General features: G+C 44.3%; 57 protein-coding genes, 1 tRNA gene and 2 pseudogenes (1 of these 60 running past the window's edge). 32 read left to right on the forward strand and 28 right to left on the reverse strand.

Annotated elements, in window-relative coordinates; translation table 11 throughout:
* The 5 genes from AAFP11_RS12655 to AAFP11_RS12675 form a co-directional block, all read left to right on the forward strand.
* The coding region (locus AAFP11_RS12655; RefSeq protein WP_341737396.1) for an FHA domain-containing protein at positions 1-209 on the forward strand (209 nt) is incomplete at its 5' end.
* A gap of 451 nt (positions 210-660) precedes the next feature.
* Positions 661-975, forward strand: a complete 315-nt coding sequence (locus tag AAFP11_RS12660; RefSeq protein ID WP_341737397.1) for a YkvA family protein — start codon at positions 661-663, stop codon at positions 973-975.
* 270 nt (positions 976-1,245) lie between these two features.
* The gene (lpxD, locus tag AAFP11_RS12665; RefSeq protein ID WP_341737398.1) at positions 1,246-2,286 is read left to right on the forward strand and encodes a UDP-3-O-(3-hydroxymyristoyl)glucosamine N-acyltransferase; all 1,041 of its coding nucleotides are present in this window, start codon (positions 1,246-1,248) and stop codon (positions 2,284-2,286) included.
* 240 nt (positions 2,287-2,526) lie between these two features.
* A complete protein-coding gene (glgA, locus tag AAFP11_RS12670; RefSeq protein ID WP_341737399.1) occupies positions 2,527-4,002 on the forward strand; it encodes a glycogen synthase GlgA in 1,476 nt (491 codons plus the stop codon).
* Positions 4,003-4,314: 312 nt separating this feature from the next.
* The gene (locus AAFP11_RS12675; RefSeq protein WP_341737400.1) at positions 4,315-4,686 is read left to right on the forward strand and encodes a DUF4342 domain-containing protein; all 372 of its coding nucleotides are present in this window, start codon (positions 4,315-4,317) and stop codon (positions 4,684-4,686) included.
* 197 nt (positions 4,687-4,883) lie between these two features.
* Here AAFP11_RS12675 and AAFP11_RS12680 read toward each other — a convergent pair.
* The 3 genes from AAFP11_RS12680 to prfC all read right to left on the reverse strand — a co-directional run bounded on the left by AAFP11_RS12680 (position 4,884) and on the right by prfC (position 7,308).
* A tRNA-Ala gene (locus AAFP11_RS12680) sits at positions 4,884-4,956 on the reverse strand.
* Positions 4,957-5,105: 149 nt separating this feature from the next.
* Positions 5,106-5,309, reverse strand: coding sequence for a hypothetical protein (locus AAFP11_RS12685; RefSeq protein WP_333443750.1), 204 nt, complete (start codon positions 5,307-5,309; stop codon positions 5,106-5,108).
* Between the two features lie 370 nt (positions 5,310-5,679).
* On the reverse strand, positions 5,680-7,308 hold the full coding sequence (prfC, locus tag AAFP11_RS12690; protein ID WP_341737401.1) for a peptide chain release factor 3: 1,629 nt from the start codon (positions 7,306-7,308) through the stop codon (positions 5,680-5,682).
* Between the two features lie 181 nt (positions 7,309-7,489).
* On the opposite strand from prfC, the gene AAFP11_RS12695 reads away from it, so the two are divergent.
* On the forward strand, positions 7,490-7,834 hold the full coding sequence (locus tag AAFP11_RS12695) for a DUF4870 domain-containing protein (protein ID WP_341737402.1): 345 nt from the start codon (positions 7,490-7,492) through the stop codon (positions 7,832-7,834).
* A gap of 213 nt (positions 7,835-8,047) precedes the next feature.
* Here AAFP11_RS12695 and AAFP11_RS12700 read toward each other — a convergent pair whose 3' ends face one another.
* The 3 genes from AAFP11_RS12700 to infC form a co-directional block, all read right to left on the reverse strand.
* Positions 8,048-8,524, reverse strand: coding sequence for a cyclic nucleotide-binding domain-containing protein (locus tag AAFP11_RS12700; RefSeq protein WP_341737403.1), 477 nt, complete (start codon positions 8,522-8,524; stop codon positions 8,048-8,050).
* A 121-nt stretch (positions 8,525-8,645) separates the two neighbouring features.
* Positions 8,646-11,690 carry a HEAT repeat domain-containing protein gene (locus AAFP11_RS12705; RefSeq protein ID WP_341737404.1) on the reverse strand — a complete coding sequence of 1,015 codons (3,045 nt, stop codon included), beginning with the start codon at positions 11,688-11,690 and terminating at the stop codon, positions 8,646-8,648.
* Positions 11,691-11,881: 191 nt separating this feature from the next.
* The gene (gene infC / locus AAFP11_RS12710; protein WP_236508115.1) at positions 11,882-12,418 is read right to left on the reverse strand and encodes a translation initiation factor IF-3; all 537 of its coding nucleotides are present in this window, start codon (positions 12,416-12,418) and stop codon (positions 11,882-11,884) included.
* A 482-nt stretch (positions 12,419-12,900) separates the two neighbouring features.
* On the opposite strand from infC, the gene AAFP11_RS12715 reads away from it, so the two are divergent.
* The 3 genes from AAFP11_RS12715 to murI all read left to right on the forward strand — a co-directional run bounded on the left by AAFP11_RS12715 (position 12,901) and on the right by murI (position 16,963).
* Positions 12,901-13,875, forward strand: coding sequence for an alpha/beta fold hydrolase (locus tag AAFP11_RS12715; protein WP_341737405.1), 975 nt, complete (start codon positions 12,901-12,903; stop codon positions 13,873-13,875).
* A 534-nt stretch (positions 13,876-14,409) separates the two neighbouring features.
* A complete protein-coding gene (locus AAFP11_RS12720; protein WP_341737406.1) occupies positions 14,410-15,888 on the forward strand; it encodes an N-acetylmuramoyl-L-alanine amidase in 1,479 nt (492 codons plus the stop codon).
* Between the two features lie 232 nt (positions 15,889-16,120).
* Positions 16,121-16,963, forward strand: a complete 843-nt coding sequence (murI, locus tag AAFP11_RS12725; protein ID WP_340526117.1) for a glutamate racemase — start codon at positions 16,121-16,123, stop codon at positions 16,961-16,963.
* Positions 16,964-17,041: 78 nt separating this feature from the next.
* On the opposite strand, the gene AAFP11_RS12730 is transcribed toward murI, so the two are convergent.
* The gene (locus AAFP11_RS12730; RefSeq protein ID WP_341737407.1) at positions 17,042-18,529 is read right to left on the reverse strand and encodes a GTP-binding protein; all 1,488 of its coding nucleotides are present in this window, start codon (positions 18,527-18,529) and stop codon (positions 17,042-17,044) included.
* A gap of 84 nt (positions 18,530-18,613) precedes the next feature.
* A pseudogene (locus tag AAFP11_RS12735) lies at positions 18,614-18,742 on the reverse strand (transposase); the annotation flags it as partial.
* Between the two features lie 659 nt (positions 18,743-19,401).
* On the opposite strand from AAFP11_RS12735, the gene AAFP11_RS12740 reads away from it, so the two are divergent.
* Positions 19,402-20,223: a type II CAAX endopeptidase family protein gene (locus tag AAFP11_RS12740; RefSeq protein WP_341737408.1), complete on the forward strand. Its 822-nt coding sequence runs from the start codon at positions 19,402-19,404 to the stop codon at positions 20,221-20,223.
* 227 nt (positions 20,224-20,450) lie between these two features.
* On the opposite strand, the gene AAFP11_RS12745 is transcribed toward AAFP11_RS12740, so the two are convergent.
* The 6 genes from AAFP11_RS12745 to psbH form a co-directional block, all read right to left on the reverse strand.
* Complete coding sequence (locus tag AAFP11_RS12745) at positions 20,451-25,712, reverse strand: AAA family ATPase (RefSeq protein WP_341737409.1); 5,262 nt, start codon at positions 25,710-25,712, stop codon at positions 20,451-20,453.
* A 260-nt stretch (positions 25,713-25,972) separates the two neighbouring features.
* Positions 25,973-28,291 (reverse strand): FAD-dependent oxidoreductase, encoded by a 2,319-nt coding sequence (locus AAFP11_RS12750; RefSeq protein WP_341737410.1) that lies wholly within the window; start codon positions 28,289-28,291, stop codon positions 25,973-25,975.
* A 215-nt stretch (positions 28,292-28,506) separates the two neighbouring features.
* Positions 28,507-28,773 carry a DUF3146 family protein gene (locus AAFP11_RS12755; RefSeq protein WP_340521483.1) on the reverse strand — a complete coding sequence of 89 codons (267 nt, stop codon included), beginning with the start codon at positions 28,771-28,773 and terminating at the stop codon, positions 28,507-28,509.
* Positions 28,770-29,432, reverse strand: coding sequence for an aminoacyl-tRNA hydrolase (gene pth, locus AAFP11_RS12760; protein ID WP_341737411.1), 663 nt, complete (start codon positions 29,430-29,432; stop codon positions 28,770-28,772). Before pth ends, AAFP11_RS12755 begins: the two co-directional genes overlap by 4 nt.
* The gene (locus AAFP11_RS12765) at positions 29,433-29,693 is read right to left on the reverse strand and encodes a TatA/E family twin arginine-targeting protein translocase (RefSeq protein ID WP_340521487.1); all 261 of its coding nucleotides are present in this window, start codon (positions 29,691-29,693) and stop codon (positions 29,433-29,435) included.
* Between the two features lie 158 nt (positions 29,694-29,851).
* The gene (gene psbH, locus AAFP11_RS12770; RefSeq protein ID WP_340521490.1) at positions 29,852-30,055 is read right to left on the reverse strand and encodes a photosystem II reaction center protein PsbH; all 204 of its coding nucleotides are present in this window, start codon (positions 30,053-30,055) and stop codon (positions 29,852-29,854) included.
* 330 nt (positions 30,056-30,385) lie between these two features.
* Between psbH and psbN the strand changes: the two genes are divergently transcribed.
* The 10 genes from psbN to AAFP11_RS12820 all read left to right on the forward strand — a co-directional run bounded on the left by psbN (position 30,386) and on the right by AAFP11_RS12820 (position 42,229).
* Positions 30,386-30,517: a photosystem II reaction center protein PsbN gene (psbN, locus tag AAFP11_RS12775; protein WP_190742515.1), complete on the forward strand. Its 132-nt coding sequence runs from the start codon at positions 30,386-30,388 to the stop codon at positions 30,515-30,517.
* Between the two features lie 229 nt (positions 30,518-30,746).
* Positions 30,747-31,847, forward strand: a complete 1,101-nt coding sequence (aroC, locus tag AAFP11_RS12780; RefSeq protein ID WP_341737412.1) for a chorismate synthase — start codon at positions 30,747-30,749, stop codon at positions 31,845-31,847.
* Between the two features lies 1 nt (position 31,848).
* Positions 31,849-32,763, forward strand: coding sequence for an MBL fold metallo-hydrolase (locus AAFP11_RS12785; RefSeq protein WP_341737413.1), 915 nt, complete (start codon positions 31,849-31,851; stop codon positions 32,761-32,763).
* 594 nt (positions 32,764-33,357) lie between these two features.
* A complete protein-coding gene (locus tag AAFP11_RS12790) occupies positions 33,358-34,353 on the forward strand; it encodes a hypothetical protein (RefSeq protein WP_340521496.1) in 996 nt (331 codons plus the stop codon).
* A gap of 699 nt (positions 34,354-35,052) precedes the next feature.
* A complete protein-coding gene (locus tag AAFP11_RS12795) occupies positions 35,053-35,646 on the forward strand; it encodes a class II aldolase/adducin family protein (protein ID WP_341737414.1) in 594 nt (197 codons plus the stop codon).
* A gap of 213 nt (positions 35,647-35,859) precedes the next feature.
* Entirely contained in the window at positions 35,860-36,414 is a 555-nt protein-coding gene (locus tag AAFP11_RS12800) for an Npun_F5560 family protein (protein WP_341737450.1), read from the forward strand.
* Positions 36,407-37,087 (forward strand): hypothetical protein, encoded by a 681-nt coding sequence (locus AAFP11_RS12805; RefSeq protein WP_341737415.1) that lies wholly within the window; start codon positions 36,407-36,409, stop codon positions 37,085-37,087. Before AAFP11_RS12800 ends, AAFP11_RS12805 begins: the two co-directional genes overlap by 8 nt.
* Before the next feature lie 123 nt (positions 37,088-37,210).
* On the forward strand, positions 37,211-37,834 hold the full coding sequence (locus AAFP11_RS12810) for a DedA family protein (protein ID WP_341737416.1): 624 nt from the start codon (positions 37,211-37,213) through the stop codon (positions 37,832-37,834).
* Between the two features lie 344 nt (positions 37,835-38,178).
* A complete protein-coding gene (locus AAFP11_RS12815; RefSeq protein WP_341737417.1) occupies positions 38,179-40,614 on the forward strand; it encodes a zinc metalloprotease HtpX in 2,436 nt (811 codons plus the stop codon).
* Positions 40,615-41,683: 1,069 nt separating this feature from the next.
* A complete protein-coding gene (locus AAFP11_RS12820; RefSeq protein WP_341737418.1) occupies positions 41,684-42,229 on the forward strand; it encodes an RNA-binding protein in 546 nt (181 codons plus the stop codon).
* 378 nt (positions 42,230-42,607) lie between these two features.
* Here the strand turns inward: AAFP11_RS12820 and AAFP11_RS12825 are convergent, their stop codons facing one another.
* Complete coding sequence (locus AAFP11_RS12825; RefSeq protein WP_341737419.1) at positions 42,608-43,648, reverse strand: tellurite resistance TerB family protein; 1,041 nt, start codon at positions 43,646-43,648, stop codon at positions 42,608-42,610.
* Positions 43,649-44,301: 653 nt separating this feature from the next.
* On the opposite strand from AAFP11_RS12825, the gene AAFP11_RS12830 reads away from it, so the two are divergent.
* The 4 genes from AAFP11_RS12830 to AAFP11_RS12845 all read left to right on the forward strand — a co-directional run bounded on the left by AAFP11_RS12830 (position 44,302) and on the right by AAFP11_RS12845 (position 45,564).
* Positions 44,302-44,499 carry a hypothetical protein gene (locus AAFP11_RS12830; RefSeq protein ID WP_341737420.1) on the forward strand — a complete coding sequence of 66 codons (198 nt, stop codon included), beginning with the start codon at positions 44,302-44,304 and terminating at the stop codon, positions 44,497-44,499.
* Complete coding sequence (locus AAFP11_RS12835) at positions 44,474-44,875, forward strand: hypothetical protein (protein ID WP_341737421.1); 402 nt, start codon at positions 44,474-44,476, stop codon at positions 44,873-44,875. Before AAFP11_RS12830 ends, AAFP11_RS12835 begins: the two co-directional genes overlap by 26 nt.
* A 5-nt stretch (positions 44,876-44,880) precedes the next feature.
* On the forward strand, positions 44,881-45,198 hold the full coding sequence (locus AAFP11_RS12840; protein WP_341737422.1) for an RNA-binding protein: 318 nt from the start codon (positions 44,881-44,883) through the stop codon (positions 45,196-45,198).
* Between the two features lie 87 nt (positions 45,199-45,285).
* Positions 45,286-45,564, forward strand: coding sequence for a type II toxin-antitoxin system ParD family antitoxin (locus AAFP11_RS12845; protein ID WP_341737423.1), 279 nt, complete (start codon positions 45,286-45,288; stop codon positions 45,562-45,564).
* Here the strand turns inward: AAFP11_RS12845 and AAFP11_RS12850 are convergent.
* From AAFP11_RS12850 to AAFP11_RS12870, 5 genes are all read right to left on the reverse strand, one after another.
* On the reverse strand, positions 45,552-45,899 hold the full coding sequence (locus AAFP11_RS12850; protein ID WP_341737424.1) for a type II toxin-antitoxin system PemK/MazF family toxin: 348 nt from the start codon (positions 45,897-45,899) through the stop codon (positions 45,552-45,554). The two genes, AAFP11_RS12845 and AAFP11_RS12850, sit on opposite strands and share 13 nt — an antisense overlap.
* Positions 45,899-46,105, reverse strand: a complete 207-nt coding sequence (locus AAFP11_RS12855; RefSeq protein WP_341737425.1) for a hypothetical protein — start codon at positions 46,103-46,105, stop codon at positions 45,899-45,901. The genes AAFP11_RS12850 and AAFP11_RS12855 overlap by 1 nt, the downstream gene beginning before the upstream one ends.
* Positions 46,106-46,267: 162 nt before the next feature.
* Positions 46,268-46,555, reverse strand: a complete 288-nt coding sequence (locus AAFP11_RS12860; RefSeq protein WP_341737426.1) for a type II toxin-antitoxin system HicA family toxin — start codon at positions 46,553-46,555, stop codon at positions 46,268-46,270.
* Positions 46,552-46,755 carry a type II toxin-antitoxin system HicB family antitoxin gene (locus AAFP11_RS12865; protein WP_096832264.1) on the reverse strand — a complete coding sequence of 68 codons (204 nt, stop codon included), beginning with the start codon at positions 46,753-46,755 and terminating at the stop codon, positions 46,552-46,554. The genes AAFP11_RS12860 and AAFP11_RS12865 overlap by 4 nt, the downstream gene beginning before the upstream one ends.
* Before the next feature lie 53 nt (positions 46,756-46,808).
* Positions 46,809-47,324: a hypothetical protein gene (locus AAFP11_RS12870; RefSeq protein WP_341737427.1), complete on the reverse strand. Its 516-nt coding sequence runs from the start codon at positions 47,322-47,324 to the stop codon at positions 46,809-46,811.
* 245 nt (positions 47,325-47,569) lie between these two features.
* Between AAFP11_RS12870 and AAFP11_RS12875 the strand changes: the two genes are divergently transcribed.
* Genes AAFP11_RS12875 through AAFP11_RS12885 form a run of 3 tightly spaced genes read left to right on the forward strand, consistent with a single transcriptional unit; the run spans position 47,570 to position 50,403 of the window.
* Positions 47,570-47,968 (forward strand): hypothetical protein, encoded by a 399-nt coding sequence (locus tag AAFP11_RS12875; protein ID WP_341737428.1) that lies wholly within the window; start codon positions 47,570-47,572, stop codon positions 47,966-47,968.
* Positions 47,969-47,976: 8 nt separating this feature from the next.
* Entirely contained in the window at positions 47,977-49,275 is a 1,299-nt protein-coding gene (locus AAFP11_RS12880) for an NB-ARC domain-containing protein (protein ID WP_341737429.1), read from the forward strand.
* Positions 49,276-49,296: 21 nt separating this feature from the next.
* Entirely contained in the window at positions 49,297-50,403 is a 1,107-nt protein-coding gene (locus AAFP11_RS12885) for a tetratricopeptide repeat protein (RefSeq protein ID WP_341737430.1), read from the forward strand.
* 29 nt (positions 50,404-50,432) lie between these two features.
* Here the strand turns inward: AAFP11_RS12885 and AAFP11_RS12890 are convergent, their stop codons facing one another.
* Positions 50,433-50,732 (reverse strand): hypothetical protein, encoded by a 300-nt coding sequence (locus AAFP11_RS12890; RefSeq protein WP_341737431.1) that lies wholly within the window; start codon positions 50,730-50,732, stop codon positions 50,433-50,435.
* A 146-nt stretch (positions 50,733-50,878) separates the two neighbouring features.
* Between AAFP11_RS12890 and AAFP11_RS12895 the strand changes: the two genes are divergently transcribed.
* Together AAFP11_RS12895 and AAFP11_RS12900 are read left to right on the forward strand one after the other, a co-directional pair.
* Positions 50,879-51,094 carry a hypothetical protein gene (locus tag AAFP11_RS12895; protein ID WP_341737432.1) on the forward strand — a complete coding sequence of 72 codons (216 nt, stop codon included), beginning with the start codon at positions 50,879-50,881 and terminating at the stop codon, positions 51,092-51,094.
* Positions 51,095-51,099: 5 nt separating this feature from the next.
* Positions 51,100-51,504 (forward strand): hypothetical protein, encoded by a 405-nt coding sequence (locus AAFP11_RS12900; protein ID WP_341737433.1) that lies wholly within the window; start codon positions 51,100-51,102, stop codon positions 51,502-51,504.
* Here the strand turns inward: AAFP11_RS12900 and AAFP11_RS12905 are convergent.
* The 5 genes from AAFP11_RS12905 to AAFP11_RS12925 form a co-directional block, all read right to left on the reverse strand.
* Positions 51,501-51,767, reverse strand: a complete 267-nt coding sequence (locus AAFP11_RS12905; RefSeq protein ID WP_341737434.1) for a hypothetical protein — start codon at positions 51,765-51,767, stop codon at positions 51,501-51,503. The genes AAFP11_RS12900 and AAFP11_RS12905 overlap by 4 nt on opposite strands.
* A gap of 157 nt (positions 51,768-51,924) precedes the next feature.
* Entirely contained in the window at positions 51,925-52,422 is a 498-nt protein-coding gene (locus tag AAFP11_RS12910) for a DUF29 domain-containing protein (RefSeq protein ID WP_341737435.1), read from the reverse strand.
* Between the two features lie 74 nt (positions 52,423-52,496).
* Positions 52,497-52,832: a XisI protein gene (locus AAFP11_RS12915; protein ID WP_341737436.1), complete on the reverse strand. Its 336-nt coding sequence runs from the start codon at positions 52,830-52,832 to the stop codon at positions 52,497-52,499.
* Positions 52,820-53,233 carry a XisH family protein gene (locus AAFP11_RS12920; protein WP_341737437.1) on the reverse strand — a complete coding sequence of 138 codons (414 nt, stop codon included), beginning with the start codon at positions 53,231-53,233 and terminating at the stop codon, positions 52,820-52,822. The genes AAFP11_RS12915 and AAFP11_RS12920 overlap by 13 nt, the downstream gene beginning before the upstream one ends.
* A 175-nt stretch (positions 53,234-53,408) precedes the next feature.
* Positions 53,409-53,681 (reverse strand): helix-turn-helix transcriptional regulator, encoded by a 273-nt coding sequence (locus AAFP11_RS12925; RefSeq protein WP_341737438.1) that lies wholly within the window; start codon positions 53,679-53,681, stop codon positions 53,409-53,411.
* Between the two features lie 123 nt (positions 53,682-53,804).
* On the opposite strand from AAFP11_RS12925, the gene AAFP11_RS12930 reads away from it, so the two are divergent.
* Both AAFP11_RS12930 and AAFP11_RS12935 read left to right on the forward strand, forming a co-directional pair.
* On the forward strand, positions 53,805-54,050 hold the full coding sequence (locus tag AAFP11_RS12930) for a hypothetical protein (protein ID WP_341737439.1): 246 nt from the start codon (positions 53,805-53,807) through the stop codon (positions 54,048-54,050).
* Positions 54,051-54,235: 185 nt separating this feature from the next.
* The gene (locus AAFP11_RS12935; RefSeq protein ID WP_341737440.1) at positions 54,236-55,096 is read left to right on the forward strand and encodes an Rpn family recombination-promoting nuclease/putative transposase; all 861 of its coding nucleotides are present in this window, start codon (positions 54,236-54,238) and stop codon (positions 55,094-55,096) included.
* Positions 55,097-55,212: 116 nt separating this feature from the next.
* On the opposite strand, the gene ilvA is transcribed toward AAFP11_RS12935, so the two are convergent.
* Positions 55,213-56,724: a threonine ammonia-lyase, biosynthetic gene (gene ilvA / locus AAFP11_RS12940; RefSeq protein WP_341737441.1), complete on the reverse strand. Its 1,512-nt coding sequence runs from the start codon at positions 56,722-56,724 to the stop codon at positions 55,213-55,215.
* A 135-nt stretch (positions 56,725-56,859) separates the two neighbouring features.
* Between ilvA and AAFP11_RS12945 the strand changes: the two are divergent.
* A pseudogene (locus AAFP11_RS12945) lies at positions 56,860-57,066 on the forward strand (DUF433 domain-containing protein).
* An 86-nt stretch (positions 57,067-57,152) separates the two neighbouring features.
* Here the strand turns inward: AAFP11_RS12945 and AAFP11_RS12950 are convergent.
* On the reverse strand, positions 57,153-57,469 hold the 3' portion of the coding sequence (locus AAFP11_RS12950; RefSeq protein ID WP_340525400.1) for a hypothetical protein. 253 nt of this gene lie beyond the right edge of the window; the window shows 317 of its 570 coding nt (coding positions 254-570); its start codon lies beyond the right edge, outside the window; the stop codon is at positions 57,153-57,155.

Here is a 57,469-nt window from a genome sequence, read left to right on the forward strand (position 1 = left end):
TACAAGATCCGCAAAGTTCCCGCTACCATGCTCAAATCCGTCGGGCCAATGACGAACAAGGAAAACAGCGGTATCAGCTTGTGGATTGTGGCAGTTCCAATGGTACTTTTGTTGGCGGACAAAGACTAGCGGCTCAGGAACCTTTTTGGCTAACGAGTGGTTGCGAAATTGCGATCGGCGACCAAAAATGGACGTTTCAAGGTTCGTAAGGGGGAGGATTTTGGGGATTAAATTCATGGTCGAGCACTTTTTCAAATACGGGTATTTTGTGATACTAGATTTTACAATCTGTACTTAGACAATTTGTGTCGATATTGAGGTTTTCAGTAATTATTAAAATGGGAGGATGATAGCTAGATAGACAATTAGATGATGCTGAAAATCAATAAATCCGTTGATTTGTACATTGGGATGCTCCAAATCTCTGCTTTTAATTCATAAATTATCTGCGGTCATGCGAGAGCCCCTGCAAAATTGGGATGCTCCCGAAACAGCCATGCCTTGGGGGTAGGGGCGGTTAGGGGGAGGTAGCCCAATTCCCAATGCCCAATTCCCCATACTTCCAAGTAGGATTCTCTAACCAACCCTAGGGGGGATATCTCCACAAACGTTTCGAGGGAGAATCTGTAAAGATTGAAAATATAAGTAGAGGACAACCCCATGAACTTTTCTATACAATCTGTTTACAACTGGTACCGCGACACCATCCGTAACCCCAAGTACCGTTGGTGGATTATTTTGGGAACCCTAGCATATCTCGTAAGCCCGATCGACATTGCCCCGGATTTCCTGCCGGTGGTTGGACAAATTGACGATGTGGCGATCGCCGTGCTACTGATTTCCGAAATTTCCCAAATGTCGATCGACTATTTTAAATCCCGCCAAGCTCAGACAAATTCCACATCTGAAGCCACCGGCAGCCCTTCTGAAGCTAAAACCAGCACCGTTGATGTCGATGCAGTTTCCGTACAATAACTGCGAAAAATAATTCCTGTTAGAGCCCTGGCTTGGCAAAAAAGTCGGGGCTCTTGCTATTGTGTAGTCCTGGACGCCTGATATCAATTCCGGTTGTATCGGAATGATTTAACCGCGAAGGCGCTAAGGACGCGAAGGAAGAGAAGAGAGAGTTCAATACAGGACGATGAAGAGAGGATTTTATAGGAGTTTTTTGATGCTGCTCAGACAGTGCTCCAAACCTGCTAATTTTAACAATGGTAAATCCCTGTTAAGCACAAATTTTTATAGATGAAATTTAGCCAAGTCGTAGAAAAACTGAATTTAGCCAGCAGTCGCACACTCACAGCGTCGGTGGCTACCGATCCTGAAATTACTGGCGCCGCCCCAGTTGATGAAGCTGCGTCGGACAAAATCAGTTATATAGAAGGTGCGAAATTTGCCTCCCATGCAGCCTCGACAAATGCTTCTGCCTTAATTTTGCCCTTAGATGAAAGCCTCCAGGCTGAATGTGACGATCGCCACATTGCTTGGATAGCCGCACCCGATCCGCGACTGCTGTTTGCTCAAACCATCGCCCTGTTTTATCAACCGTTTCGCCCAACCTCAGAAATCCATTCCTCTGCCACCATTCACCCCACAGCACAAATTGGTGAAAATGTCTATATAGGCCCCCACGCCGTCATTCAACCTGGAGTGAAAATTGGCAGCAATGTTTGCATTCATCCCAATGTGGTAATTTACCCAGATGCGGAAATAGGCTCTGGCACTGTTTTACACGCTAACTGTGTGATTCACGAACGTACTCGCATTGGGGCAAATTGCGTGATTCATAGCGGTGCGGCGATCGGGAGCGAAGGTTTTGGGTTCGTGCCGACAGGGACAGGGTGGGTGAAAATGGAGCAGTCTGGCTGCACTGTTTTGGAAGATGGCGTTGAGGTGGGTTGCAATAGCACCATTGACAGACCGGCTGTTGGAGAAACCCGCATTGGTCAAAATACCAAGATTGACAATCTAGTACACGTCGGTCATGGCTGTCAAGTTGGGAAAAATTGCGCCTTTGCTGCTCATGTTGGCATGGCTGGTGGGGTCAAAATTGGCAATAATGTGATTTTGGCTGGTCAAGTCGGGATTGCTAATCAAGCTAAAATTGGAGATGGGGCGATCGCCACAGCGAAAGCTGGAATTCATAGTGATGTGGCACCAGGGGCGATCGTGACTGGTGTGCCGGCAATTCCCCACAAACTATTTCTCAAAGCCGCCGCTGTCTACAACCGCCTCCCAGAAATGTACCAATCTTTGAAGCAAATTCAGCGCAAGCTCGATCGATAGTCAGTTGACTGTTGACTGTTGTCAGTTGACTGTTGACTGTTGTCATTCTGGCTTAACTACCTTTTTATTTCTTAGTCTTGGAGTGGACTTTGTTTGACTATTAAGCGATTTCAACCGCCGAATGATAAAGGGAGTGGCTTTTTATTTCCAATGGCGGACTTGCTTATTGACCTAAAAATCATATAATTTGTCAAATTAAGAAAATATTTTTGGATTCACACCTAGGAGTTAACACGAAAAATGTACATCGTACAAATTGCCTCGGAATGCGCCCCCGTCATCAAAGCAGGAGGCTTGGGCGACGTAGTTTATGGTTTGAGTCGGGAGTTGCAGAATTCTGGCCATGCAGTGGAGATTATTCTACCCAAGTACGACTGCATGAGGTATGACCACATTTGGGGATTGCACGATGCCTATCGGGATCTCCAAGTCCCTTGGTACGGTGGCGAAATCCTCTGTGATGTTTTTTGTGGCTGGGTGCACGGCCAGTTATGTTTTTTCATTGAACCTCGTTCTCAAGATAACTTTTTTAACCGTGGCTGTTATTACGGTTGCAATGATGACAATATGCGGTTTGCTTTCTTCAGCAAAGCTGCTTTAGAATTTTTACTCAGAGCTAACAAACGCCCTGATATTATTCACTGTCACGACTGGCAAACTGGTTTGGTGCCTGTCATGTTATTTGAAATTTACAAATATAATTGGATGGAAAATCAGCGAGTCTGCTATACCATTCACAATTTCAAACATCAAGGTATGGGTGGTAGCGAAATTCTGCAAGCAACGGGTTTGAATAGAGAGGATTATTATTTTCAGTACGATCGCCTCCAAGATAATTTTAACCCTTTTGCTATCAACTTTATGAAAGGTGGCATTGTTTACTCTAACTTTGTGACCACGGTATCGCCACACCACGCTTGGGAAGCTCATGTGGGTGAGTTTGGCTACGGTTTAGGCCACACTTTGCATTTATATCAAGATAAGTTCCGTGGAGTGCTCAACGGTATTGATTATGATGTGTGGAATCCAGAAAGCGATCGCTACATTCCTCACCACTACACCCAGGAAGATTTGGCGGGAAAAGCTAAAACTAAACAGGCTTTACGCGAGCGACTTTTGCTGCGAGATGCTGACAAGCCAATCATTACCTTTATTGGTCGTTTAGATGATCAAAAAGGCGTTCATCTCGTCCACCATGCCCTTTACTATGCTCTCAATAAAGGAGCACAATTTGTGCTTCTAGGTTCGGCTACAGAAGCGGGAATTAATGCGCATTTCCAGCACGAAAAATGGTTTTTAAATGACAATCCAGACTGCCATTTGGAACTCGGATTTAATGAGGAACTTTCCCACTTAATTTATGGGGGTGCGGATCTAATTGTGGTTCCCAGCAATTACGAACCCTGTGGGCTGACTCAGATGATCGGGTTGAGGTATGGGACAGTGCCTGTGGTGCGGGGAGTTGGAGGTTTGGTGAATACTGTGTTCGATCGCGATTACGATACCAACCATCTCCCAGAAGTACGCAACGGCTATGTATTCTACCAAAGCGACTACTATGCTCTAGAATCAGCATTGGATCGGGCGATCGGCTTATGGTATGACTACCACGATGAATTTGAAAAACTGGTGGTTCAAGGCATGAATTGTGATAATTCGTGGAAATATCCAGCTAAAGATTATGTAGAAATTTACGAGCTAATTAGACATAAATAATTTAAGTTATTGGTTATTGGTTATTGGTTATTGCCAATTTTTAACCATTAACCGCTAACTATTAATTCTAGTGTTGGATGCACGTCGAGGCAGCCAATACTGCTTCTTTATGCACAATTCTGGAATGCTTTAACCGCAGAGGACGCAGAGGACACAGAGGAAGAGAAGAGAGATATGGTTTTGAGTTAAAAGGCTTGGGTGGAAAGTACGAATCTAGATTGTAGGGTTTCCTTGCCTGTCGTAGCTAGTGGCGATCGCACAAAATAAAAGTATAGAAATTCAACGGCTGGTTTTCACCCGCCATTACACAAAATGAACTCACAACTAGAACAACAAGTAACTATTCTACAAGAAGAAACAGCCGCAGTCGCCGATACGACAAACACAACAGTTGAAACTCCTTTATTCACTTCAGGTTTTTCAACTGAGGAAAAAGTCAGAGTTGAAGAGTTTAAGATTAGTGGCGAGTCTTTAAGAGCGAGAATCAAAGAATTAGTTCAACAAGGAAAACTCCGCCGCCTCGTCATCAAAAACTCCCAAGGGCGGACTCTGGCAGACATTCCGCTGATGGCGGGATTGGTGGGTAGCGTCGCAGGGGCGATAGTATTTCCAGTTGCTGCTGCACTGGCGACGGTGGGAGTATTTGTCGCTCATTTGACTATCGCTGTCGAGCGGCAAGAGTAGTATGCCAGAGGGCGGGTTTGTTACTCGTTACCAGGCTCTTCCTGGTAACAAGTTAAGCCTGTATGCCAGTTGTCAAGGGGATTTCAGAAGAGGTCTCAAAGAAAAATTGGTTCAGACCTCGCTGTCGATCGGGGAACGGTGGAACAATTAATATCGTTTCCGGTAGCATCGGAATTATATCGTTAGTTATTTGTTTATGGAGAATAGCGGGCTCGAACCGCTGACCCCTACAATGCCATCGTAGTGCTCTACCAACTGAGCTAATTCCCCTTTTGTTTCGCGCTTTTCATAATGCCTTAACTTACCGATGTTTGTCAAGCTTTTTTGCAAAATGAATTTTTTATCCTTGACTGACAAGGTTTATAGCCTTTTTTTTAACGCCTCCTGGCTTCATGGCAATTTTCCATCTGTACTATAGATTAGTATGTGTGTTGAGATATTTCGGTCAAATGACTCAAACAAGACCCCATCAGGAAGTAGACCACTACCAAGGCTGCTGCTGAAGCCGCAACTAGGGTGCCGGCTAGCATTAGTGAAAATTCTCGTTGTGCGATCGCCTCCTGCATTAAGTGCAAAGACCACGCAACTAGAGCAACATCAATTATTAAAATAGAAACCAGCATAAGTTACGTTTTGTAACAGCTCACCCATTGTAACAAAACTTTTGGCTGCGTGCCGATAAGCTAATACGCATTTAACTATTGCTGTTAAACGCACAGGGAGCAGCGAAAACAACGCGAAAAAAAATATAGCTTTTTTTAATAATTACAATATGCAAACTAAATGAGAGCTAGCTCAGCTTTTTTGGGTGTTTCTAGCGGAAAAAGGTCGATCGCCCTTTTTTTCTCCGACCAAGGTGCGATCGCCAATCCTAGCGACGCACCCCTGTGAGTATTTGCTGTGGTGCGTCGCCACTGAATTCCTACCCGTAGTCATCATCGCGGAGGGCGACGCACCCATGTGCGGAATTAATTTCCTATTAGTCTTTGAGGCTCAATTTTCGGTCTTTGCCAAACCAGAAACCACAGGTGCGATCGCATTTAATTTCAACACCGGATGTTCCCCTTCCACCTGCTGACAATTCCACTCATTTCTAAACAGTAAAACAGGCCTTCCCCAACTATCCTTAACCGTCACCGTATTAAACAGCCGCCCCACTTTTGCCAGGGCATCCCAACCACCATCAACCCAGCGAGCAACACTATAAGGCAACATATCGATGCTGGTTTCTACATTATATTCAGACTGCATTCTGAACTGCACCACCTCAAATTGCAACTGTCCCACAGCCGCTAGAATTGGCTCCCGTTTTGACTCATCAACCGAATACATAATTTGCACCGCGCCTTCTTCCTGCAACTCCGAAATACCCTTACGAAACTGCTTGAATTTAGAAGGATTGGGATTTCTCAAATAAGCAAAAAGTTCCGGTGAAAAACAGGGAATCCCTTCATATTCTAGCTTTTGACCAGTGTAAATCGTATCGCCGATCGCAAAAACTCCCGGATTATTCAAACCAATCACATCCCCAGGATAAGCAACATCGATGGACTCCCGATCCTGAGCAAATAATTTTTGAGGTCTTGACAAACGCACCGTTTTACCACTGCGAGCGTGAGTCACATTCATGTCCTTTTCAAACTTACCCGTACACACCCGAATAAACGCCACGCGATCGCGGTGTCTGGGGTCCATGTTTGCTTGCAATTTAAACACAAACCCAGTAAAATCTTCATAGGTTGGCGGAAGTTCTCCAGCGCTGCTTTTGCGGGCATTCGGTTTCAGAGCATAGTCTAAAAACGCATCTAAAAACAGCTCAACCCCAAAATTACTCATCGCACTGCCAAAGAAAACAGGGGTCATTTTTCCAGCAGCAACTAAGTCTAAATCTAGCTCATCCCATAATTCATCCAGCAGTTCCAAATCATCTTTAAATTGATAATAAAGATCCGACTCCAAAAGTTCTTCAATACGCGGATCGCCCAAGTCAATCACCGTATCGACAGCAGCGAGAGAACCATGTTGAGTGCGCTCGAACAAGTGAATTTTACGTTGGCGGCGGTCAAAAACACCTTTAAAGCGATCGCCCGTACCGATTGGCCAATTCACCGGATAAGTCTGCAAGCCCAATTCTCGCTCAATTTCGTCCAACAAATTTAAAGGTTCTCTGCTAGGGCGATCGAGCTTATTAAAGAATGTAAATATAGGCAGACTGCGCAGCTTACAAACTTCAAATAACTTCCGAGTTTGCGGTTCCAAACCCTTAGCCGCATCCTCCAACATCACCGCATTATCCGCCGCCGCCAGAGTCCGATAAGTATCTTCACTAAAATCTTGGTGTCCCGGAGTATCCAGCAGATTAATGTGATATTTTTTATACTCAAACTGCAATACAGTAGAGGTAATCGAAATTCCCCGCTGCTGTTCCATTTCCATCCAGTCAGAAGTAGCGTGTCGCTGAGTTCGACGGGCTTTCACAGAACCAGCTTCATGAATAGCACCTCCGTAAAGCAGCAACTTTTCTGTCAGAGTAGTTTTACCCGCGTCGGGGTGTGAGATAATGGCAAAGTTGCGTCGGCGCTCAACAGCAGTTTGCAGTTCGGTTTCAAGTTCTGTGGTCATCCGGTTATAGATTTTAGATTTTAGATTTGAGATTAATCCCACGGCTCAATCCGCGGTTTGTTACCCCTTGGTTTTCGGCGACCGCAAATAAGGTAGGGGAATCATCACCAGACTGCCATTATAGCCTGTGCTAAATTTATGATTAAAGGTAAACTTATCATAAATTCAACAGAAAAGTAATATGTACGACTCCGACAAGCGGAAGCTGCTATCACTACTGTGCCACGGCGCAATTTTTTTGAGTACGTTATTGTTTTCCATCGGAGTGCCGATCGCTGTATTATTAGTATCGGATGACCCCGTTGTCAAAGATAACGCCAAAGAAGCCATCAATTTTCACCTGAATGTCTGGCTCTACAGCAGCATTATTGCGGTGTTAACTATCATTACTTTTGGTCTAGCCGGGTTTGTCCTGATACCCCTAGGTTATCTGGTACATTGGGGACTGACAATTTTTGCGATTCTCCACGTTTTACAAAATCCCAACCTACCTTACCGCTACCCGTTTATTTTCCGCTTAGTTTAAAGCGAATTTGAGATCGCCGACTTCTTGAAAAAATCGGGTATTTGCTGCTGAGACATCTCCTAAAAACATAGTGAAGAACAGGCTGTTTTGCCTACCCCACCATCATAGGAGATGTCTATTAGACATCTCCTAAAAACCAGTCTGGGGGAGGATGCTTATCCCACCAGCAGGATGGGAGATATCTATTAGCAATTCCCCCGTACCAAGTCAAAATTATCGCAACTCAGCAACTTGAGCAGTATCCGGTAAAGACAGAACCGCTTCTTTAGCATTCAACTTTTGATTCAATTCGCGAATCCGGCGCGACAGCAAACGGATAATATTCACAGCAATTCCCGGTGTTTCATCAATAGCGTCATAGAGCTGCATTTGAGTCAACATCAAACACTCGCAAGGTTCAAGAGCCGTAATAGAAGCCGATCGCGGTTCCGCATCAAATAGCGACATTTCACCAAAACAAGCACCAGCTTTTAACTGTGCCAAATCCCGATCGCCAATGTGAACCCGCACCGTTCCCGATACCAAAATATAGAGCGATCGACCTTCCTGTCCTTCCGTAAAAATTGTGTGTTTAGAAGGAAAAGAAAGTTCATCCATTACCGATGCTAGACGCACGAGAAAATCATCCCGCAGTTCCTTAAAAATTGGAACCGCCCTCACAAATAATAGGCGTTCAACGCTGGTTAACATAGTGCAATGCAGTGATTGATTTAAACTTAAAAATGAGAAGAATAAAAACTGTTGACTGTTGACTGTTGACTGTTGACTAACAACTGCCAACTGCCAACTACCAACTGCCAATTGACCAATATTACCTTCTTCCTCCAGCGCCCAACTGGGTCATCATCTCTTCGACTTGACCTGATACTAGACGATCGGGGTCATTTTGCAGCCTCGGTAGCAATTCCAGCAAAGCCCTGGGCGAGGCTATTTTCAAATAGGCTAACACTGCTTCCCGCACAAAACCTGTAGGATGGCGCAGACAGACCAAAGTTTGTTGAGCGGTGAGAGTCCAGCGGGCTTCCCTAGCCAAATGAAAACAACAAGCCAATGTCCAATCCGAAAGGAAGTGACGCAATTCTAGCAAGCGCCGCAAACGATCGCTAGGAGCTAAGGGTTTGTACACCATCAATTCCGAGAGATTGCTCAGTTTTTCTCTTTCCGAATGCTGATCCAATAGGTTGATGAGCGCTCGCTTACTGGCTATATCAACAGTATTGTCCAAAATTTCCAATCCCCTAGCAACCAGAGAAGGTAGACCAGAAGCGATATTAAAAGCCGCCGCTTGCACAGTATCTAGCGGATACAGAAACTTCATCAGCAAGAAACACCGATCTCTAGCATCAGCCTCTAAACCCGCCAGGGCACGCCTCAACAATTGAGCCGTATCCGCCGCAGGTTCCGAGCCGCTGTTGACATCTTCCATGGACAAGTTGGCGTAGGTTGTGACCCCAGACAAATCCACCATACCTGCGTAAATTTGACCGATAAACATTAACTCCTGTTCAATGAGAGTTTCGACCCCACTGCGTCCGATGCGGTCTAGAACCCCTTCTATCCCCGTTTCTGAGGGCATTTTCAACAAAATGCGGAGGATATTGCGCCTGGTCGTTCCCCAAGCAGTGATTAAATTACCAACCAGAATGTCTATCGCCTCTACAGTCCCAATTTGACCCAAAGCCGTCCAGGCCTGCAACCTCACCAAATCCGATTTGTGGATATCTTCTGCTAAATGAACCAGTAGCGGAATCGCATCATTGTGAAGTTTGACTATCGCCCCCAAAGCAGATTCCCTGGTCGATTTGTAACCTAGTCCGCGGATCAGAGAAGGATAATACTCTTCCGAATGAGTAGCAGAAATCACATCCAACAGAGCGCACCGCACCCGCAAAGATTCATCTTGCAACAGATTCGGTATATACAAACGCAGTCCTTGGAGATAGTCAGCCTCTCCCAGAGCCCGCGTCCCCATCACACGTTCCCGCTCTTGCTTGTGAGTCAGCATTTGTCGCAGAGTATTAGTAGCTTCTGCTTTTTGCTGGCGATCGCCCCTTCTCATAATTAAAGCAGCAGCAGTCCCCCGAACTACCGGGTCCACAGTCGGCTGCAAATACGATCGCAAACTGTCGATATTCGGTTCTGCATCTGTCAGCCAGATGTACCGTAGGGCCAAAGCCAGCACTTCCGGGGGCAGGGATTGGTCGCTCAGGTTACGAACAGCCTCCAAATATGCAGGGTTCGGGTGTTGCAGCATCGTTTCCAGGCTTTGGCGCTGCAAGGATGGCGGCAACGATTCCAGAATCGGCGCCAAGACTTCACCAACATTTTTGGGGTCAATTTGGGTCAACAGTTCTATACAAGAACGCTTGTCATCTTCCCCTCCCGGCTGTTCCAAAGTTTCTACTACTGCCCGTTTCAAGGCTTTCAAGTCCACGTCAGTGACACCCAAGCGTCCCCGTTCTGCACTTTTGACCAACAAACCGACGTATTGAGAACGGATCAGCCAGACCACGAACAGCCACACCAGCGACAGCAGAACGATGACAGCAATAAACACCAAGCTTTGCTCGTCATGAAATTGATTTTCGCTTTCGTGAGGCAGTATGTAATTTGTCACCCACAGTAGAATCAGGATGCCGACTCCAGTCACTCCGCAGGACAAAGGTTCGCCAACACCGTTGACCAAAGTTTGAATTCCCGATCGAATATTATCCGGGATTGGTTGGAACAATACCGGACTCACCGTTTCCAACAGCGTGTAGTGCAGCAGTTCGTCTAGAAACCTCAGAAATACCAGTCCGATAAAAACTGGTACTAAGTTTCCCAAAGAAACTCCCAGAGTCAGCACTCCCAGTATCGCTATCCCCGCGGGTAGAATCATCGCTGTGACGAATACTCCAATTCTTTCCACCAAGCGGCTGGATGCAAACCACTGAGTCCCCACTTGAAACAACCCTTGAATCCCTTCATAAATGCCCAGGAAGCTAGCTATCCAACTAGCCCCATCCCCTGGGTTTTGGTATTCTAGCTGGCTATAAAATTGGAAATCTACTAAGACGTAGAGGACTTCTGCCAGTACGAAAAAGCTAACTAGAGGTATGGCGTATTTTTGCAGCGGGCCTGTAACTTTGCGGGCGGTAAATTCTTGATTGTCGTCTTCGTCTTCGTCATCTGTCCAATGGGCTGTTTCTGGGAATGCTTGGCGGTATTTTTCCGTGAGGTAATACAGCAATATCGAGCCTGTGGCAACCATTAACCCCGATACCAGGGTCACATTTTTCAAACCCACTACGTGCAGCAACACCGGTAGAGAAAATCCGCTGACTACTCCAGCTACTAAATAGCCACTGCTGACGAGGGGATAGGTGCGTTTAATTTCTCTGATGTTGAAGAGTTGGTTGGATGTGATGGAAGTATTGAGGTCATTGAGCACATAACAAGCTTCCACCCACAGCCACATCAGGAATATTGTAATGAAGGCGATGCTAATTCCAGCTATCTTAATATCTTCGTAGCCGATGCCGAATCGAAACAGGAATAGCGGTACCGACATCATTCCCAGAACGACTACCACGGTGCGCCGCAAGGGCAGGATTTTTTGCAGCCAGGAGTAGACAAAGCCTAAACCAGAACCGATGAAGGCGCTGGCTATGTAAATCCAGGGCATTTTGTCGGCACCAAATTCGTCTAGAAACAGACCTACTGTGCTGAGTTCCAGCCAGATTAGCCCTACGGAAGTTAAACTGTAGACAAGGAACATCAGTGCGGTTCGCTCTACTTCTTCCGATCGCAGGTTTAGCGATCGAAGCATCCCTTGTCTGACACCCCCTGAACCGCTGATTTGAAAATTGTCCATGCAGCGTTGATTTCCCTCTGTGGTAGCTTATTCCTGACGAACTTCCCAAGTCATCAGCTATCAGTCACCAGTTTATAACTAATGACTGATTGACACTCCACTGTCAACTGTCAACTCTGAGGGCGGGCACTCACAGACACCGCCCCTAGCAATAGTCAACAGTCAACTGTCAACTGTCAACTGTCAACTATTTATACTTTCTTCGGCGACAGCAGCATCATCATACTACGTCCCTCTTTTTTCGGGGCTTGCTGCACTTCGGCAATTTCTTGCAAATCCGTGGCCATGCGTTTGAGCAAGTCCTCTGCTAGGTTACTATGTTGGATTTCCCGACCTCTGAACATGATCGTGGCTTTTACTTTGTCCCCAGATTTGATAAAGCGGTCTGCTAGTTTGAGGCGCACTTGATAATCGTGTTCTTCAATTTTGTAGCGCATCTTCACTTCCTTGACATCGGCAGTGTGCTGCTTCCGCTTTGCTTCGCGTGCTTTTTTCTCTTGCTCGAATTTGTACTTCCCGTAGTCCATCACCCGGCATACCGGCGGGTCAGCTTTGTCGCTGACAAGTACGAGGTCGAGTTCTTTTTCCTCAGCGAGGCGCAGTGCTTCTGAGGGAGTCAATATCCCTAGTTGCGCGCCATCGGTATCGATCACCCGGATTTTGGGGTATCGAATGTTTTCATTAATCTGGGGGAGGTTACGATTTTGTCTTCTTTCAATCACAGGCATGAATTGTTGTGCAAGCAATAGTTTAATAGTGAGGCTTTCGATACTTTTTTGCTAACTTTTGCTAACAAATTTATTAGTTGAGATCAGTTCTCAACCAAGGCGTATCAACCGATGTCAGCAGAAAAATCTCGCAAACACCATTGATCTAATTGATCTATAACATAGGAGGCCCGTCAAGGACTCCAGAAGGAGTAACGCCTGAAGCCCCTTGCTTTTGGGCAGGGGTAAACATTATACTTGCCATTCTACTCAGTCTGGTTGAGTTTCTGCTTAGTTTTATTTTAACTTCACACGCGCGACTCCCGCTTGCCCCTGAAGCATGACACCATGGTCAATAATTTAGGGTAAAACCTCCAGAACTAACTAAAACCCCTTTACCTCTCCTCTCTGGCCATGGGCTTGAGCAAGTCCCCTATTCCTTCAATTTGGCCTGTAGAATAGGTATTGTTGATTGTAAATTTATGTTGCGAGAGTAGACAAAATTGACAAATTCTCTTCACTGGCACCAACGGGTTGGCACTCAAAGAGACTGGGTATGGCGTGGTTGGCAAACTCGCTATACTTATTTGCGTTCCTCTCGTTCCCCTTCGCAGCCAAATCAAGGCACGATCGCCATGGCCGATTCCACCACGCCAATAATTTTACTGCACGGGTTTGGGGCTTCCATCGGCCATTGGCGACACAATCTCGCAGCCCTCGCCGAATCTCACACAGTTTACGCCTTGGATTTGTTGGGGTTTGGAGCTTCCCAAAAAGCACCCCTGAATTACTCTGTATCTGTATGGGTCGATCAAGTTTATGACTTTTGGTTGACTTTTGTCCGAAAGCCGGTAATTTTGGTGGGAAATTCCATCGGTTCCCTGATTTGTCTCGCCGCGGCGGCCGCTCACCCCGATATGGTGGCTGGCATCGTGATGATTAGCCTCCCAGACCCCTCTGTACGAGCCGAGGCCGTGCCGTCGTGGCTGTTACCCGCGATCGAACTTGTCGAAAGTATCTTTGTTTCCCCCCTCATACTCAGGCCCCTGTTCTACCTAGTCCGCAAGCCTTCTTTTGTGCGTCGCTGGGCCGCCTTTGCCTATTCTGGCCCCGATGCCATCACCGATGAATTAGTAGATATTCTCTCCGGCCCGGCTGGCGATCGAGGTTCCGCCAGAGCCTTCTGTGCTTTATTTAAAGCTGTGGGTAGTTCACAGTTCGGACCTAGTGTCAAGAGTGTGTTACGAAACTTAAAAATTCCGATGTTATTAATTTGGGGTCGGCAAGACCGGATGATTCCCCCCCAGTTTGCGAAGCCTCATAAATTTGTCGAATGCAGCCCCAATTATGTAGAGTTAGTGGAATTAGATAATGCTGGCCACTGTCCCCAGGATGAATGCCCCGAACAAGTAAATCAAGAAATTTTGAACTGGATGGCCGGGAAGTTTGAACTTAAGCCAGTAGTCAGTGGTCAGTAGTCAGTGGTCATTAGTCAGTGGTCATTAGTCAGTGGTCATTAGTTAATATTCTGGGTCATGTAAGTTTTAAGCGAGGTGCATACTTTGCCAAGGTAGATCCTAATGGCACTAGCCAGACCAGCCCCAAATGCCAGTTGTCAATAATGGTGATATTCTATTTCACTGAGCCCGCGTCCCTCGATCGCATCCGATGCCTGAAATTGCTCCTTTGAATAACCGTAAAATTCTACCTTCTAACTTCTACCTTCGAGCTTCCAGAAATAGCTCGTTTTATACTGCCAAAAATAAATATGTTCCCTTGTACGGCAATCTTTCTATCAACTTTGGACCGATAGACCACCAGCCTGTCACAGGGCGACTATGTGCCAAAATCTGGCATTGGTGAGTCTCTTAAGCCATAAAAAAGTCAATTTAGCCCAAAACTGAGAAACGGCGATCGCCCCAATCATCATCTTTCAGCCAAATCCTGAAATACTTTGGGCAAAGCATCACCCTTCCAGATAAAGGCAGCAACGCAAACGAGGAAAAACTGTCGTGAAATTCCACTGGCTACTACCGAGTTTCTTAGGTGTATTTTTGCTCACCGGAGCCGCCCAAGCAGCAAGACTGCAATCTTGGCGGTTTGATGCTTCACAGAACCGGCTTTACATTACAACCGATGGGGGAGTACAACCCAAGGCTCAACTGATATTCAACCCAACCCGATTGGTGATCGATTTACCAGGGACCAGTCTGGGCCGTCAATCCCTAAATCAGCCCTTCTCAGGGGCGATCGAATCCGTGCGTTTAGGGCAGTTTGACGACGATACCACCAGAATAGTGGTTGAGTTAAAAGACGGATTTACGATCGACCCTGCTCAAGTAAAATTTCGAGGTCTTTCTCCCAGCGAGTGGACAGTGGATTTGCCAACGCCAACACGAGCCGAAAATCCCAATTCCAGTTCCGAATTGGGTGGCGAAAGATTGTCCGTTGAGCCATCTGCAACCGCACAAAATTCCGCTGAAACGACTGTAGTTCAGAACGTTCAGGTAACAGCAGACGGTTTTTTAGTCCGCACCGTAGGTGGCCGCCCCCAAATTAACTTTCAACAAAGTCGCGCAGGGGACATCGCCACCCTAGATATTGAAGGCGCAACTCTCGCTCCTGGCCTTAACAGCCAACAGCCCCAGACTAACGGCAAACACGGCGTAGAACGGATTGAAGTCCGGCAACTGCCAACAGATCCCCCCGTTACCCGCGTCACTTTGCGGATGAATAGTTCTAACACACAGTGGCGAGCATCTGTAACCAGTTTGGGCTCCATTGCCCTAGTACCTGCGGGTGCAAGGACACCCACCACCCCTCGCCGGCTGACGGTAGACCCTCCTGTTCGCTCCTATCCTAGTATGCAGCCACCAGTCGATCGAACACGCAACCCCCAGCCGTTGCCCAGAACCATCACCGGATCTACCGATTTGCCCCCTGTTTCTAACCGCCGCTCAGTAGTAGTCCTCGATCCTGGCCACGGAGGTCGCGATCCCGGTGCTGTAGGGATTGGCGGAATTCAGGAAAAGGACATCGTTTTGGATATCTCCTTTCAAGTAGCCCGCATCCTGGAACAGCAAGGGGTACAAGCGGTGATGAGTAGAACTGACGACAGCGAGATTGACCTGGAACCAAGAGTTTCTTTGGCCGAGCGACTAAATGCTACTTTATTCGTGAGCATTCACGCCAATGCCATTAACATGAGTCGGCCGGATGTGAGCGGGATTGAAACGTACTATTTCGACAATGGACTAGATTTGGCCAGGACTATTCACACCAGTATTTTGCAGGGGACGGGGGCAGATGACCGCCGAGTGCGACAGGCTAGGTTTTATGTTCTCAGAAAGACTACTATGCCTTCTGTATTGCTGGAAGTTGGGTTTGTGACTGGTGCGGAGGATGCTGCCAAGCTTTCCGATCCAGCTTACCGCAGTCAAATGGCTGCTTCGATCGCCCGTGGCATTTTGCTGTATCTTCAGCAAAGATAATATATTGGCGGAGAGAGGGTAATTGGTAATTGGTTATTAGTTATTGGTAATTGGTTATTAGTTATTGGTTATTGGTAGCAACTGCCAACTAACAACTGCCAACTGCCAACTAACAACTAACAACTGCCAACTGCCAACTAACAACTAACAACTGCCAACTGCCAACTAACCCTTCGACTACGCTCAGGGCACAGCAACTGCCAACTGCCAACTAACTACTAATAATTAACCAATGACAACAGACTCTGGACAACAAAGAATCGGTATTTTTGATAGCGGGGTAGGTGGTTTAACTGTCTTGAGGGAGTTGTACCGACAATTACCCAAGGAATCAATACTTTATTTTGGAGACACGGCGAGGGTTCCCTATGGCACTCGTACTGCTGCGGAGATTGTGCAGTTTGTGCGGGAAATTATGACTTGGCTGGTGGAACAGGATGTCAAAATGGTGATTATGGCCTGCAACACCAGTTCGGCTTTGGCGATGGAAATGGTGCAGGCTGAGTTTGATATTCCGGTGCTGGGAGTAATTCTGCCGGGGGCCCAGGCTGCGGTACAGCAAGGGAAGCGGATTGGAGTCATCGCCACTCCTGCTACGGCGGCTAGCAATGCTTATCGCAATGCGATTTTGGAAATGGAAAATTCTTGCCGAGTGTGGCAAGTTAGCTGTCCGGCTTTTGTGCCACTGGTGGAGCAAAACCGCATTTACGATCCTTACACTACTGAGGTAGCGCGGGAATATTTAGCTCCTTTGATTCAGCAGCGTATCGATACGCTGATTTACGGCTGCACTCATTATCCGCTGTTGGCTCCAGTGTTGCGATCGCTTTTACCTGCTGGGGTCAATTTAATCGATCCGGCGGTGCGGGTAGTGGCTGCTGCTGCTCAGGAATTAGAGCTTTTAGGGCTGCGGAATTCAGGTACTGCTTTGCCTACTCGTTTTTGCGTCAGTGGCCAGCCAGAGCAGTTTGCCGAAGTGTCTGTGCAGTGGCTAGGCTGTACTCCTGCGGTGGAGAAAATTGTACTGCCGACGGTGGTGCGATCGACGGTATCGATCGTCGAATCGGTGGAATAAACTCCATCCCATCTCATAAGCAGTCCCCTCCCGTTAACCTTCAGTATAACGGGAGGTAGATTCCAGAATCCCCATGGCTTAAGGCCCAGGAGTGTCAACTTTGATCCTTCTTGCTTCTTCCCGCAAATCCAGCTTGGCCCGCAACTCCTCCTTAATCCTATTTAAAATAGAATCATCATCCAAAGAAGACAAAATCTTGGTGACAACAGCCTTGGGCCCATCATCTCCCCAAGAAGCACCATTAGCCAAATAAGCCTTAGTAACTTGACCGATTCCGTAGCAAGAAACTCCCCCAATCGCAGCTTGCGTCATAGCTACTGAAACATAAGGTCCTAAAGCTAAACCCCCGGTTGCCGGTGTCGCTAAACCCAACAATCCTTTCAAAGAACTCAAACCAAAATTCGCCACCAATTCCCCTGCTGTAATTCCCCCCATACTAATAGCAATTTTTTGCAACAATTCCACTGCTCCCGCTTCCGTCATGGCAATGCCGTAAACTTTAGACAGAGTTAATATCATCACCACATCAATTACAGCACCGCTGAGGATATCAATTACAGTAATTGGATTAAGGGCGATCGCCACTGCTTTAGTCATTACCCCATTCCAGATAATCCGATTAGCAGCATCCTCTCGAATTTCCATTTTCCGCTGCACCAACTGCTCGTTAATATCCCCTGCACAGAGCATCGTATTCAAAGCGACCAAAGACTTACCTTCCCTGTCTAAAATCTCCAAAATCTTTAATTTTAAATCCTCAACTTGCGGCAAACCGCGAGTCATTTTCACGCCCATACTGCCATCGGGACGGCGCACTGCATTCGCCGTCAAAGGTGATGCAGCAGCCATCACAATTTCATCAGGAGATAACAATTCTTTCACGCGATCGTCCCGAATTTTGTGATAAATTGCCAATCTGTCTGCATCGGGATATTGGTCAATTTTATTAAATACTAATAACATCGGCTTTCCGGCTTCTCGCAATTGCGAAAGTGCTTGATATTCCACTTTCGTAATGTCGCCCGCCACCACAAACAAAATCAAATCTGCTTGTGTAGCAACGCGCCTAGCCAAAAGTTCGCGAGTTTCGCCATCAACTTCATCTATTCCCGGAGTATCGATTAATTCAACTTGCGACAAACGGTAAATAATCGGCGAAAGTCGTAGCGTAGCGGGGCGTAAGCCATCGGGCAAATTTTGATTAACTCCATCACCAACATCCCACTGTCCAATCGTTGTGGTGCGAGTCACACCGTGAGTCGGGCCTGTTTCAAACACATTTTGACCCAAAAGCGCGTTCAAAACCGAAGATTTACCCCTCCCCACCATTCCAAACACAGCGATTTGGACACAAGCGCGCTCTAGCTTATCGAGCATTTTCTCCAACCCCCTAATTTCCGGCTCTAGTCCAGTTCGCTCGATGGGAGTCAAGTCGAGATTTTCTACGATATCTCGCAGAGCATCTGTAGCATGGCGGAGGTTGAGTTCTGCCTGAATATCTGCGAAGCTTAAAATTGTGTCATCTAATTCTCGATCGACATTGGAGAAATCCGAGGCTTCAGTCATAAAAATAATACGGGATGCGGGAAACGAGCGAGACTTTAGTCCTTCCTAGGGAAGCGGCGCGGGGGACTTCAGTCCCCGTGTTCTTTAGTTGGCTGAGTGATGTGGATCTTCTATATATTTTTTCACCACTTCACTACTAATATTACCTGCCGTACTCACAAAATAGCTGCTCGTCCATAAAGATGGCAGCTTTTTTAGTTCCGGGAACTGTTGACCGGAAAGTTTGATTTATCTTGTGAGTCGTCAGTGGCGAAATCAATGGTTGCCAAGTCGTTGCCATCAACACCAATGCAGCAAACATTGATGTCAGTCACGGAAGCTTTTAAATCTTTCAAAGAATTAAGAGATTTGTATCTCAAAGGTCAATTGCATTTCAAACCCAAGCCACCGGGATACCTGAAAGGATCTAAAAAGTTTCAACCACTACAATGCTATTCTAGCTTTCTGTGCCTGCTTCGTACAATGATTAATCTCTCTCTAATTTTTCTCTGCGTACTCTGTGTCCTCTGTGGTTAAATAATTCCAAACAGATAAAAAGCAGAATGATTAATCTCTCTCTAATTTCTCTCTGCGTACTCTGTGTCCTCTGTGGTTAAATAATTCCAAACAGATAAAAAGCAGAATGATTAATCTCTCTCTAATTTTTCTCTGCGTACTCTGTGTCCTCTGTGGTTAAATAATTCCAAACAGATAAAAAGCAGAATGATTAATCTCTCTCTAATTTCTCTCTGCGTACTCTGTGTCCTCTGTGGTTAAATAATTCCAAACAGATAAAAAGCAGAATGATTAATCTCTCTCTAATTTCTCTCTGCGTACTCTGTGTCCTCTGTGGTTAAATAATTCCGAACAAATCGCGTGTTATGTGAGGGTTAATGACTAAATTAATTAAAATAGCCAGTTATCCATTTTTGGGGCGCATCCTCATTTTCCTGTTAGCTTTATTATCCATCTGGTTGCCCCTAGCAGCACCAATTTACTTATTAGTTAAAGACAGCAACCTCGCCACTATTCTAACTATGGCGCTGTTGTTTAGTGAGTTTCTGTTCTTGGTGCGACTCTGGGGAAAAAAAGTTTACGGAAACAGCCAAGTGATCAAAAGCTATGGTTTGATCAATACTAGACAGAACGGTTTCGAGTTTTTAATCGGATTGGCGATCGGGCTTTTGCTCACTTTCAGCTTATTTGGGGTGCAAGGACTGCTCGGCTTTGTCTCATGGCAAAAATCAGATAATTTGCCCAGAATCATTGCAGAAGGGCTTTTGAGTGCTTTAGGAGTGGGTTTTGCGGAGGAGTTGGTATTCCGTGGTTGGTTGCTCGATGAGTTGCAGCGGGACTACAGCGATCGAGTATCTTTGTGGGCGAATAGCATTTTGTTTGCCCTCTCCCATTTTATCAAACCTGTGGTTGCCATGCTGCGGAGTTGGCCGCAGTTTCCGGGGTTGTTGCTGTTGGGTTTGATATTGGTTGGCGGAAAGCGATCGCGCCAAAATCGACTCGGTTTGCCGATCGGCTTTCATGCAGGTTTAGTTTGGGGATATTATATGATTAATGTCGGGAAATTAATTATATATTCTGGTTCGGTACCGGACTGGGTGACGGGAGTTAATGGCAATCCGCTAGCTGGTGCGATCGGGCTATTGTTTTTAGGTACATTGGTTTTAGGAATGCGAAAAATTTCTGAAAATTCTCATTAGTCGATCGCTGGTTGGTAGTTCGTATCCTCAAATCTCACATACTAAGTAGAAGGAAGAAGGAAGAAGTCACCCCCCCTGCCCCCCCCCTAGGGGGGAAATTCAGGAAGAAGGAAGAAGACTTATGCAGTCAGCTTTTCGGTCATCCGTATTTTACAACACTAATTCCTGTAGGCTAGATTTAGCATAAAATGTGGTTATAAAATTTATAACTATGTAACAAAAGAACTCTATTTTTGCTTGATTACCACCAAAGTAATATCATCAAAAACCTTCTGAACACCAATATACTGTCGCACATCAGCGATCGCAGCTTCCCGAATTTCCTGGGCTGAGCGTTGACGATTTTCAACCACCACTTGCCACAACCTTTTTAATCCGTACTGCGCTTTACTAATATTTTTAGCTTCAGGAATTCCATCAGTATAAAGCACCACCACATCCCCAGGATTTAACAGCACTTCTGCTTGAGCAACAAAGTCGCCAATCTCTTCTACTAAGCCAATGGGAAAGCCTAAATCCATCGTGTCTACGCACTCCAATGTTCCATCAGCCCGCACCACAATCATTTCTTCATGTTGTCCGCTTAATTTCAGGACACCTCCGGCATAATCTAAGATGGCTAAAGTCATATTTTTATCCGAGTCAATGCGCTGGAGATTGTCATAAAGTGTCTGGTTTATGATATCCAAAAACTTCACAGGATCTGTTTCGTTCATTTTCTGAAGCGTCCTGACAGCAGTTTGTGCCATAATCATCAACACGCCACTTTCTAAACCATGTCCGGTGACATCACCAATACTAATTTTAACTCTTCCATCCTGTTGCAATACGTCGTAGTAATCACCGCCAATTTCATCTGCCGGTTCCATAAATCCAGCTATTTCTAAACCTTCAATTGCTGCGAGTTCTGACTGTTTGGGCAACACCATTTGTTGCAATTGTTTGACAATATTAAGTTCTGCATTCATGCGGACATTTTCGGCTTTGAGTTTCTGATTTAGGGTGCTAATTTCTTGATTTGCTTGAGCTAGTTGAGCCGTGCGTTCTTCGACTTTATCTTCTAAGTTTTGATAGAGTCGAGCATTGTCGATCGAAATCGCTGCTTGGGAAGATAATATCTTTAAAACTGCCAATCTATCAGAAGTAAAAGCTCCTGTAGTCAGATTATTTTCTAAGTACAGAATGCCGATGAGTTTGCCTTGATTAATAATAGGAGTGCATAAGAGTGACTTAGGCTGATTTTTAACCATATAAGGTTCGCTAGTAAAAACTCCTTCCTTAGCAGCATCCGATAAAACGACATCTTCTCGAGTTCTCGCCACGTATTGGATGACACCTAGTGGCAGTTTTTCGCTAGTTTCAATGTTGATTGACTGCAAGACAGTGACTCGTTCTGAATCCACAGAGCCTTCAGCTTCAATCAACAATCTTTCCTGAGATTCTAAAATTAGGAAACCAACTTGCGCCCCGGCATTTTCGATCGAAATCTTGAGCAATTTCGGTAGTAGTTGCTCTAACATAACTTCACTCCCAATCGCTTGGGAGGATTTGATGACTGTGGCGAAATCTAAAGCGATGTCTGAACTTGTGGTAGTTTGTATTTGGGTTACACTCGTGCGCGCTTCTGTAATGCGAGTGGCTGCCAAAGATTTAGTTCGTAACTGCGGATATCTTGATTCCAAATCCTTAACTTTTGCCCAAGCTTGCCAGCGAGTATAGCTATAGTATGTCTCTTGCAAATAGGTTGCGGCAATTTTGTCCATACCACTTGCTAGATAAAATTCAGCCCCCAACTCATAAGCCAAGGCTTCATCTTGAATATATCCGTTGTCTATAGCACCTTTGATCGAGCGATCGTAAAGTTCTGCCGCTTGCCAATTCTGACCTAATACTCTGGCTTTTTCTGCTTCCACTAGGTCGTATTTGTGCTGAAAATTTATCGGCACACAATCGACCCACTTCTTCATTTTATCTTGATTGAAATTTACTTGTTCGAGATATTCTCTTTTTCGATCGCTATCAGCATTTTGATATAAAGCCAGAAGGGATAAAGAATAGTAAAATGGATGTTGAGTGGCAGGAAGCAATCCTGCCATCGCTTGTTCGTAGTCTGTGGCGATCGCTGCATTGTGTGCAGATTCCTGATATTCTTTAAATAAATAGCTGAGAATACATTTGACTAGATGCGCGACAAACAAAGAACTAAGATTATTATTATTTTGCAAAAATGGTAGCATTTCTTCTTCGTTGAAAAGCTCACCCATTAAGCGATTTTTATTTTCAGATTTACCCATTAAATTCAAGGTTGACTGCACCCAAATTTTGGCATAATCCAGAGAATATTCCTGTTTTGAGTTATGAAGTAATTCAACATAAGCCATCTGCTTCTGATACACTAATTCCAGAGGGGCTCCCACCAATAATATGTAAGCACAATAGTGAACTGCAGAATAACCTGCAAATTCTAAATCTCCAGTTTCCATCCCGAATTGAACGGTTTGGCGCAAAGCTTCTATTGAGGCACGAGCAGGTTCTTTCCAGTGTCTAATGAAGGCATTAAATACTTCATGAACCTTGCATTTTATATAATAACTCGATTCAAATTTATCTAACACCTGCAAAGCTAATCTACCAAACTTATATCCCGCCTCGATATCGTTCATTCCCGTACACAAAAGAACTCCATAAAAAGCGTAAGCAAAAGCAGCTTGGGGCGAATTCCCTTCTCGAATACATAGTTCGAGCATGGTAAATGCGATCGTTGGTAATAAGGCAGGATTACTAATATAGGCAGGACTAAATAAATTTATGAATATACGCATAGCTGACAATAAGACAGGATCGGTCATTTCTGGCAATTCATAAAGACTGTCAATGTTCAAGTTATTTGGTGGTGTTTTTGACAGAGATACACCCAGCATTTCCAGAAGTTGTAACCCAGTATCTATCGCAGAAGACATCTGATTTTGAATGCAAGCAAACTGCATCTTTGCATCATAAACTTTGAATTTATCTACTATTGTTTTAGCTTGTTTAAATACAATCTCAGAAAGCTTATCAGCTTCCTCAAAATTGGTGTTTAAGTATTCTGCTTCTACCGCTTCTGTATAAAGATTCAGCGTTAATTGATACTGGACTTGCCAACTATCATCTGCCAAGAGATTTAATCCCGTATGCAAATATTGAACTGCTTCACTATAAGCTGTTGCTGCTTTTGCTTTCTGACCCGCTATTAGATTCAGCTTGGCAATTTCGTCTCGCTCTTGTTGATGGGTAATAAGTTCAAATGCTATATTGAAATGCTCGACAATTTCAAATATTTTTTCCGAAAGGGTTTCTGGGAGCCTATTTTGCCGAAGTAGCCGACCAATCTGTAAATGAATTGCTTTTTTATCTGATTCGTCAATTAAAGCATATGCAGCTTCCTGGATACGATCGTGCCCGAATTTATAAGATTGGATTAAAAGTTCTGAATCTAGTTCTGATAAGGAAATAATTAACTCTGACTGAATGGCGGGTCGGAGATAGGAGAAAAGCTCTGTTGTCAATTTTTCGCAAATAATTGATAAAGTATTCAAGTCAAAATGTCTGCCAATACAGGCTGCTAAACGCAAGACTTGCTGACTTTCTTCAGTCATTGTTTTGAGCTTAGCAATCATTAACTCAACTACATTATTTGTAATGGCTATTTCTTCAATTTGAGCGATATTCCATTGCCAAATATGGGAATCAAAGTTAAAAATAATTAAATTTTGATGGTACAAATATTTTAAAAATTCATTGACAAAGAAAGGGTTGCTATTAGTTTTTCTAACTACTAATTCTGATAAGGGTTTTACGGTTTCTATGTTACTAGAAAATGTATCAGCAATCATCTGGTTAATATGTTCTCTCCTTAAAGGTGCGAGCGCGATCATTTTGACAGTTGCTCCTCCGGCGCGGATGTCTTCCAAAGCCATCATCAAGGGATGAGTCGAGTTGACTTCGTTATCCCGATACGCTCCTATTAAAAATAGGTATTGCGTATCTGCATCCGCGATCATTAGTTGAATTAATTTGAGAGTAGCAGAGTCTGCCCATTGCAAGTCATCCAAAAATATAACTAATGGATGATCTTGAGAACAAAAAGTGCGAATAAAGTTTTGGAATACTAAATTAAAGCGATTTTGCGCTTCAGCATATCCTAAATTGGGTACTGGTGATTGTTTGCCAACAATCAGTTCTACTTCAGGAATTACATCAATTACGATCTGACTGTTAACACCTAAAGCTGTTAATATTTTTTCTCGCCATTTGTTTAGTTGTGTTTCGGTTTCTGTTAACAGTTGTCGAACTAAGTCGGAAAAAGCAGCCACTATAGCGGAGTAGGGAATATTGCGCTGAAACTGATCGAATTTTCCGGAAATAAAATAGCCGCGATTGCGAGTAATTGGCTGATAAATTTCTTTGACTAATGCTGATTTGCCAATCCCAGAATAACCAGCTACCAGCATCAGTTCGATTCCGTCTACTTTCCCGGCTGCTATTCTGTCAAATGCTGCTAATAAAGTAGCAATCTCTTCCTCACGTCCGTAAAGTTTTTGGGGAATTTGAAACTTGCCGGAGATATCTTGAGAACCAAGAGTGAATGGCTCAATTAGGTTTTGGGTTGTTAACTGATTCAGACATATTTCTAAATCAGCTTTAATGCCAAAAGCACTTTGGTATCGATGTTCAGCCGTTTTCGCTATCATCTTCATCACAATATCGGAAACAGGCTTGGGTATTTCTGGATCGATTTGATGGGGTGGAGCGGGCTGTTTAGCAATATGAAAATGCACTAACTCTAAAGCATCATTAGTAGTAAATGGAAGTTGTCCGGTTAAGAGTTCGTAGAAGGTAATGCCAAGAGAATAAAAGTCAGTGCGGTAATCTAGAAAACGATTCATTCTCCCTGTTTGCTCTGGAGAAATATAAGGTAATGTCCCTTCTAAAACATTTGGGCTTTTCAGGGTAGGATTTTCATGAGTGAAGAAGGTAGAAATACCAAAATCGATAATTTTTACTTGTCCTGTTTCTGGATTGAAAAGAATATTGGCGGGGTTAATATCCTTGTGAATAACGTTGGCAGCGTGAATGTTACCCAAAATCTCTGCTGTTTTGATGGCGATGTGGAGAAACAGGCGTAGGGAGGCAATGTTTTGTGCTTCTACAGGATGATTCATCAACATCTTCAATGAGCTACCACCAAAATCTTCCTGGATGATGGCCAACATCCTGTGATATTCCTGGAGGCTGTAGACTTTGATGACTCCCTCGATGTTCAGATTGCTGGCAATCTCATACTCCTGCTTGTAGCGGGTCAGCTCAGCAGGCGTGGGATAGTCCTGCTTTAGCGTTTTGAGGATAACAGGTTGGTTATCCTGTTGTCGGATACCTCGATAAACTATAGAATTGGTGCTTTCGTAAATTTGACTGAGAATCTGGTAACCACTAAGTACGATCGTCATTATAATTATCCAGTCAATAAATTAAAGTTTTGATATGCGCAAATAATAACCTAATTTACGACAATATTTAGAAGTTAGAGCAGAAAAAGGAAACCATACTGCGGAACGTATTAAATTCAACTCCATTCGCACCACTTAATATTTCATTACATAGTTGTAACTATTTCCACCGACTTACTTAGTACGAGATAATTTAGATAGATAAAAGAGCAGCACGATTTAGGTTAATTCCCGCGTGCTGCAACCTTCAGTCAGCCAGATTATCCTTCAAGAGAAGTATCCGGATATTGAATCGTTACCCCTAGAGACCCTAAAAACGAAGTAGCGCGTCCGTTTGCCAAGTTTCCTGAAAATGTAGAACCATGAAAAGCTAAGATGCGTTCTTTTTTCTCTGAGTTAGCAGTAAAAGAAAAACACGAGATATTGATAGCATTGTTGGTTGTGCCGTAAGTTGCGGTTTGACCATTTTGAGTTGTCAAGGTTAATTGCAGAATCGCTGTCCAACCATACCAAGTACCGTAATAACCCGAAACTTCAACGAGAGTATCTCCTGGTTCGATGTTAAAGATACTTTCTGTACCGCCGTTACCGCCACGCGCAAACATACATTCATCGCCATAGCATATTTGCAGGCGATCTATAATATCCCCGTGACGAACAACAATTTTAGTCAAAAATGGAAAAACTTGATTTTTCGCTGCTTCTGTATCATCAAACCAATTGTAAAGCTCATTATTGGTATGGTTTGAATAGCCAACGGCTTTTTCATAGCGCAGTAAGCGTTGCCCGTAATAGTACAGGCGCGAGTCTTGAGTTAGAGGTGAGTTGTCTTTAACTTTTGCACCTAGACGTTTAGCCACAGCGCAAGCAGCATTAATTGCTGTGTGCATCGCTCCTTCTGTCCAACCTCCTGCCCAAGAAACGCTATCACCAGCCAGGTACACTCCTCGATCGCGATCGTCCAAAACGCTTAAAAATTGATAGTAAGCCGCCTGAATATTGGGTTCTTGTCCGGGATACTGAAGCTTAAACGCGCCGTAGTAATAATTTTCTGCTTGCCAGTCTATGCACAAAATATCGTCCTTGTCCTTACCATCCTTGTCCTTAAACTGAAGGGGAACGAGATTTTCCGCAAACTCTGGACTCACGCGGGCGATCGATTTTTTAAACACTGCCAGCCTCTCTTGCGGGCTTAGTGCCATTAACTTAGTTGAATCATCTTCCCAAGTGTAGCTAACCACGACAACTCCATTTTGGTCGGGGTTGTATTCTTTGGGGTAGTCAAGGGCGTAGATGCCGCGCGGTAGTTCGTCAGTTTGAATATTTTGGGGAATATTCGGTTTGGGATTGCCACCCTCATCCAACCAAAACTTTGTTTTCGTGCGAATAAACAGTTTTGAAGAAGTAGTTAAATGAAGGTTGCGTAACGCCACTTTAACGGATTGTTGAGCGATAACCGCATCAGAATTGCTAGGAGAGTCGAGGGTTAATCCCATAAACTGCATTGAGCGAGTTGTGCTGGTAACGATCGCAGCTTCAAAGGACTTCGATCGCTCGCTTAGATCGGGATTGGTATAATAAACGACGGGTTTACCATTTTTGTATTTAATGGCGGTAATTGGAGTGTTGAGATGCAGAGTATTTAAATCTTGCAGCGATCGCCTTCCTAGAGGAGAATCCACTGGTTCAGTGTAAAATTTCTGGATAAAAGTAGAGATGCCAAAAGGAAGAAGTTGCTGGTTGTCTTCCCACCCGTTAGCGATGATGCGCAGGAATTCTAGGAAATTGAGCGGAAATACCGGTCCAAACCCTCCCGAACCGATGCCCAATGCGCCAAATTTGTTGGCATCTTCATCTGTCCAACTGGAAATCCCTTGACGCACTGCTTCGTAGAAGCTGACATTTTGATAGCGATAGATATAACCTTGCCAAATTTGCGTTAGCTGTTTCCGCTTTTGTTCGTACTCTTGAGTATCGCCTTTTTCTTTGGCAGTTGCTAGTTCCCCCCAAGCTTTTTTCAGTGGCTCGACTAGCTTATTTACAAAAGCATTAAACTCGTTGCCAATGCGTTCAAATTCTCGATCGTCCGGATGCGGTAAACCCTGGGGCCAGTCGATCGCTTCATTTTGGTAATACAGTTTTGTGGGGACTTTCCCCGGATCGGGAAAACCACTTCCCTCGGGCTGCGGCAGCTTGAAAACCTCGGTAAGATAGTAAAAAAAGAGCTTGCCAGAGGGAGGAAACCGCATCGAACCCAACTCGGCAACAACAGGAGATTCTTTGCCATCCAATTCGGTGAAGTGTTTAGAATAAGCTCGTCCGCCAATGCGATGGCTAGCTTCAAAGATCACAGGTTTTGCACCCATTTTCAAAAGTTCGTAGGCAGCAACCAATCCAGCAACTCCTGCACCTATCACCGCCACTTCCGTTCCCCAAAGGTCTTCAGGAAGCGTAGCAATGCGATCGCCCTTAACAAATTCAACGTAGTCAAAAATGGTGTCGATTACACCTAGGATATCTTCGGAATTGGGAGATGATTTTTGGCGTTGTGAAGCATTTAGCAGTTCGTAAAATGGCATACATATCTTCCTGATACTCTTGGAGCGATCGTCATCGATAACATCAAAATGTATTATAGAACCTATTTGAGATCTTTGACTGTCTTTACGGACTTTTTCGTTAATACAAGAACGACAACGATCGCTGGCGTTGAGCTGGGCGGTTCAGCCAGTAAATCTCCGTTATCTTTTACGAGTAACGATCGCTCACACTTTTTAATATAAATATCAAAATCTTAAAACTCAGCCCGAACCGTAAACGAATAGTCCCCACCAGGTTCAAGCTGATAATCCCACTTTTCTAGAAAACGATGTAGGGGTTCTTGAATCAAAGCCCTACCTTGAGAAGGCTCAAGTATCAGTGTTTTTTCTTCCCTGAAACGCCACTGAAACTGCCACTCGAAACTGCCGGCACTTACTTCACCTTCAATCGTGCCTTTTTGCCAAGATTGACCAGTAACCCGGACATATGCAGTAGTTTCAGGTAAACGTCTCGAACTCACCTTTTTGTTTCCGCATTTATTGCTGCGATCGTGCGACTATTGTAAAGGCTCATGGACTTTTCCACTCCCTGATGGAGGCTAAGTTCCACAGCTTCTCTAACCAGTTTAAGCACATTTTCTAATAACTGGGTTTCCTCTGAGGAAAATTTTCCTAAAACGAAGGAAATGGTATTTTTCTCCTTCTGAGAAACTTCGTTTTGAGGTTTACCAATGCCGATGCGTAAGCGGGGAAACTTGTCTGTACCCAAATGAGCGATCGCTGATTTCATGCCATTATGCCCGCCTGCGGAACCGGAAAGTCGCATTCTGATTTTCCCGATCGGCAAATCCATATCGTCGTATACTACTAACACCGATTCGGCAGGTATTTTGTACCAATCTGCCACCGCACGAATTGATTGACCGGAAAGATTCATATAGGTCAGCGGTTTCAGCAAGCGAATTTTTTGTCCCCGCGGCCGATTTCCTTCGCCAAAGATGCCTTGAAATTTCCGATTTTCCGACAAAGAAATTTGCCAAGATTGTGCCAAGGCATCGACAGCATTAAAGCCGATGTTGTGTCGGGTGCGATCGTATTTAGGTTCGGGATTTCCTAGACCAACTATTAACTGAGGAATCACTAACTCGGCTGGTGTTTCTGACTTCTGAGTCTTATTCATCTAACTGTTTGCGCTATCTTCCTTGGGATTAGCGGCCGCGAGTTTTTCTGTTTCTGGTTTGCTGCTACTGACGACGGCTTCTTCTAATTGCTTGGCTTCCCGGTTCAACTCGGACTCAAAATCCCGCGAGGCATCCTGAAATCCGCGAAGTGCCTTGCCCATACTGCGACCAATTTCGGGCAATTTTTTCGGACCAAATACCAATAGGGCGATCGTAAAAATTACTGCCATTTCCGGCAAACCAATGCCAAAAATATTCATTTGTTGCTCCTGCGATCGATTTAATTAGTTATCATTTATTTAGGGAGAAAGTAATCGAAAAGGGCAAGGAAAAAAGGAAAAATGGGAAAACATAGTTTTTGTCCTTTCTCCTCTACCCTCAGCTTTTACTCGTAGCCTGACTTTTTCGGGCTCAATTTTTAGCGGCCAAGACTCGACCAATCTACATCTACATTCTCTAGAATGAGAGAAGAGTTGTAGATTTGCAAAATAATCAACAAGAACACAAAAAACAGTCCAATGAACGTACTCATCAAAAGAGTAGTTCCCCAACCGGGGGCTACCTTGCCGTATTCAGAGTTAAGGGGTTTGAGTATATCTCCTAACCAAGTCCGTTGTGCCATAAGTCACCTGCAATGAATCTCTACAGAAAAGTTTGACATATTTCCACCGCTAATGACGATCGCAATTTCGGGATCTAGTGGGCGATCGGAACTTGCGGACAGTGAGTCTGTGGCGAAAGATGAGAAAAATGCCCTGGTAGAAAGGATTTCAGGTTTTTGCCACAACCTAAGTAAAAAATACAATTGAGCTTGCAGACACTGCTTCTCCTCACCTTGGTTTTACCCCTGTGTCGCCTCCATATCCTATGGCGTCTCAAATCAATATAATATTACACAAAATGTTATTTTTTGTAATATTATGAGGAGGAGCACTCATAATCAATCAAAACTATGGAACCCGCAGCAGTTCTAGGCATTTCCCTGGGCGTGTGTCTGGTGGCAATCACCGGCTTTTCGATATACACCGCCTTTGGCCCTCCCGCTAAGGAATTGAGAGATCCTTTTGAAGAACACGAAGATTAGTCATTAGTCAGTAGTCATTAGTCAGTAGTCATCAGTCAGATTAATGCTTTTAGGCTCCATGCTTTTAGGCCCCATCCCCCTCTCCCTGGTAGATATTCTTCTACCGGGAAGGGAGTAATTGTGTAGGCCGATCGCCTGTGGCATACTCGTCAATGGTATATTTTTCAGAAATACAGTAAATCTCTATTCCATTTAAACTAAAAATTCTCAGGTTTCAGGCTAAAGCATCATGGGCAACTCATTTGGGCATCTATTTCGGATATCGACATTTGGTGAATCTCACGGCGGTGGGGTGGGAGTGGTAATTGACGGTTGCCCGCCACTCCTGTCCATTGACGCATCGGAAATTCAAGCAGAACTCGATCGCCGCCGTCCGGGCCAAAGCAAAATTACGACTCCCCGTAAAGAGGCTGATAGTTGCGAGATTCTGTCCGGGGTGTTTGAAGGTAAAACTCTGGGAACTCCGATCGCCATTTTAGTCCGCAATCAAGACACTCGTCCCCAAGACTATGGCGAAATGGCAACTACCTATCGCCCTTCCCACGCTGATGCCACCTACGATGCTAAATACGGAATTCGTAACTGGCAAGGCGGTGGTCGCAGTTCGGCAAGGGAAACTATTGGTAGAGTAGCAGCAGGGGCGATCGCCAAAAAAATTCTCAAACAAGTAGCCGGAGTCGAAATAGTCGGCTATGTTAAACGCATCAAAGACTTAGAATGTTTTGCAGACCCCGATACTGTTACCTTAGAACAAGTAGAAAGCAATATAGTCCGCTGTCCAGATGCCGAATGTGCCGAAAGAATGATTGAACTGATTGAAAAAGTTCGTGACAGTGGAGATTCGATCGGTGGTGTTGTCGAATGCGTCGCCCGCAACGTACCCAAAGGTCTGGGAATGCCCGTATTCGATAAGCTAGAAGCTGACTTGGCAAAAGCCGTGATGTCCTTGCCCGCCAGCAAAGGGTTTGAAATTGGATCGGGCTTCGCAGGAACTCTCCTGACAGGCAGCCAACACAATGATGAATACTATACTGATGAACAGGGTGTGATTCGTACAGTAACAAACCGTTCTGGTGGAATTCAGGGTGGCATTGCTAACGGCGAAAATATAATTCTGCGGGCCGCCTTCAAGCCAACTGCGACCATTCGTCAGCAGCAACGTACAGTCACCCGCGAGGGAGCAGAAACGCTGCTGGCTGCAAAAGGACGGCACGACCCTTGCGTTTTGCCAAGAGCAGTGCCAATGGTGGAAGCGATGGTAGCTTTAGTGTTGTGCGACCATCTCCTGCGCCATTACGGACAATGTGAAACCTTAAAGTCTGAATTTTAAAATGGAAATCAGCTTGTCCTCTGTAGTGGCAACTCCCTTTGATGATTGCCCTCAACAGTCTGAAGCAATGGAAGGTATAGATGATTTTGTAGTGCAGTTCTGGGGTGTACGGGGCAGTGTTCCGACACCGGGAGTAGAAACTGTTCGCTATGGCGGTAATACTTCTTGTTTGGAAATGCGCGTGGGTGGAAAACGCCTGATTTTTGATGGCGGAACTGGTTTGCGGATGCTGGGAGATCAGTTGATGCAAGAAATGCCGGTGCAAGCTTATATGTTTTTTACTCACTATCACTGGGATCACATCCAAGGGTTCCCGCTGTTTGCTCCCGCTTTTATCCGTGGGAATAGATTTGATATTTACGGGGCGACTCCACCGGATGGAGATTGCCTGAAAAGGCACTTTGTGGAACGGGTGCTACACTCGAATTCCCCGGTGCCACTGATGGGTTTGCAGGCAGATTTGAATTTCAACGAACTGTATCACAACCAGACGATGATGCTGGATGATATTGAGATTCGGACTGGTTCTCTGAATCACCCCAATACTGCTATGGGATATCGGGTGACTTGGCATGGGAGATCCGTTGTTTATTGTTCGGATACGGAGCATTTTCCCGATCGACTGGATGAAAATATTTATAATCTCGCCCTTGATGCTGATGTGCTGATTTATGACGCGATGTACACGGACGAGGAATATCACAACCCCAAGTCTCCCAAGATAGGCTGGGGACACTCGACTTGGCAGGAAGCGGTGAGAATGGGTAAGGAGGCTAGGGTGAAGCGTGTGGTGATTTTCCACCATGATCCGGCTCATACTGACGATTTTCTCGATCGCATTGCTCTGGAAGTGCAAGTGGCTTTCCCCAAGGCGGTAATGGCGCGGGAAGGCTTGATTTTACCCATCGGCATCTGAATCTTGCTCTTGTATCCATTGCTAATCAACATGATGATGTGGAGTTGGTCAGATCGATCGGCTCCACAATTTTTTAAATTTCTAGCAAACTCATAGGTAAGTGGTATAATCTTTGTTCTATAACTTTTTGGACAGAGTATTTAAGATTTTTTCCTGGTGGAACTGCGTCCGCTTCCAGCCAAGATGTCAGATAATTGGGTCAGGAACCCCGCTCTTAAGAGACGGGGCTTGTAAGAGTAATCAAACAAGCCATTCTGACCAGCCTAAGTCTTCGCGGTGAAAAGGTGACAGTTTTAAATGTCAACAAACACGGCGAGGCGATCGGACCTAGAGTTCCAGTTGGCAGTCCATAGACTTCCCAAATCCTGGCAACAGATTTATTCTTAAGGACAAAAGCTGAGGTTATGGCTCTGATAAAATAAAAGCGCGATCGGCTGTTTCTGCTCCTGGATATTGACAAATCTGAAAAGCTCAGAGCTTTTCGCTACAAGCTGAGAGCTTTTTCAGCAGTCAATTTAACTCACAAGAAAAAGACGATCGCTATTTGGTTTACCAGTAGCTGCGGCAAGCGAATGTTATGACTTGACTATCAAAATGGCAAATTTACGTTTTAAATCACCAGCTAATCGATACAGATGGATTGCTTTAGGCAGTTTTGCTGTAATTATGGGCATTTCAGGGGCCCTTGCCTACCGTCTAGCCCCGCCTCCCGGATTCATGGCTCAAGGCACTCTGACTTCTAATAGTCCGCCAGTCAAATTTTCTAGCACCGGTACTACTATTCTCAAGCAAGGGGAACAACTGACACCGGATGTTCTGTTGGCAGATAATGTTGTCAAAGCAGTGGCAGATGCCGTGAAGTTGTCGCCTCAACAGGTGAGAGAAAATGCTAGCGTCAAGATTTCTAAGCCGGAACAACCGCTAGAGATTGCTGTTGGGTATCGATCGCTAGATCAGCAGCAAGCTATCAAAACAGCGGATATGTTGATGAAGGGGATGGTGGAAAAGAGCCGCCTGATTAACCAATATCGGTGGCAATCCGTCAATCAATCCCTCAATCAACGCTTGGCACAAGTCACTCAAGAACTGAAACAAGCTCAGCAAAAGCTCGACCAATATGAAAGAGAGCGAGCTCGCCTGTTGCAACAAATCAAGGTTCAGCAAGACTTTTACAACAAAACTCAGCTTGCAATGGCGGATACGCAAGCGTCGGAGAAAGAAATGGTGAGTAGTTTGGCCCCTTCCCAAACGCCACAAATTGTGGCGACACCAACTTCCGATCCGACAGTGCCTTTGATTTTGGGACTTGGCTTGCTGCTGTCTATTTTAGTCAGTCGCGGTTTGATTCCCACGGTGGCGGATTGGAGGTATAAAGCAGCTTTTCAACGAGAAGAGAGCGATCGCCTCCAAAGTGCTTTGTACCGACTGATCAAAGAAGGTAATGGGGAAATCACTCTGGTGCGATTTGCGATGGAGACGCGACTGTCGCCGGATGTCGCCCAGCGTTTTTTGAACGAACAAGCGGAAGTCTTTAATGCTCATTGCGAAATTAAAGACGATGGTAGTATCTTTTATCACTTTCACATTTAAAGGATGGCGGGCGATCGCCCTCTATTGAATACCTTAGCCGATCGAGTTTTCGGATTGCTCGATCGGCTTGCTTATAGGATATCGCCCCAGGGGAACCAGCGCCAATCCGGTTGAAAAAACCCCTCTTGAGCCTGGGGAGACCAGAGGCAAGGGGAGAGGGGCAAGGAGATGCAGAAATTAGCGATCGACCCTAAAGTGGGTAGCTTTTCCCGGATTTGCGATCGGGATTGGCTCCTTGGGAAACAGGAATCAGTCCATCAGCAACCTCATTTGTTAAAAAATATTAACTTTTTGACGGTTTGGCTCCAGATATGTATAATGGAGACAAATACGTAAAAATACGGTTGTTTTTTATAAAGATAGCCAAAATTAAGTATATTACATTGGATAAAATTGCTGATAAAGTCTGCTGAATCCGTATAAACACTTGATTGGTGACAGAGAAATAAATCAGCTAACTAAGCAGGTTTGTCATCAAAACCAGGATTTAGCAACATCCTGGAATCAGCATTGGGCGATCCAACTGCGCCTTCCCCTAGGGAAATTTTGTAACCATATATTGAGGCGAAAAGATCATGTTTTTAATACTGTGTTGTTCTTTAATATTTTATTTTTTGTTAATGTCAATAGCCAATTACGGCGATACTGGAATGTAGGCTAATGCAGCCTTGAATCCACTGTTTTGATTGGCAAAAATTTATGGATGAAGGAGTCGTTAAGTACCACTGTGACTGGACTTTTGCAGAACCTGTAGCTGTCGAGACCATAGTAGATTTGATGGCATGGCGCGATCGCCTCCACTCTTTGGGACTAATTGGGGTGTACGACAATGGCATCGGCTTTGGTAACGTGAGCGTCAGACTCGGTAATTCTTGCCAGTTCATAATTTCAGGTACCCAGACAGCACATTTGTCAACTCTAGGGCCTGAATTCTACTGTACTGTCACCGAATTTAACTTGGAAAAAAATTTCCTGGGCTGTCGCGGGCCGGTACCAGCTTCTTCCGAGTCTCTGACTCACGCGGCGCTGTACCTTCATCGGGATGATGTCGGTGGTATCATTCACGTTCATAACCCTCAACTGTGGCAGCAACTGCTGTTCCAGATTCCGACTACTAGAAAAGAGATACCTTACGGGACTCCTGGGATGGCATGGGAAATGTTTAGGCTGTTTGAGGAAGAGAATTTGGGCGATCGCAAAATTCTGGCGATGGCGGGCCATGAGGACGGGATTATTTGTTTTGGGGGCTGCTTGGATGAAGCAGGGCTGGTACTTTCGGCTGTAATTAACTAGATCGGCTTGATTGGTAGAGCTTTGATGGGCCGATCGGATCTTGGAAGCAGAAAATACAATAAAATTAGATACTTTGTTAAAAAAACTCAAGTCTGGTTTAGTGTGGTGACAAAAAATCAGCGGGACTGCTGCATTGCACTGTCTCAGTGAGTTAGATAATTCTGTAAACTATTTGATTTATTGGCAAATGTTAGCCCAAAAGGATTGGTGATGATGAACCCCAGTAAACTTGTAAGCACCAAAGAACTGCAATCGGAAGTGTCTCGTCTCAACGAAGAACTGCAAATGCGCGACCAATTGGTGCAGCAGTTGTCTCAAGAGCTGTTCAGACTGGTGAAGGGAAATACCAGTTTTGTGCCGGCGCCGTCGGTTTCCGATCGCCAAAGCGCTCAAGTGCAGGCGATGCGCGAACAACTGCAAGCTGTTGAAGAACAGGTCGGTTTTTATCAAGAACAAATCGCCGAGCGGGATGCGGAAGTTTACCAACTGCGGCAGTCGGTGCAAGAATTGACCGATCGCTCTCGGATGCTGGAACAGGTAGTTCAGGAATTACCCGGAGTTTACCGCCAGAAGTTTGCCGAGCGGATCGAGCCGATTAAGGAAAAATTGGAACAACTACAAAAGGAAAACCGCCAACTGCATACTGAATTGCAGAGCGTAACTTACCGTCTCGCCGTGCGCAGCCGCAAGGCTAAAGGTTTGGATTTGCCAACTGTAGAGTCTGATGACAATCGGGGCATTCAGATGCCGAGCTTTGGCAATGTCTAGGGTTTTGATTGTGGCGGATGCCAATAGGGCACCGGCTTTGGCTCTGTCGGCTGCGATCGCCCATGTTAATTCTGCCACTGAGGTGAAGATCTGTGGAGTTGCGGACCTAGACGGTGGGGCGATCGCCAACAAAGATGCCATGATTTGTGCTTTGACACTGGATGTGCCGTCCCATCTGGTGTTTCCCGCTCAAGATTTGTTTAAATTTTGTCGCGATGTCTCGGCGGCGCGGGTGCGAGTACAACAGGAGTTGCAAGCTGCGACTGGGGAGGGCGATTTGTGGTTGCCTGTGGTGTGGACGGCGAAGGGCCCTCTGTATGCTGAGGCGATCGGTGTCGAGGGCCACCAGCAGTCTGGGGAGTTGAGCTACTTTCAACCGCTGCATTTGTCCGATGTTTGGCGACAAGAGTTGTATGACTTGGCTTACCGTTTGCTGACTCTGTTAAATGCACCGCCAGCAACTTATTTGATGCAGTTCGGGTTGGCTGGGGACAGGATTTGTTTCGATCGACTTTGGCCTTTTCCCGCTGCACCGGCGATCGCTTCTGTGGGGGTTCAACTGCCGGATTTATTTGTTTGTCATTGGTTGTGCTTGACAAATCTGCCAATTTATGATATTCAAATTAGCTGTGGATCGATCGAAACAGTCGCAGATTTCAAAAAGTTGGTGTAGTTGACATTCTCACCGGCTAATCTCCTGTATTTGTCAACACAACGAAAGATTGCACTATTGGCTGAATCAAGCCAATATATAAAAGTATCGCAGCTTTGCAAAAGTTTACGAAGGCAGTATCGAATGTCTTTTGAGTTTTTATCGTTAGAGACTATTCAGAAATTTGCTCACGATTACGGCTACTGGGCAATATTTCTGGGAATTTTACTGGAAAATCTGGGAATTCCTCTCCCTGGGGAGACGATTACGATTGCTGGTGGCTTTTTAGCCGGCAGTGGGGAACTGAATTACTGGTTTGTGCTCGCAAGTGCGATCGCGGGTGCTACATTGGGGGGAAATTTTGGTTATGCGATCGGCAGATACGGCGGCTGGCCACTGTTGCTGAAGCTAGGAAAAATCTTTCGTTTTCGAGAAGAACAACTGTTTGACTTGAAAGAAAAGTTTAGCGAAAATGCAGCTAAGGCTGTTTTTTTAGGCAGGTTCATTGCACTGCTGAGAATTTTTGCCAGCCCCCTAGCAGGAATAGCCGAAATGCCTTTTTGGAAATTTTCGCTGTTCAACATTCTCGGTGCCGCCAGTTGGGCCTCTGTAATGGTAAGTTTATCCTACTTTTTAGGACAAGTTGTGTCTTTAGAGAAATTGGTAGCTTGGGCTGCTCAATTTGCGGTAGTGGCTTTACTGTTAGCAGTGGCTTGGATTGCAATTCCTATTTGGTTGGAGTCGAGGAATTTGGATAAGACTAAGTAGGCTGGGAATCCGTTCCGCAAAAAATTAATATTCTTGTGGAACGGGAATCTATTTGGTTGTGGAACTGGCAGTTATTTATCTATTTTTCAAGCTTAGGCTATCTTAGACAAGACGCAGTAATACCAATTTAATGGGTCGTTGCACAGATCTCGATCCCCCTCGCATCCCCCGATCAAAGGGGGACGAAAGAGCAGAATCTTGTCCCCCCCTTTTTAAGGGGGGCTAGGGGGGATCGAATTCTATGCAGCCTCATAAAAAATTGGTATAAATCGGCAATTAGAGGCGTAGCGATCGCCGGCACTGTCATGGTATCTCCACCTAATCCAAATCAATCGGATTCATCGATGAAACAGTCTCTAGATGCTGGTTTGGCTGCTTTGAAACAACAGGATTACGATCGGGCGATCGCCCTTTTAGAATCTGTTGCTGAATCCGCCACCAATCAGCCACTGGGTACGCGGGCCGAAATGGGGTTGGTGATGGCCTATAAAGCGACTGGTAATCTTCAAAAATCCATCGCCCTGTGCACTTCCCTCACCAAACATCCCCATACTCAAGTCAAAACTTGGGCCGATCGCACTTTAACCGCATTGAGCGATCGTCACCCCCCAAAACCACCGGAAAATCCACAAAAAATTCCGGCTACTCCCCCAAAAACTGGCTTCGTCCCCTTTGATGTTGGCAATTCCCCACCGAAAATATCGCCCACAGGCGATCGACCATCAACCGACCAAAAAACAGATTTGGTGGGTTTTGAGCAGACTAGCAGGCAAAAAAACGTTAAATCGCCACAGATTCCGCCAGTACCTGCACCCCCCAAACCACCTCTGGTCAAGACTTCAGAACCAGAAACATCCACCACCACCGCCACCGATTCAGATGCTCCCACAGATGTCCCCGGAGTCGTAACTCCAGATGCTTACGAACTGATTTGGCGCAATTCGGGGCGTGCTGCTTCCGGGTGGCGCAAGCTCAAACTGCTGAAATTGGCGCGTTTTCGGGTGGAGACACTCGCCTGTACGATCGCACTATTTTTGATGGTGCGATTCATCCTGGAATTCCTGCTCACCAATGTTAATGCTCTGTTGGTTCAGTTATACATATTTACTAAACTGCCGGTGTTTGCGCCGATTCAGATTTTTTATCGCGATCCGACTGCTTTTGTGCAATTTATGTTCGGATTGCTACTAGCTTCGTCTCCCTGGTTGATAGATGCAGTGTTGAAACTGATTTGTGGGATGGAACCTCTGGGGGGGGTAACTTTATTGAAGTCCAGCAAAGAAGCTAATCGGGTAGTGCGAAATTTTTGTAAACAGCAGAATATGCCGGCGCCGGTGCTCCAATTGTTACCAATTGATGTACCAGTAGCTTTCAGTTATGGCTGTTTGCCGAGATTTGCTCGGATTGCTGTGAGTCAGGGACTTTTGGACCAATTGACGGAGGATGAAATAGCGACTATTTTGGCGCGGGAATTGGCGCACATCGCTCACTGGGATTTTGCGCCGATGTCTTTGGCGGTTTTGGTAATTCAGACTCCTTACCTGATTTATGGGCTGGTGGTGCACTGGGAGGAGCGGTTATCTGGTTTAATTTCGATCGAGTTTTTTCGTTCTGTTGTCAAAGTTTTGGCGGCTGGGATTTCTGCTGGAAGTTACGGGATTTATAAGTTGCTGAGATGGCCGATGTTGTGGGTGTCGCGCCGTCGAGTATATTTTAGCGATCGCACCGCGGCAGAAATTACGGGGAATCCCAATGGTTTGACGCGGGCTGTGGCTAAAATTGCGATCGGGATGGCGAAAAATATTGAGCAGCAGCAGCAAACTAGCTTTTTCCTCGAAGGTTTCGAGCTGCTATTTCCTGTGGGGTTGGGACAAGCTGTAACTATTGGTTCGGCTGGATTACACGCGCCTCTGGAACAGATTTTGCTGTGGGATGTCAGCAATCCTTGTCGCAATTGGTTGACGGTTAACAGCACGCATCCTTTAATGGGTGAGCGTTTAAAGTTGTTGGCTCTTTATGCTCTATTCTGGCAACTTGAAACTGAGTTGGATTTGGCGAATCTCGGAACTTTGGAGTCTACTAAGGGCAAATTCCAGGTTTCCGATCTATTTAATTCAAAATTTTGGCCGCGCCATCCACCGCCCCTAGTTTTACAAGGTGCGCCTTTTTTGGGAATTCCCATGAGTTTGGCGATTGTGGGGGTGCTGTGGCTGGTTGGGGGGATTTTGTCTAGGACGAGTATCTGGTGGCTGGATTGGCTTTGGGGCGATCGATCGATTCTGTGGGGTTGTTTGCCGATCGGCTTTTGTCTTGGTACTTTGATGCGGATTAATGATTTTTTCCCTGATATTGTGCCCAGAGCAGTCACTGCACCGAGTTTACCTCAAATTTTGTCAAATTCGGATAGTTTGCCCTTGGATGCTCAACCAGTGGGGTTGCAGGGGAAACTTTTGGGGCGATCGGGTATGGCTAATTGGCTGGGACAGGATTTGATTTTGCAGACGGGGACTGGGTTGGTGAGGTTACACTATGTTTCGAGGTTTGGTCCGATCGGCTCTTTGTGGCCACAACCTACTCGCCCTGGTGATTTGGTAGGACAATCGGTGGTGGCGACTGGTTGGCTGCGAAGGGGAGCTACTGTGGCGATCGATCTCGAAACCCTCCGCAGTCAAGGTGGCAGAGTTAGCCACAGCGGACATCCTATATGGTCGGCGATTTTAGCCTTTGCGGCTGCTGTTTGGGGAGCATATATCATTTTTCAGGGAGAAATGTATCGATAGGGGGCATCCCATCTGGTCGGCAATTTTAGCCTTTGCTGCTGCTGTTTGGGGAGCATAGATAATTTGCACAATATTTATACCACTTTTAAAAAATAATGCAACAGTAGTCTTGTCCCTCCCCTTTATAAGGGGGGGTTAGGGGGGGTCAAAGATTGTTGCACGATTTTAGAGAAATGGTATTAGATGGGGGATGGTTCGATTTGTGATTGGCGATTGGCCGCAGAATCCTTCTTCCCTCTTCCTTCCCCCCAAGGGGGGGGGCTGGGGGGGGGGTTCTTCTTCGTAAAGAAAAGTTGCTTTTTTACCGACATCCTGTTACATTTAGTTACATAAATTTGATTGGCCGACCGATCGCAATCACTTCAGTGACTAAAGCCGCAAAGGTATTGCGTAAAAGTTGTCAACCTCCCAACACAGCAAATTGGGCCAGCCGCTTGTCGGCTGTTTTTTTCTACAGCCACTTTCGCTGTGGGAGATGAATTCACAAAAGTGATTCAGAGATGGTTTCGGTTAAATTGATCGTGAATCTTCCTAAATAACTAGCTCTGTTGCCAAGGCTGTGATACCTTTAAATGATGGTCAGAAACTCCCCAACCCGATTCAAGGGAGATTGGGGTAAATAGTCCTCAGCATTAGGAGCGAGGTAAAATTACTGGCTGAAAAAATGTTAGGGATTTTACCCATCACCGTATTAAACTGAATACTGGCATTCCGATCGCTTACAATTGACATCCTGGGAAATAAATTTCTACACGCCGCTGGCTATAAACATTCTGAATCAAAACCGGAAGCAAATAATACAGAATAGCCAAAAGCCTCAACATTTGAGTGATGACTAAAAGTTTACAGAACAACCTTAGATTTAAGATCTCTCTGCATAGGCTGCCAAGTTGCGGCTTCAGGAGAGTAGATTATCTTTTTCTAAAAGGTGGCGGGAGCTGTCAAGGTTGGTCGGAAGAACGCGCAGATTTTGCGGTAAAGTCGTCTTTCTCTGCGGTCAATATTCAGTTGACTTCGGGTAATGCTGTTCGATCAAACTAATTAGAATCCAAGTCTGGAGGAATTTTTCATGTCTATTCGTCTATATGTTGGCAATCTACCGAAAGAACTCGATCGCCAAGAACTGCAAGATGTTTTTGCACCAGAGGGTGAATCTGTAACCACAAAGGTAATTACAGACCGTAAAACTGGTAAATGCAGAGGATTCGGTTTTGTAACGGTGTTGACTGATGAACAAGCAGACCAAGTTATTGAAAAATACAATGGCTTGATGTTCAAGGAAAACCCGCTGAAAATAGAGAAGGCGCTGCCACGCTCTAAGGGTAAATCGGACAAGGGTGATGAAGATCAACAGCAGTCACCCCAATCGCCACAGTTAGCCTCGGCACCTTCCCAGGGTCAGCCACAGCAACAGCGGCGCGATGCTTCCCCTAGCACTGGTGGCGGAGGTTCTGGTAAAAGCAGTCGCCGTCGGGATAACAACAAGTCTCGTCGCAATCCAGCAACCACAACTTCATCTAGCGCTGACTCCGGTTCCGTGCAGCCAGATCCACGCTGGGCAAGCGCTCTGGAAGAACTCAAGCAAAGGTTGCAGGAAGCTCAGACTACTAACTAGGAGACTATGTTATCTGAGATGGTGGCTGATTGCTGCTGTCGATCAAGTTTGGTTGACTAGAAAAATCTGGAAGTGCGATCGAGAACTGGTTTTTTTTAGCCAGTGCTCGATCGTACAATTGTGTAGAAGAAAGAACCCGAAAAAATCTTCTTCAACGGAGTTTATCCTGACCTTAAATCGAACGACTGCGTTTATCCCCTCGCCAAGTCGAACGGTAGCCCAAGAACCTTTCAGTCCGCGTAGTCGAAGGGCACGAGCTCAATCAAGAAGAAGGAACAGGCAAACAGTAGGCTACCGATGCCCGATTCCTTCAGGATAGTTGCCCTTGGAGGTCCGATCGTCTTGGGGCCGATATCAGGCATCCCCATGCCCTATACTTTATAAAGGTTCCGCAAATTCGATAGTCTCAATAAAGTCTAAAATTTTGTCCATAATTACCTCTACTTCAGACTCCAGAGAATCCTCTTCATCCGCTTCCTGATAAACTATCTGAGAACTGATCGTGTAACAAACACCCTCAGCGATAAAAGACAAAAATCCTCGATAGGCATTCAACCGAGTCCTAGAACCCAAGTTTTTCTGGACACTGATAGTTGCACCACCAGGTATATCAACAACCGCAAAATACGCTTCTTCATTTTCTAAAGATTCGGCGTGCAGTAACTTGGACTGAGGAAAAGTACCAAGAATTGCGCCATCAATAAAATTGTTGAGAAACGAACTAAGATAAGCTGCTTCTCCAACAGACTCGATGAATTCTGCCACTTCACCAGCAATCGGGAAATAATCAATTTTCAGCAAAACGCCAAAGTCATCAGAAAAAGTAACACTGCCTTCTTGCTCATCAATTTTACCGCCCTGTTGGGGGTCAACTGGAATAGGGACAGTAAAATTGCCTTCTGGAGACTCGTACAATGCCGCATCAAAATCAGAAACTTCCTCATCAGATTCTGAATAAGCAACAATTACCTCCTCGATAATTTCTTGAGCTTCCTCATCTTCCAAACCTAATGCTTGCTGGAACTCCTGCAAAAAATGCTGGTATTTGTCCGAGACTTCGCCATCTACGACAAACATAGCTACGGTGACAGCAAAAGCATCTAAGACTAATTCATCTGGAATGGACTCCCAAGCGGTATTAAATAATGCTCCCACACCATCTTGGGTAGAAATGCCCGCCAGTTTTTTGAGCATGGCTGACATATCATCTTCGGAATATTCAGCAAAGATTTCCGATTCCCAAAGTACGCTTTCTAAGATATCTGCATCAGTGTCAGGAGAATTGGTCAAAGCTGCGACAAATGCTACTGCTGCTAAAGATTCCTCGGAACTCAAACTTACTTCGGACGTATCTTCGGAATTGAATATTTGATCGAACTGGCCCACGGGTTTTGCTCCAATAGAGTTGAGTTTTGCCATTTATAGCAAATTTATTCTTCAGCCGTGAGATGTAATCATGATTTCTCCGTAGCTGGTAGAGCACCCACTTAACATTTTATACTTTGCTGTAGAGTTCTGATTGGTTTTTTCGGAAAAATTGGTTAGTCAGCTATCGCAGGGATTCTGGAGCGTTTCCGGCAAGCACGCGAGAGTCAATGCGGTCGCCGAGATATGCCATCTCTATTTGAACAATAAGAGATATGATATAATTAAAGCAAACGGATCTAGGAAAAATATCTATGGTTTCCGCGATCGATACAGGTGTCCTAAGCTTTGAGGCATTCATTGCTAACTATCTAGATGAAGTCTGCTACGAATTAATCGATGGAGAATTAATCCATTTGGAGTAGTTACGGTTTATCAGTTAATTGAAGGAGTTTATCAAAGAGAACAATTTCGAGGAAGCGAGCCTATAATTTCGCCAACATTTCCCAATTTAAATTTGCGGGCAGAACAGGTATTTGCTGCCGGTGAGTAATTGAGTACCGCGAAAAGCAAAACAGCCGTAATTTACCGTCAATGGTGTCGATCGCGAAATCCAAATTTTGCCGATCGCTGGTTTCAAAGATCGATCGACGCAATATAATTAAAACAAACGAGTAAACGAATATTAGGAAAAAAAATACTTACCCATGAAAATTACAGAACTCAAGACAGCAGTAAAGCAACTTCCACAGAATGAACTTGCAGAGTTTGTCGAATGGTTTGAAGAGTTCCAAGAATCTCTTTGGGATCTGCAAATTGAAGAGGATTTGAAAGCAGGCAAATTTAACCCCTTGATTCGACAAGCAGAACAAGCATTTAGTGAAGGAAAGTGTAGGGAAATTTGAAGCATTTTATATGGAACCTGGTCAGTCACAATCGCCCCAAATAATTACGATTTACAAAGCACCTCAAAAACGCAAAGGTCAGAAATTACTTAAAGAGGGATTTCAACCAGTCGATTTTCCCTACAATCCTCCTTATGTCGATGGAAACTCCTATTTTGCAGGCCCCCACGATCGAAGTATTGCAGAAGAGTATAATCAAAGCTACAAAGAAGGGATACTGGAGGTTTCAATTGATAAGTCAATTTATGAGCAGTATTTCAAGTCGCTGGAATATCGCTATGATGAGAAAGACGGTTACGAGCGAATTGAGGTAATTGTACCTCAACGCTTGTTTGCCATACTCAACCAATTTCCACGAGTCCTCAAAGCACACTGAATATTATGGATAGTCAAAGCTGGGAACAAATTAAGTTAAAGTACAGATTGGGGCAGTTTTTGCTGGGTAAAGTTGAATATCATGCTCCCTTTGGAGTGTTTGTTAATATTGGTGAAGATGGTGTCAAAGGTTTGATTAAGATTCCCGACTTTTTGGATGAGGGAGATATGAGTGAAGAGATGTATCCTGAAATCGGTAGTGCGATCGGTGCAATTATTGTTGGATATAACGAGGCTAATTGTGGTGAAGTGTATCTTAGTGCGAAGCCTAGTGTTTTGCATGAAATTCTTGTGCCGCTGAGAAGTCGTCCGGTGCTGGTTTGAAATAATTTGGTATGCTAATTTTGCCGATCGCCAGTTTCAAAGATCGATCGATGCGATATAATTAAAACAAACGGGTAAATCAATACTATGAGCATTACGCTGACGAAAACCCAAGAGATATTCATTCAGACTAAACTGCAAACTGGTAAATATGGCTCTGCCGAAGAAGTGCTGGAAGTTGCTTTGCGATTGTTAGATGAATACGATCGCGCCGATCGCCAATGGATCGACTCTGTACGAGTTAAGATAGATGCTGCTGTTGCCATGTCCGAACATACTCCACCGATTGATGGCGAAACGTTTATTGCAGGGATTTGCGATCGTTTCCGGCAAGCGCGCGAGAGTAAACAAGGCTATACTAATTGAAATGCTTGTATTATAGTTGCATTCAATTGCTGCATTTGCTGACTTCCTAACTCGCCCAATCGTCTCACGATTAATCTCTGTTCAAGAGTGACAATTCGAGTCACTCTAACTTTAGAAGATACTCTTAATCCCGTGCTATAAAATTCTGGATCGGAAGCATTTAAAGCAAATTCATCTAAACTTAGGCTAGTGACATTTTGCGAAGAAATGAAGCAGATCGTAATTTCATCTATGGTTGAACTTGCCCACAGCACTAAAGCCGGACGTAACTTTTTCTGACTCAAATCAGTAAATGGAAATTCAGCTAAAACAATATCTCCTTTTTTTAGCTTCACTAAATTGGCTCTCCATCTTCAAGGGTATAAATATCAGGTTCATCATCCAGAAATTGAAATGCTCCCCCGCTTTGGGCTAACTGGGTTATTTCCACAATAGAAGGATAGGGGATGTTACTAAATAGTTTTGCTTTGATTAGCAATTGCTCTTCTTCAGAAAGTGTCTGGATGATTTGTACTAAGGATTCAATGAGTTTTGTGTTCATAGCTGAAAATATCTGGGGATATTTTATTTTAGTTCAACAAGGCAACCTTCGATGATTATAACAAAAACACTAAGAGCGTGAAGCGAAGCTATCCCGTAGGGAATCGCCCGATAGAACAAAACTGCAAACTGGAAAATATCGATCGGCCGAAGGCGATTGTTGTCATTCTTGTTCTTCATCGATAGAATCAGATTCATTCGCCTCTTTATTCTCACTATTTGATTCTTCAACTGTGCTGGTATTTTGATGGGTATTTTCCAATAACCCTGCCTGTTTTAACAAATGCCTGAGCAATCCAACTTTTAAAGATTTATTACCGTGAATTGGCACAGAAATTCGGATTGAACTTCCAGCTTTCCCGTAGATGTGATGGCTGCCTTGAACTCTTAATAATATCCAGTCATTACGTTCTAACAGCTTGGCTAACTCTTTGCCAGACATGGAGTTCATATCGCAATCTCCATAATTTTGTCTCGCTCATTTGTCTCGAAGGACTCAATATCTACACTAAGGCAACCTTCGATTGCTTCATAGAGATTTTGCAGAAGTTCCTCGAACGTTTCTCCCTCAGTTGCACAGCCAGGAATAGCAGGAACTTCTGCCCAGTATCCGCCTTCTTCTGCTTCGTGGATGATAATTTTGATTTTCAATTTATTCTCCTAATTTATTCTCAAAAGTTACCTCTTTATTACTGTACCAGACTTTACTCTTCCAAGTCCACCTGTTTAACCTGCTCTAAAGGTATATCTAGCGCTTCTGCGATTTGCTCGTCGCTTAAGCCAAAATGCCGTAATTTATCTATTGTTTCAATCTTAGTTTGATTTTTGCTTTCCTCCTGCAAGTCGGGAATTTCCGGCTGAGTTTCATCTGGGGTAGGAGTGGAGAGATTAGAACAGTTGTTAATGTAGCTAATATTGCTACTATTTTTAATAGTAGTATTATTACCAAGATTTATATTCTGATGTATATGCCTTTCTATAACGGATTCAAGATTACTTTTCTTAACTTGTTCACCAAACACTTCAGATAACATTTGCAAAAGCTCGTGACTAGCCTTTTTAACGTGCTGGGAGCTATAACCATAAGTTTCTGCAACGTCAGCATATCTTTGACGCTTCAGTATTCCCGAAATAATCCCCCGCTGCAAGTTATTTAGATGTTTGCCTGTCTTGGCCCAGACAGCTCGATCGACAAATTGCAATATCTGAGGACTGTCCATAGGTGGGATGGTGGGATAATTTTAGTTACTATACCAAACTTTTTCCAACTTTTTCCAACTTTTTTTGGCTTCGCGTCGGATTTTGAGGAAGTTCCAACTTTTTCCAACTTTTTTTGCTTTACAGGGTTGGTGCGATCGGTTTAGCATGAATAAATAGAATTTACTGAAAGTATATAACTGCTGTAAAAGCTCCTGATTTATCTGTGCAGAGACAAGTATCTATTTTTTGAGAGGACTATTTAGATATGGATGTATCAATTTTGGTGAGTTTCTTAGCTCCTTTTTTACCTTTTTTGATTAAGGTAGGAGAACAAGCTTCTGAAGAAGCTGGAAAGCAACTTGGGAGTGATGCTTGGGCAAAGGCTAAAAAAATTTGGGAGAAGCTACAACCAAAAGTAGATAATAAACCTATCCAAGAAGCAATTACAGATGTAGCATCCCAACCAGAAGATGCAGATTTTCAGGCTGCACTACGAGTACAACTAAAAAAAATGCTGAATCAAGATACCGATCTCTCGAATGAACTAGATCTATTAATGCAAAGAGACTCATTAGATACAGCCTCCACGACCAAAATCGAGCAAAGAATAACTGGCGATCGCAATAAAACTGTTGGAAAAGTTGATGGAAACGTATCAATGTAGTTGTCATAATGCTAAGTAAAACTTGGTTTTTTTTTAGAAAACTGATGGTTTATGTGAAGAAATTTTTCCTAAAAAAACTTCGGCCTCAGTCAGTAGTTCCAAATTTCGGAAAATCTAGTTCACAACCTCCAGAAAATTTCAACTTAGAACAAGTTAACCAAGACATTACTGGCAATGAAAATACAAGTATTGGAACTGTTATAGGTACTGTCATCATGGACGGTAGCAAAATAGGATTAGGATATCCCCAAATTGAAAAAGTTCTTGGTTCAAATATACCCCGATCTTCGCGTAAAGTATGGGGGCGCGGATCATTGATTGATGAAATTATCAATCAGTTTAAAAGTACAGATAGAAGCAATATTTTCTCTCTCAGCGCCTCTGCGGGTTATGGCAAAACAGAAGTTGCCAGACAAATCGCATTCTCAGCTATTGATAATAATTTGTTTGATGATGTCTTGTGGGTTACAGCACGGGAAGCAGAACTATATGATGGGGTGATGACTTCAGATCGTATAAATCAGCTAAATTGGGATCAATTTATTTATGAACTATCATTACAGTTAGATTGTACAAATGAGTTTAATAAAGTACAAAAATGTATACTGGCGAAATCTTATTTAATTGTTTTAGATAATGCTGAGACATCTGATATGGAAAGCATAATCTCAAAATCTGAGCGAATGTTGGACTCAAGTAAACTTCTATTGACAACTCGTCGTAGGGTTCATCAATACGTCAGAGATATCGAGTGTCCTGGCTTAACAGAGAAGTCATCTTATAAACTATTACAACATGAAGCACGATTAAACAATGTAGATGCTATACGTAATGCAAGCGAACAAGAACTTTACCAGATCTATGAGTTATCATGTGGTGCACCTTTAGCACTCCACTTCGTTGTGAGTCGAGCAGGGGAAGATCGAGAACTTAAAATGGTTTTATCTAGTCTGGACAAAGCAGGTAAAAATGTTGAAACCTTTTATGAATTTACATTAAAAAGTGGATGGGATAGAATCACGGATTGCTCTAAGCAAATTTTGCATTATATGGGTCAACTTGATGCTAGCATATCTTTCAATGAACTTCCAGAAATACTAGGTTTATCAGATTCAGAAGTCAAAGAAACAGAAAATGAATTACGTCGCTGGTTCTTTATTTTACAAGTCAATGATTTAAGTGGAAATACTCGTCGATATGATTTACACCCTTGGATGCGACGGAGCCTTCGCAGTGGGCTAGTAGGTCAGTGGCAAGAATCATTTGAAACTGCTAAAAATATCTTTCGGACAAAATACGGACTTTAGACTAAGTGGGAGAAATATGAAATGGACTATCACCATCCTGACGATAGAAAAAATATAGTTGGGGATCTTCAAAGACTTAGAAATCATATTACTCAGGAAAAGTATGATCGCAATGAGACATTTAATTTTTTAATGATAGCGTGGAATAAGGTAAGTGATCCTCTTTGGTATTTAGGATACTGGGACGATTACTACAAATGTGCTAATCTTGTTCTAGAATGTGCTAAACAAATCAACCAAAATGAGGCTCTTGGTCAGGTCTTAAATGAGATAGGCTGGAATGAAATGGAGAACGGTGAGTTGAAGGAAGCTAAGCAGAGATTCACTCAGGCACTCAAAAAATATAGGGCAACTCCTGACGGCATAGTAGGTCAATGTCGAACACTACGTTACTTAGGTACACTTTACCATCGTCAGAGAAGGTTTGGTTCTGCTCTCAAGTGCTACCGAAAAGCACTTATACTGATGGATGAAAATAAAAAATTGGTTGTAGAAAGTAGACAAATAGCTTCGGAAAGAGCAGAAATTCATAATGTGTTAGGAAATCTTTGTCTTAAGCTATATGATTTTAATAATTGCAAGTCTAAACTTCTTTATTCTTTAGAACAGTATGAGTTGCTTCATAAAAATTTTAATCAAGAGATGGGCGATTTTTATCTTTATTTTCAAGGTGCTCCTTTACTAAATTTGGGTAGATTACATTTTGAAATTTGTGAATTTAAACTGGCAAGGGAATATTATAATAAGTGCCTTTACCTTTGTCGCCAGATTCATCGTCCAGATATGGAAGCAGGAGCATTAATTCGTTTGGCAGAGTTAGCTAAATTAGAGGGGAATCAGTCTGAGGCAATCAATCTAACAAAAATGGCTGAAGAACTTACTAAAGACAAAGCTAGACCTGTACGCGATCATGCACATTACGTAAAAACAAATGATGTAAAAACAACAACAAACAATAATCGCAAGAGTTATCTCACTTTTAAGTTAGATTATATACTCCAAATAATTATCTTTGTTACGGATCTATTAATTTTTGCACCTTTTACGGCTTGGCGTTATGCAAATAATCTCCTCCATCGTCGTCGCAGAACGACTAGCTCCCGTTCGCGATCCACATCCGGCAATTAACACGCTGGAATCCGCAAATATCCTACGCATCAAGACTGTTTCTCCTGCCAAATCGCCTCTCTCTCAGCTTCTAAACCCGCCAATAAATCAGTCAAACCCACATTTTCATTTTCCATAATAGTTGCAATCCGATCGATTAGTTGGGGAGCTTGAGGTTGTTTGGGAGCAAGCACAATCAGATTACCTATTTGGAGTAGCACCAGCATATCTCCCCGATCGACATTGAGGGAATCTTGTAATAACTGGGGAATGGTAATTTCCCCTCCCTGTCCCAGAATAATGGGGAATTGTTGAATCTCTACATCTGGTTCTTGTGAAGTTATTGTCACGACGTTAACCTCAGCCTTTAGTGTTAAGTTTCTAAGACTTTTTATTATAGCAATTTTTGGGCATTTTTTGTCAAACTCCCCTAGAAGTTGCAATTACTACGTTAACCTGCTACCGTTAACATAGACGCATCGCAGGAAAACAACCGATGACACTAACAGAATTACTCCCTACCATTAGACAACTGTCTGCGATCGAGAAACGAGAGTTAATCCGCATTCTCATGGCGGAAGAGGATATCAGTGAGGATATTTTTCCTTTGGAACCTGACAAGATTTACCACCTACCAACCCCATATGATAATTTTGGTGCGGGTGCAGCTTTGATGCAGGCAATGAATCTGGCTAACCACAACGAAAACTGAGTATTATGCGATTCCAATACTCTACCAATGACCCATCTCAAGATGAGTTTGACAGCCTACCGCGCATTCCCTTGATTCTGCGCCACAATAACCAGAGAGTGGAAGTTGTTGGGTTGGTAGACAGCGGTGCCACCGTGAATGTATTGCCTTACACAATAGGCATTCAGCTTGGGTTAGTGTGGGATGACAGCAAAGCCATTATTCGATTGGCTGGTAACGTTGGCAATCAACCAGCCATGCCAGTATTTTTCATGGCTGAAATAGGGGAGTTTGCTCCCGTAAGATTAGTATTTGCTTGGGCAAAAAGTGACAGCGTATCATTGATTCTGGGACAGACAAATTTCTTCTTAGAATTTGATGTTCACTTTTATCGTTCTCGGCTTGAATTCGATATTGAGCCGAAGCGTTAATTTCCGCTATAATTTATTTGCGATATCGCATCCCATAAATCTGGCATCGGCTCATCAAAATCCTCGGCAATCACTAAGGGCATCCCGCGCAGAGGATAATGCTTTTGCGCTGTCAATCCAGCAGTCGAAATCTCAGCAGAGTCGATCGACACAGAAGGCTCAGAGTGCGACAACCGCGTCTGACGCAAAAAACTCAATAGCACCTGAAGTACATCATCTGATGCTCGATCGATCTCATGGATTAATTCTTCTCGGACTGTCACGATCGCACATTCTCCTTGCTAGACTTCTGTACCCATTAGAATTTTCAATAGCAGCTTTATGCTACGCGATCGCGCCAATTAGTTGTTTACTAACTTCTAACAACAATGACACTAACAGAATTACTCCCTACCATTAGACAACTGTCTGCGATCGTTCTCATTCCATCACATCATCTGTTGCAGGTTCACCAGGATAAAAGCGATCGCTAAAAATGTCTTCTAAGGTATACGGGCAATTTTCTGGGAAAGTTTTTAGTGGCAAGTTGGTTTCTCCTGTTGCCAAATCTCTACCGCTTTCATATATCTTTTGTAATGCTTCCTGAAGATAGGGTTTAAGACTAGGATTTTCTGACAGCAATTCTTGAGTGTCGCGACGCTGAATGCGAATCGTCATTAACCAACTACGGCTGCGTTGTTTTCCTTGATATTCCCATTTTAATAAATGTCCAATTAACACCTTTAATCGATTTCTTAGTTCGGCACGTTGTTGTTTTCCCAATGACTCAATCTCCTCGATTAAATTCGGTAAATCTAGTTGATTCCATTCTCGTTCTTTCAAAAATTTTGCTTGAGCATAAGTCCAAGCAAAAAAATCTGTTTCATACAGATTTTCTCTTAAATCTCCCGGTATTGGTTCGACTTGTGGTGATTGCATAAATATATCAAAATTTAGGTTTTTTTCATTGTATAACTTTGAAAAAAATATTGCCACATTTTTGGACGATCGCGCTAAGCCACTCCAAAGCCCGTGTATTGCCGCACGTAAGGCGCTTGAAAACCCAAAATAATATCCTCCTTAGCCACACCCATTGCTACCAACTCATGGGCAATTCGCATCTCCGTTGTATTGTGCTGCAACCAAATCTTGCCATTCTTAATATCCAAATGCAGCACGCATCCATGCACCCGCCGATTCCCGTTCCAACCAACGTTAACAACCTGATACCGATCTTGCTGAATATCAAAAATTGTTTGCGTTTCGATCTCACCATGAGAAATTGGAGTGGCCGCATATTCCGTTAATATTGCTTGAATTGACTGACGGTATAATTCTAGTTTATCCATTGCACAATCGCCTCATTTACAGGATCGTAAATAATGCGGCTAATTTGATGCCGCTCTACCGAAATTTGTAAAAACTCCCGCTGAAAAAAAGCTTCGTGTACCCGGAGGGGAACTGCTAAATAAAGCTTGCGATCGGGTTCATTGAGTTCTAAAGCAAGACGATAATTCAAAAACTGTCCTAATGCTGCATGATAATCAGTAATCGGGGAGTCGCCCAAAAATGTTTTGATTTCGACAGCAATTTTCTCTCCGGCTTTTTCTGCTGCTAACAAGCGCTCTGCACCCAAATCTATTTCAAACTTTGCTCCTGCCGCTTCTAGCCGCAGCGGATCGTCGGTAATTACCCAATTCTCCTTCTGAAGGGCAAGCTTGACGGCTTCGTGAAAGAGATCCCGTGCCATGTTTTTCTTGTGTAACTTTCAATTCTATTATACTGCCGATCGCCCTCTACAACCCTCGCTCGAAAAACCTCAAAACATCTCCAATCTTAAAAAGATTTTGGCAGTAATGACGATCGCCCCTCAAATGCGTAGGCGCAAGCTAAGGAAGTAGCCATCGGCTTTCCGAACAATAAATCTATTCTGTGTTTGTAGATCGATCGACCTCAGCCTCACCCTCATCCTCCAAAACTTCACCCAAATAGCGCTGCACAAACTCCCGTGCTGCATCTATATCTAGCAACTTTAACGCCACAACCATCTTCACAAGCGTGTCTCCAGTTGGATCGATGAGCTCATTAAACCAACGATAGACAACAGAACTTCGCACACCCATTGCGATCGCCAATTTGTTTTGGCTAATCCCATAGGTGTTCAGTACATCTCTCAAAACTCGACCAGCTTTCCCCATGCACCCCATGATGCCAAGGGATGTCCTAACCGTAAATCACTACACATATGTAGTTATTGCGATAGGATAGTAGTAACTACACATATGTAGTTAGCGGTAGATTTTGAAGATGAGGACTTCCCAATGGCTAAAGACTTTCTAACCGAACCGCCCAACGACACCCAACAAGACTCAGCTCCCACGGACGATCGAGAAAACCGGGAACCCGTGCGTATCATGGTTGTTGGCTCCCGCCAAGGTATAACCGCCGTAGTAAATTGGCTGGTGCGACTAGGTTTTGCCCAAATGGCAGACTGGAGCGACTTGCAGCGCGCACCGAATACGGGCCAGTGGATGCGCGTGCTGACAAAATGGTTGCAGAAGAATTGAAGCAACTGACAATTCGGGCGATCGTATTTCATAAACCTGATGTTTGGGAATCGTGCGATCGCCCATCAAGTTCGTAGGCGCAAGCTAAGGAAGTAGCCATCGACCTTCTAATACAATTAAGCGAACGTTGAGGATGAAATCAAGTGTTACGATCGAGATAGCGATCGTCATTCCCGATTCCCACCATGACATTCATCAACCCCAAAACCGATTACGCCTTCAAAAAGATATTTGGTTCCTCAGAAAGCAAAGACATTTTGATCAGTTTTCTCAACGCCATGATTTACGATGGCAATCCTACCATTGAAGACTTAGAAATTATCAACCCCAACCTGCCGCCACAGGTAGAAGGCTTAAAAGACTCCTCTTTAGATGTCAAAGCCAAGCTTGCCGACGGCACTCTAGTCATCATTGAAATGCAGGTATTAAACGTCGAGTCTTTCGGACAAAGAATCTTGTATAACGCAGCGAAAACCTACGCCTCTCAATTGCAGAAAGGACAAGGATATCGAATGCTAAAACCAGTAATTGCCTTGACGATTACTGATTTCGAGATGTTTAAAAATAGCAACAACTTAATTTCGCGATTTGTCTACAAAGAAGAAGTTTCTAACTTACCCTATCCCGATAACGATCTGAAGTTAGTATTTGTAGAATTACCAAAATTCACCAAAACAGTAGACCAACTAGAAACTCTAGCAGATAAATGGCTCTATTTCATGAAATACGCGGTAACTATAACGGAAATCCCGCCAGTAATGGATAGCGTCCCCGAAATCCATCAAGCTTTTGACATCGCCGATCGAGTGAATTTAAGCCCGGAGGAAATAGCAAATATCGAACGGCAAGAAATGTTTATTTACGACCAACAAGGCACGATCATTAAAGCTGTTAAAGATGCCGTTGAAGAAGGCAGACAAGAAGGCAGACAAGAAGAAAAACAGGCGATCGCACGGCAGTTACTCGATCGCCTAGATGACGCAACCATAGCCCAAATAACCGGACTTAGCGTTCAGGATGTGCAGAATTTGCGATCGCAAGTTTGATGCGTCAAAAACCAGACATGACATTATTCACGTCCAATCTCTTACTCTTAGTCCGCGCAGGCGGACTTCGTTTGTATAGAAGCGGTTTCAACCGCCGAATAATAAACTTCAAAAACCTATCTCAAAAACAACTTATAAGCCGGATTCTGACTCTCATCCCCATACTGATAACCCATCGTATCCAAAAAAGCCTGCCATTCCTTCATCTCATCCGGTGGCACCTGAATTCCCACCACAATTCGCCCGTAATCAGCCCCATTATTTCGATAGTGAAAAACGCTGATATTCCAATTAGGACTCATGGAACCCACAAACTTCATCAAAGCACCAGGACGTTCGGGAAATTCAAACCGATAAAACAACTCATTATCCGCCAGCATCGAACGGCCGCCCACCATATGCCGCAAATGCAATTTCGTTAATTCATCATCAGTTAAATCCAAAGTTTTAAAGCCACAATCCTCAAAACTCGCCGCTATTTTTACCGCATCCGCACGGTTTTGAATTTGCACGCCGATAAAAATATGCGCTGCTTTTTCATCCGCAATTCGATAGCTAAATTCAGTTAAATTGCGTTTACCCAAACATTCGCAAAACCTGCGGAGACTTCCCGGTTGTTCGGGAATTGTCACTGCAAAAATAGCTTCCCGGCGTTCGCCAAACTCGGCCCTTTCTGCCACAAAACGCAGGCGATCGAAATTCATGTTTGCACCGCAAGCAACCGCAATTAGAGTTTCTCCTGCGATTTGTTCCCGTTCCACGTAAGCTTTCGCACCTGCGATCGCCAAAGCGCCAGCCGGTTCTAAAATCGATCGCGTATCCTCAAACACATCCTTAATCGCCGCACAAATATCATCCGTATCTACTAGAATAATTTCATCGACATATTCCTGACAAAGCCGAAAAGTTTCCTCCCCCACTTCCCGTACCGCCACACCATCTGCAAACAAACCCACCTGGGACAAACGCACCCGTTTCCCCGCTTTCAAAGACTGATTCATCGCATCGGAATCCACAGGTTCCACACCAATAATTTTAATTTCCGGGCGCAATCGCTTCACGTAAGCCGCAATACCAGAAATCAATCCACCGCCGCCAATAGCCACAAAAATTGCATGAATTGGTTTCTGATGTTGTCGCAGAATTTCCATGCCGATCGTACCCTGTCCCGCAATCACATGGGGGTCATCAAAAGGGTGAACAAAAGTCATGCCTGTTTCCGCCTCTAATTGGCGCGCAAAGGCGTAAGCATCATCATAAGTATCCCCATGCAAGACTACCTCTCCACCACGGGCTATGACCGCATTAACCTTGACCTGGGGCGTAGTTTCGGGCATGACTATGATGGCGCGAGTTCCCAGGTGGCTGGCGGCGAGGGCTACTCCTTGGGCGTGATTTCCAGCAGAAGCTGCGATCGCCCCTTTTGCCAGCAATTCCGGCGAAAGTTGCGCCATTTTGTTATACGCACCGCGCAGTTTAAAGGAAAACACAGACTGCATATCCTCTCGCTTCAGCAGCAGTTGATTGTTGAGTCGCGCTGATAGATTGGGGGCGACTTCTAGCGGTGTTTCTTGGGCAACATCGTAGACGCGGGCGGTGAGGATTTGTACTAGGTAATCGCAAAGCATGGGGTTAGCAGTTGTTAGATGCGGGAGCGTGGGATAATTGTACGGTATTTGTGCGATCGCACTTCGAGAATAATTTTATTTTGAAACTATACTCCAAGCGCTATACTATTAAGTACCGTGCAGTAGATCGAACTTATGCTAGACAAAACTGCTTTACTCGATCGCATTACTCAAACTCCGGGTAAATGTGGAGGCCGCCCCTGTATCCGAGGCATGAGAATTCGAGTTAGTGACATTCTAGAAACTCTAGCGGATAATGTACCTGCTAGTTAAATTTTGGCAGATTTTCCCAATTTAGAACCCGAAGATATCCAAGCTTGCTTGCTGTTTGCTACACGATAAAGGGCTAAAAAATTTAAATACCCGACTTCTTCATGAAGTCGGGAGTATAGACCCATAAAACCCGTACTTTCCAACTCTGCATACATCTAATCTGGCCGTGCAAATCCAGTTCGAGGGTCGCTAATAAACAACCCTAAAACCAACGTTTCCATCACCGTATCCCAGACAGGAGTCAAACGCTCTGCATCATCAACCCAGTAATCAAAAGTAATCAAACACTGAACGTTTGAACCCAATCCCACACAGATTCGCGAATAAGCTTCCCGCTGCTCTGGAGGGTCGATAAATTTAAATTCCGTCCAAACAATCCGAGCAGTTTGTCGCTTCAGTTGAATGATTTCCCCCATGTCAAACGGATTTCGAGAGTCTTCTTCCGCTACCTTTTTTAATAGCGGAGCCAAGG

Source organism: Microcoleus sp. CAWBG640 (genome assembly GCF_020883015.1).
Taxonomy (GTDB): domain Bacteria; phylum Cyanobacteriota; class Cyanobacteriia; order Cyanobacteriales; family Microcoleaceae; genus Microcoleus; species Microcoleus anatoxicus.

Coding starts and splice junctions, on each gene's coding strand:
- AAFP11_RS12870 (WP_341737427.1), bottom strand. CDS start 47,324: ATGGACAGTCCTCAGATATTGCAATTTGTCGATCGAGCTGTCTGGGCC.
- AAFP11_RS12845 (WP_341737423.1), top strand. CDS start 45,286: ATGAGCATTACGCTGACGAAAACCCAAGAGATATTCATTCAGACTAAA.
- glgA (WP_341737399.1), top strand. CDS start 2,527: ATGTACATCGTACAAATTGCCTCGGAATGCGCCCCCGTCATCAAAGCA.
- AAFP11_RS12860 (WP_341737426.1), bottom strand. CDS start 46,555: ATGAACTCCATGTCTGGCAAAGAGTTAGCCAAGCTGTTAGAACGTAAT.
- AAFP11_RS12925 (WP_341737438.1), bottom strand. CDS start 53,681: ATGGGGAAAGCTGGTCGAGTTTTGAGAGATGTACTGAACACCTATGGG.
- AAFP11_RS12705 (WP_341737404.1), bottom strand. CDS start 11,690: ATGGACAATTTTCAAATCAGCGGTTCAGGGGGTGTCAGACAAGGGATG.
- AAFP11_RS12675 (WP_341737400.1), top strand. CDS start 4,315: ATGAACTCACAACTAGAACAACAAGTAACTATTCTACAAGAAGAAACA.
- pth (WP_341737411.1), bottom strand. CDS start 29,432: ATGAATAAGACTCAGAAGTCAGAAACACCAGCCGAGTTAGTGATTCCT.
- psbH (WP_340521490.1), bottom strand. CDS start 30,055: ATGGCACAACGGACTTGGTTAGGAGATATACTCAAACCCCTTAACTCT.
- AAFP11_RS12880 (WP_341737429.1), top strand. CDS start 47,977: ATGCTAAGTAAAACTTGGTTTTTTTTTAGAAAACTGATGGTTTATGTG.
- lpxD (WP_341737398.1), top strand. CDS start 1,246: ATGAAATTTAGCCAAGTCGTAGAAAAACTGAATTTAGCCAGCAGTCGC.
- AAFP11_RS12745 (WP_341737409.1), bottom strand. CDS start 25,712: ATGACGATCGTACTTAGTGGTTACCAGATTCTCAGTCAAATTTACGAA.
- AAFP11_RS12885 (WP_341737430.1), top strand. CDS start 49,297: ATGGACTATCACCATCCTGACGATAGAAAAAATATAGTTGGGGATCTT.
- AAFP11_RS12810 (WP_341737416.1), top strand. CDS start 37,211: ATGTCTTTTGAGTTTTTATCGTTAGAGACTATTCAGAAATTTGCTCAC.
- AAFP11_RS12685 (WP_333443750.1), bottom strand. CDS start 5,309: ATGCTGGTTTCTATTTTAATAATTGATGTTGCTCTAGTTGCGTGGTCT.
- AAFP11_RS12920 (WP_341737437.1), bottom strand. CDS start 53,233: ATGGCACGGGATCTCTTTCACGAAGCCGTCAAGCTTGCCCTTCAGAAG.
- AAFP11_RS12935 (WP_341737440.1), top strand. CDS start 54,236: ATGACATTCATCAACCCCAAAACCGATTACGCCTTCAAAAAGATATTT.
- AAFP11_RS12895 (WP_341737432.1), top strand. CDS start 50,879: ATGACACTAACAGAATTACTCCCTACCATTAGACAACTGTCTGCGATC.
- prfC (WP_341737401.1), bottom strand. CDS start 7,308: ATGACCACAGAACTTGAAACCGAACTGCAAACTGCTGTTGAGCGCCGA.
- AAFP11_RS12930 (WP_341737439.1), top strand. CDS start 53,805: ATGGCTAAAGACTTTCTAACCGAACCGCCCAACGACACCCAACAAGAC.
- infC (WP_236508115.1), bottom strand. CDS start 12,418: ATGCCTGTGATTGAAAGAAGACAAAATCGTAACCTCCCCCAGATTAAT.
- AAFP11_RS12830 (WP_341737420.1), top strand. CDS start 44,302: ATGAAAATTACAGAACTCAAGACAGCAGTAAAGCAACTTCCACAGAAT.
- AAFP11_RS12765 (WP_340521487.1), bottom strand. CDS start 29,693: ATGAATATTTTTGGCATTGGTTTGCCGGAAATGGCAGTAATTTTTACG.
- AAFP11_RS12790 (WP_340521496.1), top strand. CDS start 33,358: ATGGCAAATTTACGTTTTAAATCACCAGCTAATCGATACAGATGGATT.
- AAFP11_RS12855 (WP_341737425.1), bottom strand. CDS start 46,105: ATGAACACAAAACTCATTGAATCCTTAGTACAAATCATCCAGACACTT.
- AAFP11_RS12910 (WP_341737435.1), bottom strand. CDS start 52,422: ATGCAATCACCACAAGTCGAACCAATACCGGGAGATTTAAGAGAAAAT.
- AAFP11_RS12840 (WP_341737422.1), top strand. CDS start 44,881: ATGGATAGTCAAAGCTGGGAACAAATTAAGTTAAAGTACAGATTGGGG.
- murI (WP_340526117.1), top strand. CDS start 16,121: ATGACAACAGACTCTGGACAACAAAGAATCGGTATTTTTGATAGCGGG.
- AAFP11_RS12825 (WP_341737419.1), bottom strand. CDS start 43,648: ATGGCAAAACTCAACTCTATTGGAGCAAAACCCGTGGGCCAGTTCGAT.
- AAFP11_RS12815 (WP_341737417.1), top strand. CDS start 38,179: ATGAAACAGTCTCTAGATGCTGGTTTGGCTGCTTTGAAACAACAGGAT.
- AAFP11_RS12695 (WP_341737402.1), top strand. CDS start 7,490: ATGTACGACTCCGACAAGCGGAAGCTGCTATCACTACTGTGCCACGGC.
- AAFP11_RS12900 (WP_341737433.1), top strand. CDS start 51,100: ATGCGATTCCAATACTCTACCAATGACCCATCTCAAGATGAGTTTGAC.
- aroC (WP_341737412.1), top strand. CDS start 30,747: ATGGGCAACTCATTTGGGCATCTATTTCGGATATCGACATTTGGTGAA.
- AAFP11_RS12750 (WP_341737410.1), bottom strand. CDS start 28,291: ATGCCATTTTACGAACTGCTAAATGCTTCACAACGCCAAAAATCATCT.
- AAFP11_RS12700 (WP_341737403.1), bottom strand. CDS start 8,524: ATGTTAACCAGCGTTGAACGCCTATTATTTGTGAGGGCGGTTCCAATT.
- AAFP11_RS12740 (WP_341737408.1), top strand. CDS start 19,402: ATGACTAAATTAATTAAAATAGCCAGTTATCCATTTTTGGGGCGCATC.
- AAFP11_RS12785 (WP_341737413.1), top strand. CDS start 31,849: ATGGAAATCAGCTTGTCCTCTGTAGTGGCAACTCCCTTTGATGATTGC.
- psbN (WP_190742515.1), top strand. CDS start 30,386: ATGGAACCCGCAGCAGTTCTAGGCATTTCCCTGGGCGTGTGTCTGGTG.
- ilvA (WP_341737441.1), bottom strand. CDS start 56,724: ATGCTTTGCGATTACCTAGTACAAATCCTCACCGCCCGCGTCTACGAT.
- AAFP11_RS12805 (WP_341737415.1), top strand. CDS start 36,407: ATGTCTAGGGTTTTGATTGTGGCGGATGCCAATAGGGCACCGGCTTTG.
- AAFP11_RS12800 (WP_341737450.1), top strand. CDS start 35,860: ATGAACCCCAGTAAACTTGTAAGCACCAAAGAACTGCAATCGGAAGTG.
- AAFP11_RS12730 (WP_341737407.1), bottom strand. CDS start 18,529: ATGACTGAAGCCTCGGATTTCTCCAATGTCGATCGAGAATTAGATGAC.
- AAFP11_RS12795 (WP_341737414.1), top strand. CDS start 35,053: ATGGATGAAGGAGTCGTTAAGTACCACTGTGACTGGACTTTTGCAGAA.
- AAFP11_RS12820 (WP_341737418.1), top strand. CDS start 41,684: ATGTCTATTCGTCTATATGTTGGCAATCTACCGAAAGAACTCGATCGC.
- AAFP11_RS12660 (WP_341737397.1), top strand. CDS start 661: ATGAACTTTTCTATACAATCTGTTTACAACTGGTACCGCGACACCATC.
- AAFP11_RS12915 (WP_341737436.1), bottom strand. CDS start 52,832: ATGGATAAACTAGAATTATACCGTCAGTCAATTCAAGCAATATTAACG.
- AAFP11_RS12875 (WP_341737428.1), top strand. CDS start 47,570: ATGGATGTATCAATTTTGGTGAGTTTCTTAGCTCCTTTTTTACCTTTT.